Source organism: Pseudomonas sp. KH_050 (genome assembly GCF_057838875.1).
The window spans coordinates 1,987,777-2,044,187 of sequence record NZ_CM174478.1; the positions used below are offsets into that span (position 1 = coordinate 1,987,777).

The following is a 56,411-nucleotide window of genomic DNA, read 5'->3' on the forward strand; positions in this document are numbered from 1 at the left end:
CAATCTGACAGCACCGGTTGTAGGAGGGGCCACTCACGATGACAGGCAGAACCTGTTGATTGAAAGAGCCAAGGCGCTTGCTGACAAGATGATGGATACCAGGAAATAACCAGGAGCCAATCCAGTACGCCAGGCTCTTCATGTCTGGAGCCACCACGACCGTCTACGAAGAAATGGCCGTGATGGCTCTGGAGATGATCACCGCGGTGTTTGGCCAACTCATAATCCGCGATTGCTCCACCGAACTGCTCAAGCCTGCTTCACTGATCCTTTTCGCAATTGACCATCCAGGACACGCCAAAACGATCGACCAGCATCCCGAAACGCGCCGCCCAGAACGTGGCCTCCAACGGCATTTCAATGCTGCCTCCGTCCGCCAGCGCCCCGAACACCCGTTCCGCCTCGGCAATACTGTCGACATTCAACGAAACCGAACAACCGCTCATGCCTTGGGTCGGGCGATCAGGCGTGGTGTCCGAGCCCATGATCGCCTGATCACCCACCAGCAGGCGGGTATGAATGATCAGGTGGTGAAGCTCCGCCGGAAAGTGTTCGCGAGCCGGGCTTTCGCCGAAGGTCATCATGACTTCGAGCGTGCCTTGCAGGCATTTGGCGTAGAAGGTGAAAGCGTCTTTGCAGTCGCCGTTGAAGATCAGGTAGGGATTGATTTTCATGTTCAGCTCCCGGTGATGAAGAGGGCACATCGGTTCCACGGGATGCTGTTCGACGAATCCCGATGGGCGTTGACCCCAAGTAGCAAAGCGCTAAATCGCGCGGGCAGGTGGGGTTTTTTTAGATGTTTTTTTTATGGGGGCAGCGAGGCTTATCGCCTCCTGCGCTCGTTGAGCTGAAGTACCATGATCCCTTGTTGAGATCGCGCACTACCCACTGCGCTTATCGCCTGCCGAGTCCATTGCCCTATGCCTGTCCTTTCCCGCTTCGCCTCGCTGCTCGACCAGGCGCGACGTGCCTTGCTGCTGGTCTGGGGAACGTCTCGCGGACTGTTTCTGGGGCTGGTGCTGGCGACGCTGATCGCCGGGGTGCTGCCGGCGCTGGCGGCGTGGTTGGGGCAGCGGATTGTCGATGCGGTGGTCGCCGCCATGCAGTTGCACGCGCAGCAGGGCAGTGCGCCGTTGTGGCCGGTGGTGCGTTACGTGCTGTTTGAGGCGGGTGTGCTCGCATTGCTGTCCGGGACCCAGCGCGCACTGTCGGTCCAGCAGTCGCTGTTGCGGGTGCAGCTGGGGCAGAAGGTCAACACGATGATTCTGGAGAAGGCCCAGACGTTATCGTTGGTGCAGTTCGAGAATTCCGAGTTCTACGACAAGTTGGTGCGGGTGCGGCGCGAAGCTTCGACCCGGCCGTTGGCGCTGGTGATGAAGTCGTTGGGGCTGATCCAGAACCTGATTGTGTTGATCAGCTTCGGCGTATTGCTGGTGCATTTTTCGCCCTGGGCGCTGGTGCTGTTGGTGGTCGGCGCGTTGCCGGTGTTTTTTGCCGAAGCGCATTTCTCCGGGGATGCGTTCCGGCTCTTTACCCGCCGCGCACCAGAGAGTCGGCAGCAGAATTACATCGAGACGCTGCTCTCCCATGAGGGCTACATCAAAGAGGTCAAGCTGTTCGGCTTTGCACCGTTGTTGTTGAAGCGCTATCGCGACACATTCGCCCGTCTCTACGCCGAAGATCGGCGCCTGACGCTACGCCGGGATGGTTGGGGATTTATCCTGGGTCTGCTGGGAACGGGCGCGTTTTACCTGGCCTATGCCTGGGTCGTGGTCGATACCGTTCACGGCAGCATCAGCCTCGGGCAGATGACCATGTACCTGGTGTTGTTCAAGCAGGGGCAGACGGCGGTGAGCAGCAGCTTGAGCGCCATCAGCGGTCTCTACGAGGATGGTCTTTACCTGTCGAGTCTCTATGAATACCTGGCCGAACCCGTGGTGGCCGATAGCGGAAATCTGGTTGTCGGCGCGCTGCCCGGCGATGGTCTGCGCTTCGAGAACGTGAGTTTCCGCTATCCGGGTGCCAGTCGGGCCGCGCTGGAGGGTATCGACCTGCACCTGGTGCCGGGCCGCAGTTTGGCGCTGGTGGGGGAGAACGGTTCGGGCAAGACCACCCTGATCAAGTTGCTGACGCGGCTGTACCGTCCCGATCAGGGGCGTATTCTGCTCGATGGCAGCGATTTGCAGGCGTGGCAGGAGGAGGCATTGCGTCGGCGGATCGGGGTGATTTTTCAGGACTACATTCGCTATCAGTTCTCCGTGGGCGAGAACATCGGCGTGGGTGACACCCTGGCTTTCAACGATGAACAGCGCTGGCAGCAAGCCGCCGCCGAGGGCATGGCCGCGCCTTTCATCGAGCGTCTGGACCGAGGTTATGCCACGCAACTGGGGCGCTGGTTTGCCGGTGGGCAGGAGTTGTCCGGCGGGCAATGGCAGAAGATCGCCTTGTCCCGTGCGTACATGCGGCGCAACGCCGATATCCTGATCCTGGATGAGCCGACTTCGGCACTCGACCCGGCTGCGGAAGCGGCGGTGTTCGAGCATTTCAGTCAGCACACGGAAGGGCGGATGACCTTGCTGATTTCTCACCGTTTCTCCAGCGTGCGCAATGCCGACCACATCATCGTGCTGGATCAGGGGGCGATCCTTGAGCGAGGTGATCACGACAGCCTGGTCGCCGCGGGCGGGCGTTATGCGCAATTGTTCAGCTTGCAGGCCCGGGGTTACCGCTAGGCCGGCAAACTTATGAGTCTCGAGAACTGCGCGAAATAGCCGGCCCGGCAACCTGTGCTGGCGGCTGCGATTGCATCAAGGCATCCAGCGCCTTGCGATAGGCCGGCCCACCCAGGCGCATGCTGTTGTTGTGCGTCGCACCGGGCACCAGCAACAGACGCTTGGGTTCAACAGCGGCGTTGAACAATTGTTCGCTGAAACGCGGCGGCACGTAGCGGTCATCCAGCCCATGGACCACCAGCAACGGCATGCGGATCCCGGCGATTTTGTCGATGGAGTCGAACTTCTGCGACAGCAGCCAACGTACCGGCAGGGAGGTGTTGGCCATTGCCGTGGCGATATCGGCCAGGGAAGTGAAGGTGGACTCGATGATCAACCCTCGGGCGGGCACCGGGGTCTGGTCTTTTGCAGCGCTCTGGCCCAGTTCGGCCGCCAGATCGATCGCCACTGCGCCACCGAGTGAGTGGCCGTAGATCAGCCGTTTGCTCGCGTCCGGTTGCAGGACTTTCAGACGCTCCCAGGCAATTCGCGCATCTTCGTACACACTGCTTTCCGACGGCAGATCGCCCTGGCTCTGACCAAAGCCGCGGTAGTCGATGGCCAGCACCGAATAGCCGAGTGCGCGCAGTTGTTCGATGCGAAACAGCTGTCCAGTGAGGTTCCAGCGCACGCCGTGCAGGTAAAGAATCGCCGGCGCATTCGCGCGTTCCGCCGGCCACCACCAGCCATGAATGCTTTGCCCGGCCTTGAAACTCTTGGGTTGCAACTCGAATTCCTGAACGCTGCTCGGCAGGCCGCGGTACCAACTGGCGTTGCCTGGCTCGATGCGGAACAACAGCTCTCGCTCTTTATGCTCAAGCACCCCGCAACCCACAGGCAAGCCGACGATCAGCGCGGCCATGCACAGCAGCGCCAGCCAGCGTCGTCCGAGACGAGTGAGAAGGGAAGCGGGCATTGGGGTGGTTCACCGGCGCAGACATGAAGAACGGTTTTTAACAGAAGTGTCCGGGCGAGAGAATTTTTTCCGACCATCGTAGATGCGTAATAAGTTACAAATCTTGTGGCGAGGGAGCTTGCTCCCTCGCCACCGTATTTGGCAGGCCCTAAAGGGCAGCAGACCCCCCTTACCAATCCACCGAATAACTGACCGCCAACCGCCGCCCTTCAGCATGGGGATAAGGCGCTGCCGCATTGGCCTGCATGTACAGCGTTTCATAGTGACGGTCGCTCAGGTTGTAGACACCCATCTCCAGCTTGCCAACCGGTAGCGCCACTCCTCCCAGCAGATCGACGGTGGTGTAGCCTTCGATTTTGCGGCCATTGCCATCCTGGAAGCCGGCGTCGTAACTTTCCAGGCGCAAGGCCTGCAGGCGCAGGTTGTAGTCGTCCTGGTCGAAAGCGACGAAGGCCGTGGTTTTCGCCGGCGAGATGCGGGTGGCGGGCAGGTCGAGCCATTCGCCGTTCTGGTGGGTTTCGCCTTTGGTCCAGGCATAGGTTGCGCCCAGCGACCAGGCTTGATCCAGGTGGTAGGTCAGGCTGGTCTCGATGCCGCGCACGCGCTCTTTCTGGTCGATAAGGCGTTGTGCTCGAGTGACGGAGTCGTAGTACTGAGTCACGTCCGAACGGTTTTCGAACAGTGTGACGTTGGCCTGCAGCGAGTCCCAGTCACCACGCCAGCCGAGTTCGTAACTGTCGACCTTGATCGCCTGAGCGTTGAGGTCGTGGATGTCATAACTGCCGCGCACGTCCCGCAGGAAACGCTGGATATCGGGTAGCGAAAAGCCCTGACTGAAGTTGACGAACACATCCTGCGCGCTGCTGAGGTGGTAGACCGCGCCGAGGTTGTAGAGGGTGTCTTCGTACTTCAGGGTGCCGCCTGGCAGCTGCTCGGTCACACCGGCTCGCCAGATGCCACCGAAGGCGACGCTGTCGGCGACATCGCTGTGAATCCACTCATGGCGTGCGCCACCGCGCAGGGTCCAGTCGCCGATGTCCCAACTGGATTGGGCAAAGAGCGCGGTGGTGTTGGTTTCAATATCCGGACCGAACGCGTAGCGCTGGCCGGTCGGGGTGTAGACCAGGCCGTCGACGTTATAGCGGTCGCCATGCTGGCTGACTTTTTCGTTCTCGAAGTCGGCGCCCCAGACCAGGCTGCCGGTGGCGCTGCCGATGCTCGGCAGGGGGCTTTCCACGGCCGTGCGCAGGCCATAGACCTCGGCGTCGCTCTCGGAGGCGACGACCCCGGCATTGGCGCCCCAGTTGTAAGGGAAGAAACGCGCTTCCTGTTTACGCCAGTAGCTTTCCACCAGCAGTTGCTGGCCGAACAGGTCGCGATCGCTGTAATTGAAGTTGACTGCCTGGTTGTGGGTAAAAGGCTGGTCGCTCAACTGCAAGCCTTTGATCGCCACCGACTCGCCATTGCGAGAGCCGGCCACGTAGCCGGTGTCTTGCTTGTCCTCGTAGTCCTGCAGGGAGAGGCTCAGGCGCCGCTGATCATCCAGATCGAAGCCGAATTTGCCGTGCAGGTCATGGCTCTCGGTGTCCATGTTGCTGCCCTGAAAGGCTTCCTGGGCAATGCGGTTGCCGTTGCCGTCGAACTGGTCGTTGCGTTGCAACAGGTCGGCGGACAGGTACCAGTCGAAGGCTTTCTCGCGTCCGGTCACACTCTGGAAGGCTTCATAGGCAAAGCCTTTGCGGTTGAGGTTGTCGGCGGTGCTGATGCCCACGCGACTGCTCAACGCCAAAGGCTGCCCCTCGTTACGCTTGGTGATGACGTTGATGATCCCCCCCGAAGCGCCCGCGCCGTACAGGCTGCTGGCGCCGGAGATCACCTCGATGCGTTCGATACTCGAGGGTGCGATGCTGTTGAGCTGGCGTGACACATCGCGGCTGGCGTTCTGCGAAACACCGTCGATCAGCACCAGCACGTTACGCCCGCGAATGGTCTGGCCATAGTTGCTCATGGTCCCGGAAGAGGGGGCCAGCCCCGGTACCAGCGTGCCGAGAATATCGGCGACCTTGCGCCCGGCAGCGGACTGTTGAGCGATCTGCTGCGCCTGGATCAGCTGTACGGTGCCGGGAATCGAGGCGATGCTGGCCTCGCTGCGGGTGGCGGAAATCACGGTGTCGGACAGCGACAGCGAGCCGCTGCCCAGCTCCAGAGGGGCAGGAGCCGGTTGCAGAGTGACGCTGTTCTCCCCGCTGAAGCGCCATTGCAGACCACTGTCGCGCAACAAGGCATTCAGCGCCTGTTCCGCGCTGTAGTCACCCTTGAGCGACGGTGCCGATTTACCCCGCAGCAGCGCCGCGTCGACGCCGATGGACAGCCCGGTCCGAGTGGCCAGCGCGGTCAGGGCGGAGTCCAGCGGTTGGCTCGCCTGTTCGAAGTGATAAGTGTCCGCGGCGGTTTCGGCGAAGGCCGGTGCAGCGCAGCTCAGGGCGAGGGCCAGGGCGCTCAGGCGAAACAGTGAAAAGGTCTGGTTGGTCATTGGTGTTGCCCATGGAATCGACTGTATTAACTCCAATGACCGGGCTGAAACGAAATCGGGCAGTCCTGTTGAAGATTTTTTTCGCGGTCGCTCAGCGCGGACGTACCTGCACCAGATACTGGCTGTAGGTGTCGATGCGAATCGGCAAGGCCGCCTGCAACAAGGCCAGGGCGGCATCGCTGTCTTGCCGGGGCAGCACACCGGTGAAGCGCAGGGCCTGCAACCGCGCATCCGAGCCCCAGATCAGCCCTCGGCGATGCTGTTCGATTTCGGCAAGCACTTCGGGCAGAGGCCTGTCGTGAAAGATCAGCTGGCCGCGCGTCGGCGCGACCGACTCAGGGGGGGCGGCCAGCCAGTTCTGCACCGGTAGCAGCTGGCCGAGGGCGATCGCCGCCGGCAACACCAGCGCCGCGCCAATCATGCGGGCGCGGCGGGGCCGGGCTTTTGGGGGCGGCGACAGGGATTGCCAGAGCTGCTGGAGTTGTTCGAAGACTCGCGCATGGCGTAAATCGGCAGTGTGCCAGGCGCTGAATTCGGCCAGTTCTTCAGCCGAGGGCGCCTCGTCCAGACGCACCAGCCAAAGCGCCGCCTGCTCGCGGATCTGCTCCTGAGTGAGGCTGTCAGTCATCGCTCAAGCCCTCGGGCAAGGCTTCGAACAACCGGGCATGGCAGTGCGCAAGCGACTTGGCCAGGTACTGTTTGACGCTGCTTTCGGATACCTGGAGCTGCCTGGCAATTTCGGCGTAGGAACAGCCATCGACCCGCGCCAGCAGAAAAGCCTGGCGCGGTTTCTCGTCCAGTTCTTCGAGCAACAACTGCAGGACCTTGCCGAGCAATTGGCGCACGGCAATGATCTGTTCCGGGCCTTGCTGGTGCTGTTGATCGAGCAGCACGGCCATGCTGCGCAGGGTTTCCTGCTCGACCCGGCGGCGATGATACTGATTGATCAACAACCGATTGGCCGCCACCAGCAGATAGGCCCGTGGTTCTTGCAGCGTTGGCAGGATGTCCAGGCCCAGCAGCTTGACGAAGGTGTCGTGGGTCAGGTCGGCGGCATTTTCAGGGCAACCGAGTTTCTTGCGCAGCCAGCCGAACAGCCAGCCATGATGCCCACGGTAAAGCTCGGAGAGGAAAGAAGCGGACTGGCCCGACACCACAAAACCTCGAACGAAGATGATTCGCAAATGGGAAACTGTTGCAGTTGCGAATGCTGTCATGTTGCAGCGAGCCGTTCAAGTCTGACGACTCCAATGCTTGCGTTCGGTCCTTCCCGGAGCCCGAGAGGACAGCCTGGCAATTCAACCCACTCTGATCGCTCTTGATCCTAAGGTCCGCCAGGGTTTCCGCTTGCCGAACTCATTTACAGTGCATGCAAACGAATACCTCGGTGGGTCGGATATAGGCGTATGGTGGTAATACGCACTCCCATCGAGGTATTCCCACATGGACCGATTCGGCGAGCGCTTGAAAGAAGCGCGCAAGACACTAGGGCTCTCCCAGCACGACTTCGGTGCAATCGGTGGCGTTGCTGCGAATGCTCAAGGACGGTATGAAAATGGCGAGCGGCTACCCAAATCGGATTATTTGATAGCCATTCGGCTCAAAGGTGTCGACGTGCTCTACGTGCTCACCGGTGAGCGAACCGCGCTGGCTGCCGAGACGCTGACTGATGAGGAGACTGTCATCATCGAACACTACCGCAAACTGGACGGAGTGGATCAGGACGCGCTCGCGCAGCTCGCTACTTCTCTGTCTGAATGCTGATCGAAAAGCCGGTTGCCGGCCTCTAATGGGCGGCACTCGAACGGCATCGGAACTGTCTGGCCGGCGATAGTATTTTTCCATACTGCCGTTCTTCCCACTGGATAAAATCGTTCTAAAAAAGCCCTGCCAGGGCTTCGGACTTTTTGCTATTCTGAAGTTGTAGGTGAAGACGCAGACTGATGCGCAAGAGGATAGCAAGGGGACGTGGGGCACGTTCCGAAGGGTACACGGTTAGAAAGATCTCCTCGATGAGACCCAGCCCTTATGCCGTGTGAAGCAGAAGAACTCAATACTCTTCTGTCAGAGTCCTGATAAACCTTGTAAGCCGGAGACCAGCACCGGCCGCCTACACGAAATTCCGAGCCCGCCCTGTGCGGGCTTTTTCGTGTCCGCAGACATAAGGCTGATACCTCCTGCTTCACTGGCTCGTTGCGGACCGCATGATGATGCCCGGTGGCTGACTGGCTTCGATGTCCAGCAAGTGCGAGGACAGAACCTCACTCAGGAATCGAAATTGATCGTTGAAACCAATGACTTCGTTGTTGAAGTGATGGGTTGCAGCGGGCATCAAAAACGGGTCGAAGCGCTTGTCGAAGATGAGCGCAACGTCCTCGCGAGAGACCGCGTGCTGCGAGTAGTAGTTTTTACCAAACCTCGGGAAACTCACGGTCAGGCTGACTTGATGGTTCACGTTGGTAGCTCCGCTGCGTTTCAGGTGGCGTCTCTCACGCGAGAGAGTCGCCGGTTTTTTGTGCGGTCTCGACTCGAGGCGATTTCCTGATCAAATCGCCACCATGCAGGACGAAGCGGGAGAACAACGACAGGGTTACCACCGTCAGGGCCAGGCAAGTCAGGATGTGGATAAGCATGATTTCCCCCTCGAGTCGTAAAGTGTGTGCGCTGGATTGTTACGCGCACGTTTATGAAGGGGAAGAAATTAGCGCAGATGGTGAGTATCGACGTGATTGATGACGGGTGAGATTCAGGTCCTGTTTGTTCCCGGGCATCACACCTTGCCGGGCTGTTCCCGGTTATGCGGCAGCAAGGTGTTCACCGTTCCCTTTCCAGCAACCGATGACTAAAGGCAGCAATCCCGAGGCTTCCCCGGACTCTGTGCTCAAGCCGCCGGCATTCGCTGGCGATGGTAGAGAAACTCGAGGACTGTCGTGCGATAGCGGTGGTACTCGGGGTCGTTGGCCAGCGCCAGGCGGTTGCGCGGTTTTGCCAGGTCAACACTGAGGATCTCGCCGACGGTGGCTGCCGGCCCGTTAGTCATCATCACGATACGATCGGAGAGCAGCACGGCCTCATCGACATCATGGGTCACCATCACTACGGTGCTCTGAGTGGCTGCAACGATACGCAGCAGCTCGTCCTGAAGGTGCGCGCGGGTGAGGGCGTCCAGCGCGCCGAAGGGTTCGTCCATCAGCAGGATTTTCGGCTCCATGGCCAGCGCGCGGGCGATGCCGACCCGTTGCTTCATGCCTCCGGAAATCTCGTTGGGGTGCTTGTGCATGGCATGGTCAAGACCGACCATTGCCAATGCTGCCTCGGTACGCGCCTTCAGCGCGGCCTTGTCCTCGCGTTTGCCAAATACCTTTTCCACGGCCAGGTGCACGTTGCCGAAGCAAGTCAGCCAGGGCAGCAGGCTGTGATTCTGGAACACCACTGCGCGCTCAGGGCCGGGACCGTCGATCTCGCGACCGTTGCAGATCAACCCGCCACCATCGGCTTCAAGCAGACCGGCGATCAGGTTCAGCACTGTGGATTTGCCACAGCCGGAATGGCCGATCAACGAGACGAACTCACCGCGGGCGACGCTCAGGTTGACGTTGCTGAGGGCCTGGAAGCGGCCTTTCCTGGTGTCGAAGTGTTTGCTGACCTGGGTCAGCTCGACGAATTTTGTCATCTCGGTTCTCCTGTAGCAGATAAGCGTCAGGTGCGGGCAATTCACCAGCGCCTGGCTCTTGGCTGTGCGTGTCGGTTCAGTGGGTGTAGTCGAAGCGTTTGGCGATCCATAGCAGCCCTTGCTCGAGCAGCAGGCCGATCAGACCGACGATGATGATGGCGATGAGAATGTGCTCGACGTTGAGGTTGTTCCATTCGTCCCACACCCAGAAGCCCAGGCCGACACCACCGGTGAGCATTTCCGCGGCAACGATCACCAGCCAGGCCACGCCGATGGACAGGCGAATGCCGGTCATCAAATGCGGCAGCACCGAGGGAAACAGAATATGGGTGAACACCTTCCACTCGCTGAGCTTGAGCACCCGCGCGACGTTCAGATAATCCTGCGGCACGCTGGCGACCCCCGCGGCGGTGTTGAGGATGATCGGCCAGATCGAGCTGATGAAGATCACCCAGATCGACGCCGGGCCGGCGGCCTTGAATACCAGCAGGCCGATCGGCAACCAGGCCAGCGGCGAGACCGGACGTAGCAGGCTGATGATCGGCGCGAACATGCTGCCGAGGAAGGCGAAGCGGCCAATGGCGAAGCCCAGCGGGATACCGAGCAGGGCGGCGAGTCCGAAGCCGATGCCGACCCGGCCAAGGGAGTTGAGCACGTTCCAGCCGATGCCCATGTCGTTCGGACCATTGTCGTAGAACGGGTCGCTGAACAGCTCCAGGGCCGAATACCAGGTAGCCAGCGGGCCGGGCAGGCCCTCGCTACGCGCCGCTATCAACGCCCAGACGGCGATGAACAGAGCGATACCTAATAATGGGGCAATGCCTTCCCTGGCGCGTTGACGCAACCCGTTCAGGAGGGGCGTGCGACGCTCTGGCTGGGTATTCGCCGTAGCGGTGGGCGGCGCTGGCAACTTGAGGGGTGCGTTCATGGCGGTTTGCTCCGGTCAGGCTTTGATGGTGAAGGAATTGGCATAGGCGGCCGGATTGGAGCCGTCCCAGACCTTGCCGTCGATCAGGGTGCTACTGCGCAGCGGACTGCCCGGCACGGCCAGCCCCAGCTGGCTGGCGGCTTCGCCGTAGAGCCTGGTCTGGTTGATGGCCCTGGCCACGCCGGCGTAGTCCACATCTTCCTTGAGCAGACCCCAGCGGCGGAACTGGGTGAGGAACCACATGCCATCCGACTGGTAGGGGTAGTTGACGCTGCCGTCCTTGCAGAAGGACATCGCATGCTCGTCCGACCAGTTGTTGCCCAGTCCGTCCTCGTAGTGGCCGAGGAAGCGTTGCTCGATTACTTCGACGGGCGCATTCACGTAGGCCTTGCCGGCAATCAGCCTGGCGGTGCTTTTCTTGTTCTCCACGCTGGCCTCGATGAACCGGCTGGCGTCGAGCACCGCCATGGTCAGCGCCCGGGCGGTATTGGGGTACTGTTCGACGAAGTCGCGGGTGGTGCCGAGGATTTTTTCCGGGTGGTCCGGCCAGATTTTTTGCGTGGCAAGGGCAGTGAAACCGATGTTCTCGGAGATCGCCCGGGCTCCCCACGGCTCGCCGACACAGAAACCGTCCATATTGCCCACGCGCATGTTGGCAACCATCTGCGGCGGTGGCACGACGATGGTCTTCACCTCGTTCATCGGATTGATGCCGAGGCTGGCGAGCCAGTAATAGAGCCACATGGCATGGGTGCCGGTGGGGAATGTCTGGGCGAAGGTCAGTGGGGTACCGCCTTGCTTGACCTTCGCCGCCAATTGTTCGCCATTGGTCACGCCGGCTTGCTGCAACTGCCTGGAGAGCGTGATCGCCTGGCCGTTCTGGTTCAGCCCCATGAGCATGGCCATGTCTTTCTGCGGCCCGCCGATGCCCAGTTGCACGCCATAGATCAGACCGTAGAGCACATGGGCGGCATCCAGTTCGCCATTGAGCAGTTTGTCGCGTACGCCGGCCCAGGATGCCTCTTTGCTCGGAGTGATGGTCAGACCGTATTTTTCGCCGAAGCCCTGGGTTGCCGCCACCACGACTGACGCGCAGTCGGTGAGCGGAATGAAACCGACCTTCAACGCAGCTTTCTCCGGTGCGTCGCTGCCAGCGGCCCAGACTGCACTGCGCAGGAAGCCAGGCGCGGCCAGATCGAGGGCGGTGATCCCGGCGACAGTGCCGGCCGCCACCAGGGATTGCTTCAGGAAGGCGCGCCGGCCAGGGTGCACCGGGTGTTGCGAGTCACACTCATCAGTCATAGCCACATCCTTTTTTGAGGGCAAACAAAAACGGCGTGCGCCAGGTGCCCTCGATTGAGGGACCTGACGGACGCCGTTGTCCGGGAGTGCGGCACGCCGCCATTGGCGTGCTGCGTGAAGCTGTTAATCAGTAGTAGCAAAGGGCTTGCCAGGTTTCTGGCCGACCTTTTTGATCGCGCTAAAAACATAATATAAACAAAGGCTTGGAGTGATTCGGTGATGTTCTCTCAACGGATGTCGAGAGCGCGGAGAGCCGGGGGAGCGAAGCGCTGATCGTTTGTTGGGCGGCTAAGGTGCGAGGTGAACCAAAACGGCTCTCCTGCGCACCGTTGCGAAGTGAGTAGAGATAGTCCTCAGCGCAGATCCCGACGGATAGCGTCGAGGCGTTCATCGAGCAGAGGAGTGAGAAGGGCGTAGCACTGCGCTGCGGTAATCGACACTACCGGCGGGCTGATCAGCCCGTTTTGCAGCCGTTCGAGAGCGTCGAGCAGCGAGCGGGGGGCATGCTTGATCAAGCGTTGGTGCAGGTACTGCAATTGAATCAGCATGTCCAATGGGCAACGCCGATGGGCGGCGGCGCGCACCGACAGGCCGCGCAGTCGCCCCAGGTCTTCCAGTTCCCAGCAACGCTCGGCGATGACCGGGGGCTGCAGACTGAGCGCACAGCGATGCAATTCGAGGTGCTGGAGGGTACCGAGCAAGTCTTGTATCGACTGGCAATGACCTTCGAAATCCGCAGGGTCGCGGCGTAATGCCTGCCAGGCCTCGCGTTGCAGGGAGCACGGCCAGTCCTTCCAGCGTTGATCGAGCGAGTCACCCAGCGCCCGGCAGCGCTGCCGGGCCTCAGGGGTGGTCTGTCCGCCGAGTCCGCGATGCTGCTGCAAGCCTTGCAGCAGGTCGAGGCCCAGCAAGAGCGCCTTTCGCAGGCCAGAGTCACCCCGTGGTAGCGGGGTTCGGCGGGGTTGCCCGCCATCGAATGCTGTGACCAATTGTGGGTTCATGGGTGGCCCCCGACGGTGAGTTGGTTGAGATAGCGGGTCAGGTCGTGCAGTGCATGGGTCTGGGTGCTCTGCTCCTGCACCGCCCCATTGACCTGTTGCAACTGTTCGCTGAGGGAATGATTGGCTTGTTGGTGCTCGCTGAGCGCCTGTTGCATGGCGCCGAGGTGTTGCAGATTGGTCTGGCTGCGTTGCGCCAGGTCGTCGAGATTGGCGGCGAGTTGCTCACTCTGTTGGCTACCGGCTTCCAGCAATGCGCGGTGCTCTTTGACCTCGCCATCCACCTGGAGCACTGCCGTGGCAATCGCTGTCGCGGCCGTGGTGATTTCGTGAGTAGCCCGGTCGGTGGCCTGGGCCAGGTTGCGGACCTCCGCGGCGACCACGGCGAAACCGCGACCGTGTTCGCCAGCGCGGGCGGCCTCGATGGAGGCGTTGAGGGCCAACAACTGGGTCTGCCTGGACAGTGCCTGAATGCTATTGACGGTGTTTTCCACTGCGCTAGTGCGCTGCAGCAATGCTTCCACGGCCAGTGCGGTATTGCCCAGGCTGTGCTGAATGGCGAGCATGCTGCCACCCACTGAGCGTGCCTCCAGACAACCGGCATCGCTCTGGGCATGGGCGTCGGCAAAAGCTGCCAACGCACCTTGGGCCAGGGCGTCGATGCTGTGCAGGGTCTGATCGATTTGCTCGCTGGCGGCAGCGATCATGGCGATTCGTTGGCTTTGTTCCTCACCCTGATCGCGGGCCTGCCGGGCCATTTGCTGCAGGGCGTGGCTGGCGAACTGTACTTCGCTGCGCAATCGTTCGTTGTTGCGCAGCTGCCTGCTGGCCGCCACCAGTAGCGTCGCCGGGTCGGCATCCCCGGAGCTGTGTAGCAGCCGTGCCAGTTCGGTGTTCCAGAATGCCTGTAGATGGCGTTGCCGGCGTTCGCGAAGGTGCCAGGCGCAACCCAGGTAAAGGACGCCAGGTATCAGCGTCAGAGCGCTTGCCGGTCGTTCGGCCAGCGCCAGACCACAGGCGCCGAGGGCCAGTCCGAGGGGTAACCAGAGGCCGATCCTGCTGCGTTCGAGCAGGGCCATGCCGGGTCCAAACAATGCCCTGAGTGCAATGCCGGCAGGGCGCGACTTGTCGACAACGTTGTGCGGAGTTGCGATGGCATGACCCGGAGGGAACATTCCTTGAGCAGACATGAGAATTTCCTTTATGCCGGGATAAAAAGCAAAAACGGCGCACGCCCACCCTGCGCAATGCGAAGGGGAGCGGACGCCGTTGCCCGTGATATTTGCGAAACCATCGTCGTTGATGGCTCAAGCCTGATCAGACGTAAGCAAGTTGTTTGCCAGCCTTCGCCATCGACAGCAGGCGTATCACCCATGCAGTGAAAAGGCCGGCTCCATTCGATCACCATGACCAGTGACGGGCCGGCGGTGAACGCGCTTGCAGTGAAAACCGGATCAGGAGGAGGACAGGCTTATCCGGTTTTTCTTCAGCCCTCATCCTGGTTTCACTTCGCAGGCGGCGAAGGCAGAAAAGGCAATCAACGCACCAGTCACGGGAATTGCCGAGCCGCAGTGCGCTGTTCTGGGTCGAGCCAATCAGGCCCGAGAATCTGTCGTACTGCGGGGACGGCTATTTCAAAGAACACCGATACGGCTGGCGTCTCCTCCAGCCGCCAGCATCTTCAGGTGTCGCAAGCCCCATCGATCATTCCTGACTCAGCCCATCAGCATGGACCTGGCATGCTATCTGCTATGGCTTGGTCAACCGACCACTGAATCCAGTGGTTGGCAGTCCTGGTGGTCAACGCAGATCACAACATGCCTGAGGGCACAGGGCAGGTGTGCCGAGCCGTGTTGCCAGGCGACATCGTTTATAGGTAAGGCAGGCAAAGGCGCCTGAAGCTCTACAGCTTCGGGCGTCTTTTTTTTTGCATTTTTTCCAGCACCGGGCATGCCAGGGAGAACCCGGGACGGGATTCGATCGAGGGGCGGAATTTCCCACGACGTCAGCACTGATTATTACGAGTCAGGAAGACCAGACACTACCTGTGAAGCCTTGATCAAGGCTTGCAATCAGGACCCATTAAGAGCGCATGAACTGGAGCAGTAAAATGAAGACTTCTTCCCTGGCTTTCGCCGTAGCGGCGGGCACCCTTGGCGCGCTGACGCAACAGGCGGTAGCTGCCGGTTTCATCGAGGACAGTAAAGCCAGCCTGACCCTGCGCAACTTCTACATCAACACCGATAACCGCGAAGGCACAGCGGCGCCGTCCAGGCAGGAAGAATGGGGCCAAGGCTTCCTGCTCAACTACAGCTCGGGCTTTACCCAGGGCACCGTCGGTTTCGGTGTGGATGCGCTAGGCTTGCTTGGCGTGCGCCTGGACAGCAGCAAAGGCAAGCACTTCGAGTCGAGCTCGCAGCAAGCCGGTACCGTCTTTCCCTCGGACAGCGATGGTACTGCGGTGGATGAATTCAGCAGCCTGGGCTTGACCGCCAAGGCCAAGGTGTCGAACACCGAGTTTCGCTACGGTACGCTGCAGCCCAAGCTACCGGTGGTGGTCTACAACGATGGCCGTCTGCTTCCGGTGACTTTCGAGGGTGGCCAGGTCTCCTCGACCGAGATCAAGGACCTGACCTTGATCGGTGGCCAGCTGGAGCACAGCAAGGGCCGAAATTCCACCGACCAGCGCAGCCTGAGCATCGCTGGCGCCAACGGCAGCACTGCTTCCGCGCGTGACAGCAACACGTTCTATTATGCGGGTGGCGACTACAAGCTGAGCAAAGACCTGACGCTGCAGTACTATTACGGCAACCTGGAGGACTTCTATCAGCAGCACTTCCTGGGGCTGCTGCACAACTGGGCGATCGGCCCGGGTGTGCTGAAGACTGACCTGCGCTTCTTCAACAGCGATTCCGATGGCAAGAACGGCAGCGCCGCCGGCCGTGCCGACGGCTATCTCAGCAGTGGCTACTACGGCAATGGCGTGACCAAGGGCGAAGTGGATAACCAGGCTTATAGCGGTCTGTTCACCTACGTGCTGTATGGCCACAGCTTCGGTGCCGGCTACCAGGCGCTGAATGGCGACAGCGACTTCCCGTTCCTCAACCGGGGTGATGGCGAAGGCTCTTCGGCCTACCTGATCACCGATTCGCAGATCGGTAAATTCCAGCGCGCTGGCGAACGCACCTGGCAGGTGCGTTATGGCTTCGACTTCGCCCAGGTTGGCGTGCCGGGCCTGACGTTCAACACGGTTTACCTGAATGGCGACAACATCAAGGTCCGCACCGGTAACCAAAGCGAGTGGGAGCGTGATATTACCCTGGCCTATGTGATTCCCGATGGCAGCCTCAAGGGCCTTGGATTCGCCTGGAAGAACGCTTCGTTGCGCAGCGAGCTGCCGGCCTCGGGGGCAGGGACACCGACCCAACGCGATCAGGATGAGAACCGTCTGATCGTCAGCTATACCCTGCCATTGCTCTAACCTGCATCCCGTCCATGAAAACAGAACGCCGGCTCATAGTGGCCGGCGTTTTTTCTTTGGTGCGCCAACTGGCGGCTCAATAAACCCGCTCTACAGTTCCAGCCCCTCCTGTATCAGCGAAAGCAGACTGTCCTCATCAAGCACCAGCGGATCCACCCTGCGTTGACCAGACTGTTGAACCGTGTGAATCATCCATTGCGGATCAGCCTGCTCGACGCTGGTCCGCAGGAGATACAGTTCTTTGCCTTTCAAATGGATATCGACACGACCCAGACCCACTTCCGTGAAGCGCGCGATCGGGTCGAAGGTAATGCTTTTATGGTTCCCTTCGATCAGCAGCTGATCGATCGCGTAGTGGTAGGTCGAACCTGAAGAATGGCTCTCGAAGACCCGCGTCGATACCCGCCGGATGTCCAATCCTGCATCAGACAGCGGCTCCAGCCACGCTTCGAGCTGGTGATACATGTCGTAGACCTGGCCGGGCCAATGCTCGATCGCGTTGTCGGCAGATGCGGTTGAGTCGGCACTGCTTTCCTGCTTTTGCTTCAGCTTCGCGGCGAGTTCTTCTGCCTTACTCATTTCGATTTCCTATCGTCACGTGAGTTTGATCGTAGCCCCCAAGGTACTCCATCCCGGTATGTCCTGAACAGGTTCCAGGGATACCTGCGGTCCAGGCTTGGAGTGATCGGACTATGCCGAGTTCGTCATCCCCACGGGCTAAAGCGATCAAGCCGCAGGCCCTGGAATGGGCCAGTCTGGACGGTCTGTCCAAGGAGTTGAATATGATCCGACTGACCCTGATCGAAGCCCGTACACTGGCCGAATCGATCCTGCTGCACAACGGTTTTAATGCGGCCCATGCTCAAGCGGTGGCCGCCACGGTGATCGCGGGCGAGCGTGATGGCTGTGCCTCCCATGGCCTGTACCGGATTCTTGGCTGTGTGAATTCCCTCAGGGCCGGCAAGGTGGTAGCCGATGCCGAGCCGCGGGTGATCGACCAGGCGCCTTCGATTGTGCGGGTCGATGCCGCCGGTGGTTTCTCCCAGTTGGCGTTCCAGGCAGGTCTGCCGTTGCTGGAGGAGAAGACCCGGGCCAACGGTATTGCTGCGTTGGCGATCAATCGCTGTGTGCATTTTTCCGCGCTGTGGGTGGAGATCGAGCAGCTGACCGCTGCCGGCCTGGTGGCGCTGGCCTGTAATCCCAGCCATGCCTGGGTCGCGCCTGCGGGGGGCAGCCAGCCGGTGTTCGGGACCAATCCCATCGCCTTTGGCTGGCCGCGTTCGGGTAAAAATCCGTTTGTCTTCGACTTTGCCACCAGTGCGATTGCCCGTGGCGATATCGAGTTGCACCGGCGTGCCGGCAAAGCGCTTCCCGAGGGCTGGGGGGTGGACGCTGAGGGCCAGCCGAGTACCGATGCAAACGTGGTGCTCGATACCGGCGCGATGCTGACGTTCGGTGGACACAAGGGCTCGGCGCTGGCGGCGATGGTGGAACTGATCGCCGGGCCATTGATCGGTGATTTGACCAGTGCCGAGTCGCTGGCGTACGACGCCGGCAGCAAGTCGTCGCCGTACCATGGCGAGCTGATCATCGCTTTCGACCCACGGCGCTTTCTCGGCGAGGCCACCGAGCAGCATCTGGCCCGTGCTGAAGTGCTGTTCGAAAGCATTCAAGGGCAGGGCGCACGCTTGCCGTCGCAACGGCGGTATGAGGCGCGAGTGCGCAGTCTGGAGGAGGGTGTGCAGATTCCCGAGGCTTTGTACCACGATCTGAAGGCGCTGCTGGATTGAAGGGAGGCGGCCGACCGGCCGGCCTGACCGTACGCGTTCCAGCGTAGGAGCTGCCGTAGGCTGCGATCTTTTGATCTTGATCTTGTGGGAGCGAGCTTGCTCGCGGACTGACAGCCGGCCTGTCTCTCACCTGGTGTACATCTCCATTCCTGCGGTAACGGCTACTTATGGTTCCGCCCTTACGGCGTGTCACTTTCGAAAAGCGCGAAAGTAACCAAAGCGCTCTTGCCCCTTTCGTTCGGTGCCTCGCCAAGGCTCGGCATGCCCTCGCTCCGGTCCTGCTCCGTGGGCCCGCCGCCATCGGCCATCCATGGCCGGGGGCGGCTAACCCGGCATCCATGCCGGGTTGCCCACTGCGCAGAACCTGCGCTCGGCCTCTCGAGGGGGCGTGCACCTCAAAAGCAAAAGCGAGGCGGCCGACCGACCGGCCTGACCGTACGCGTTCCAGCGTAGGAGCTGCCGCAGGCTGCGATCTTTTGATCTTGATCTTGTGGGAGCGAGCTTGCTCGCGGACTGGCAGCCGGCCTGTCTCTCACCTGGTGTACATCTCCATTCCTGCGGTAACGGCTACTTATGGTTCCGCCTTTACGGCGTGTCACTTTCGAAAAGCGCGAAAGTAACCAAAGCGCTCTTGCCCCTTTCGTTCGGTGCCTCGCCAAGGCTCGGCATGCCCTCGCTCCGGTCCTGCTCCGTGGGCCCACTGCGCAGAACCTGCGCTCGGCCTCTCGAGGGGGCGTGCACCTCAAAAGCAAAAGCGAGGCGGCCGACCGGCCGGCCTGACCGTACGCGTTCCAGCGTAGGAGCTGCCGCAGGCTGCGATCTTTTGATCTTGATCTTGTGAGCGAGCTTGCTCGCGATGACTGACGGACATTCAAAATTACTGTCAACTGTTACACCGCTATCGCGAGCAAGCTCCCACAGGTTTCGCACCTTGACTGACTGGCATTAGGCGCCAGTGGCGCCCGTTTGGCTTTACAGCGGTTCGCGGGTGCTGTTGCCGTCGACCAGCCGGGTGATACCCAGCGGGTTGGCGTCTTTCAACGCTTCGGGTAGCAACGCGTCCGGGCAGTTCTGGTAGCACACCGGGCGCAGGAAGCGCTCGATGGCCAGGCTGCCGACCGAGGTGCCACGGGCATCGGAGGTGGCCGGGTAGGGGCCGCCATGCACCATCGCATCGCAGACTTCGACGCCGGTCGGGTAGCCATTGAACAGCACCCGGCCAACCTTCTGTTCCAGCAGCGGCAGCAGGTCGCCATGGGTTTGCAGGTCAACAGCTTCGGCGATCAACGTGGCCGTGAGTTGACCGTGCAAGCTCTGCAGCGCCTGTTGCAGTTCGGCCTTGTCGGCCACTTCCACCAGCACCGTGGTCGGGCCGAAGACTTCTTCCTGCAGTAGCGGGTCGCCATTGAGCAACAGGCTGACGTCGGCCTTGAACAGTTGGGGCCAGGCTTGTTTGCCCTGTTGTTCGCGGCCGGCCAGGTGGCTGATTCGCGGATGTGCGTGCAGCGCCTGCACGCCCTTGCCGTAGCTGTCGAGTGTGCCGGCGTTGAGCATGGTTTGCTCCGGTTGTTCGGCCATCAGCGCACTGAGATGTTCCATGAATGCGCTGAACCCGGGGGAGCGAATACCGATGACCAGTCCCGGGTTGGTGCAGAACTGGCCACAGCCGAGCACCACCGAGGCGGCGAGTTCGCTGGCGATTTTCTCGCCTCGTACCCGCAGGGCTTCGGGTAACACCAGCACCGGGTTGATGCTGCTCATTTCGGCGAACACCGGAATCGGCTGTGGTCGTGCGGCGGCCATGTCGCAGAGGGCGCGGCCGCCCTTCAGCGAGCCGGTGAAGCCGACCGCCTGGATCGCCGGGTGCTTGACCAGCGCTTCGCCGACCCCGGCCCCGTAGATCATGTTGAAGACACCCTTGGGCATGCCGGTCAGCTCGGCGGCGCGAATGATCGCGTCGGCCACCTGCTCGGCGGTCGCCATATGCCCGCTGTGAGCCTTGAACACCACCGGGCAACCGGCGGCCAGTGCAGCTGCGGTGTCACCACCGGCGGTGGAGAAGGCCAGCGGGAAATTGCTCGCGCCAAACACCGCGACCGGGCCAACGCCGATCCGGTACTGGCGCAGATCGCCCCGTGGCATTGGCTGACGCTCGGGCAATGCCCGGTCGATGCGCGCGCCATAGAAATCGCCGCGCCGCAGGACTTGGGCGAACAGACGCATCTGGCCGCTGGTACGACCGCGCTCGCCCTGGATACGCCCGGTCGGCAGCGCGGTTTCACGGGTTACCAGGGCGACGAACTGGTCATCCAGTGCATCCAGTTGCGCGGCGATGGCCTCGAGAAATTCCGCGCGCCGGCTCGCCGGCAGGTTGCGAAATACCGGGTAGGCGGCAGCCGCGGCCTGGGCGGCGGCGTCCACTTCTTTGCCAGTGGCTTGCATGAACGAATAGGGCAGGGCTTCACCGCTTCGGGCGTCATGACTGTGCAGGGTGCTGGTGCCGGCGGCGCTGCGCGCACCGCCGATGTAGTGGTGGCCGATGATCTGGGGCATGGAAAATTCCTGTTGAAAAAAGTGGGGTACACCCACCCCATTGCGGGTGTACCCGGTCGGCGCAGGAGCTGGCGTAGCCTGCGATCTTTGGCGGTTCTGGATATTGCCCAGGAGCAAGATCAAAAGATCGCAGCCTGCGCCAGCTCCTACAGGGATCGGGTACAACCGCGGATTGTCGGGTGTATGCGGCTTGTGTAGGAGCTGCCGCAGGCTGCGATCTTTTGGTGCTCAAGCCAGCGAATCACCCCGGCGAGGGGTAGCAGGTTCGGCGTTGCCCTGGGCGGCGATGCGCGCGGCGGATTCGGCGTCCACCTGGTGCAACGACTTGCCGCGGGTTTCCCGGGTCAGGCCGACGGCGACGATGGAGATCAACGAGGCGCCGACCAGGTACCAGGCGATCGGTGTCGAGCTGTGGTACTTGTTGAGCAGGGTGATGGCAATCAGTGGCGCCAGGGAGCCGGCGAAGATCGGCGCCACCTGGTAGCACAGGGACAGCGCGGTGTAGCGCACGTGGGTCGGGAACATTTCGGCCATCAGCGCCGAATAGGGTGCGTAGGTCATCGACTCGATGGCCAGGCCCAGAGTGATCGCCGCGATGATCAGCCAGTTGTTGCCAGTGTCCATCATCGGGAAGCCGATGAAGCCCCAGAAGGCTGTCAGGATCGCGCCGGTCAGGTACACCGGCTTGCGCCCGACCAGGTCGGACAGATAGCCCATCAGCGGGATCATGAAGAAGTGTAGAAAGTGCGCGCCGAACATCAGAAACAGAATCTCCGAGGTGTCCTTGTGCACCACCAGTTTCAGGTAGGTAATCGAGAAGGTGACGACTGTGTAGTAGAGGATGTTCTCGGCAAACCGTGCGCCGATGCCGACCAGCACGGCGCGCCAGTGGTGACGCAGTACTTCGACCACCCCCAACTGTTGTTGCTTGGTCTGTGCCTGACGGGCCTGGGCTTCCTTGAAGATCGGCGCGTCATCGACGCTGGTGCGAATCCAGTAGCCGATCAGCACCACCACCGCCGAGAACCAGAACGCTACGCGCCAGCCCCAGGCGAGGAATTGCTCCTCCGACAGGTTCGACGACAACAGCAACAGGGCGACGGTGGCCACCAGGTTGCCGGCCGGGACCCCGGCTTGCGGCCAACTGGCCCAGAAGCCCCGGCGATTGTCCGGGCAGTGTTCGGACACCAGCAGAATCGCGCCGCCCCATTCGCCGCCGAAGGCGAAGCCCTGGATCAGCCGCAACAGTACCAGTAACACTGGCGCCGCGTAGCCGATGCTGTCGAAGCCGGGCAGACAGCCCATCAGGAAAGTGGTGATGCCGACCACCACCAGGCTCAGTTGCAGCAGGCGCTTGCGGCCGAATTTGTCGCCGTAGTGACCGAAGACCAAGCCACCCAGTGGGCGGGCGAGAAAGCCGACGGCATACAGGGCGAAGGCGGCGATGATGCCGTCGATCGGGCTGTCGGTCTGGCGAAAGAACAGTCGGCCGAAGACTAGCGCCGAGGCCGTGCCGTAGAGGAAGAATTCATACCATTCGGCGACGGTGCCGGCCATGGCGGCGGCCACCACCCGTTTCAGTCCCGAAGGGGTAGTTGCGCTGCAAGTGTGTTGAGCAGTGGACATGCTGGCGTTTTCCTGTAGGGGCGCAAAGACAGGTAAACCGGGCCGGGGCCGCAAGGGCCGGCCCGGCACTCACTCAGAGACCGACGTCCGGCAGCTGCGGACGATTGGCCAGGGCCTTGGCCATGATCTGCTCGACGAAGACCCGATCGGCTTCCGGCAGGGCCAGGCGTGGCGGACGGGTCAGGGCGCTGCCGCGACCGGCGATGGCTTCGCAGAGCTTGATGCACTGCACCAGGTCGGCACGGGCATCGAGGTGCAGGATCGGCATCAGCCATTCGTAGATTGGCATGGCTTCGGCGAAGCGACCGGCCTTGGCCAGGCGGAAGATGGTTTCGCCTTCTTTGGGGAACACGTTGGACATGCCCGAGACCCAGCCTTCGGCACCCACCGCGATGCTCTCCAGCACCACGTCGTCGAGGCCTGCGAACAGCACGAAGCGATCGCCGACTTCATTGCGCACGTCGATGAAGCGCCGGGTGTCGCCGGAGGAATCCTTGAAGCACACCACGTTGTCGCAATCGGCCAGGGAAATCAGGATGTCCGGGGTGACGTCGTTTTTGTAGATAGGCGGGTTGTTGTAAACCATCAGCGGTACGTCGGCGTTCCTGGCCACGTAGCGGTAGTGCTCGGCGGTCTCGAACGGCTTGGAACCGTAGACCAGCGCCGGCATCAGCATGACCCCATCGACGCCGACCTTGCGCACGGCATTGGCGACCTTGGCTGCCTGCACGCTGGTGAACTCGGCCACACCGCAGATCACCGGCACCCGGCCGCGGGAGGCGTCTACCGCGACTTCGGTCACGGCGATTTTTTCTTCGGCGCTCAGCGAGGTGTTTTCCCCCACCGAACCGCACACCACCAGGCCCGACACGCCGTCACGGATCACGTTGGAAATCACCTGGTGGGTTTTTTCCAGGTTGATCGAGAAGTCATCGTTGAATTGAGTGGTCACCGCGGGGAAAACGCCACTCCAGTTTATGCGCTTGCTCATTGTTGCCTCCGGTTTGTTAATTGTATTTCGTATACGATATTTTAAATGCCGATGCTCGGCTAGTGCTTTTTTCAAATTAATCAGGGGTTTTAGTAGCCGTTGGTCTGGGTGAGCGTCAGGCGCCCGGCCAGGTGTCTGACAGGCGATAGCCCTGTGGCCAGGGATCGCTCGGATCGAGCAGCAATTGGTGGGTGCCGGTGATCCAGGCTCTGCCGGAAATGCACGGATAGATCGCCGGGCGTCCGGCCACTTCCGTCAGCGAATCGATGCGGCAGTGGAATTCGGAACCGATGATCGAACGGCCGATAAAGCGCTCGCCGACCTGCATCAGACCCTTGGCCTGCAGCACCGCCATGCGTGCCGAACAGCCGGTGCCGGTGGGTGAGCGGTCGATCTTGCCAGGTTGAATCACTACCGCGTTGGCCCCGGTGGCGATGCCATTCTCGTGGACAATCGGCGCGGCGATCTGGCAGAAGGAAATATGCGACCACTCGGGGTTCAGCGGATGGACGAAGCCCAGTTGTTCATTGGCCGCGCGGGTGATTTTCAGCCCGACCTCGACCAGTTCCGCGGCCTCGTCGGGACAAATGGAAAAGCCCAGGCGTCGGGCATCGGCGATCACGAAACTGTCGCCGCCGTAAGCGGTGTCGACCTGCAATGAGCCGAGGCCCTCGACTTCAATCCAGGCGTCGAGGCGGTCGGCGAAGGACGGCACGTTCTTGATTTCCACCCGTTCGACCTTACCGTCACGGCAATCGGCCACGACCTCGATCAGCCCGCCGGGCGCTTCGAGCACCAGCCGGGTTTGCGGTTCGGTCATCGGCAGGATGCCGCTGTCGAGTAGCACCGTGGCCACGCACAGCGAGTTGGAGCCGGACATCGGCGGCGTGTCCGCCGGCTCCATGATGATCCAGGCCATCTGCGCCCGCGGGTCCTTGGCCGGCACCAGCAGGTTGACGTGGCGGAACACCCCGCCACGGGGTTCGTTGAGCACGAAGTTGCGCAGGGTCTGGTCCTTGGCAATCCAGCGCGACTGTTCCCACACGGTGGCCCCGGGCGGCGGGGCGACACCGCCGACTATCACGTCGCCGACTTCGCCTTCGGCGTGACAGCTGACCACATGAATCACTTTCGATGAACGCATTGCCTGCTCCTTGTTTCGTCTGTCAGGGCCTTATCGCGAGCAAGCTCGCTCCCACATGTGGTCTCTGTCGTTAACAGAATTTGTGTACGCAGAAGCTCTAATGTGGGAGCAGGCTTGCTCGCGATGGGGCCATCAGTTACTTCACCGACTTGAGAAAAGCCGCTGTCTCTGCATGCAGCGGATTACCAATCACCTGGTCGGGTGAGCCGATCTCGTGCACCAGGCCATTGCGAAAGAACGCCACGCGGTCGGACACATCGCGGGCGAAGCGGATCTCGTGGGTTACCAGGACCATGGTCATGCCGTCTTCGGCGAGCATGCGCATGGTGTCCAATACCTCGCCCACCAGTTGCGGGTCGAGGGCCGAAGTGGCTTCGTCGAACAGCATGTAATCCGGCGACATGGCCAGGGCGCGGGCGATGGCCATGCGCTGCTGCTGGCCGCCTGAAAGTTTGCCGGGAAACGCCTTGAGCTTGTCACCCAGACCCACATGGGTCAGTTGTCGGACCGCCAATTCCTCGGCTTCGGCCTTGCTCTTGCCGAGCACTTTGCGTGGCGCCAGCATCACGTTTTCCAGCACGGTCAGGTGCGGGAAGGCGTTCCATTGCTGGAAGACGATGCCGATCTTCTGCCGCAGGCGATTGAGGTCGGTGGCGCTGTGGTGGACCTCGACACCGTCGACGCGGATGTTGCCTTTCTGGATCGGTTCCAGACCGTTGATACACATCAGCAGGGTCGATTTGCCCGAGCCGGAGCCGCCGATGATCGACACCACCTCGCCCTTGTTCACCGTCAGACTGACGCCCTTGACCACGGCGAGGTCGCCAAAGGATTTATGTACGTTGTCGATCTCAATCATTTTCTTGCCACCTTCTTTCCAGACGAGCGCCGAGGCGAGCGACCACCAGGCTCATGACGTAGTAGATGAGGCCCGCGATGCACAGCACCAGCAGCGGTTCCTGGATGCGGGTCACGATGGTTTGCGAGGCGCGCAGCAATTCGACGATGCCGATCCACATCACCAGCGCGGTGTCTTTCATCACGCTGAGCACCAGGTTCAGCCAGCCGGGGAAGGCCACCCGCGTGGCCATCGGCAGGACGATCCAGCGCAGGTCCTGGAGGAAGCTCAGGCCCAGCGAGCGACTGGCCCGGCGCAGGGTGAACGGCACCGACAGCACGCCGCTGCGCACGATCTCGGTGAAGTACGCGGCGGCGTAGACCCCGAGCACGATGCAGCCGACGCTGAAGGCACTGATGTTCAAGCCGACGATGCTTTTGAGCGAGTTGAACAGGACGAACTGGATCAGCAGCGGCACGCTGCGAAACACGTCCAGCACCCAGGCCAATGGCAGGCTGGCCCGCGGCAACAGGGCCCGCAGCAGGCCAAACAGCAATCCGGCAAAGGAGCCAAGGATGATCGCCCAGCAGGTCAGTTGCAGCGTGACCCAGGCGCCATCGAGCAGGAACAGCAGGTCGTTCCAGGAAAAACTGGTGGAAAACATGGACAGGTCCTCAGTAACGGAACAGCCGCCAGGACATCAGCCGGGCTACCGCGACGATCAGTTTGGCAATCAGGTAATACAGCACCGCGGCGATGGCGAAGTATTCGAAGGTGCGGAACGTCTTGACGTTGTAGTCCTGGGTCACCCCGGTGAGGTCATTGTTCAGCCCGACGATCACCCCCAGCGAGGTCATCAGTACTGCCCAGACCATTTGATTGGTCAGTGGGTAGAAGACGATCCGCAGCAGTTGCGGGACGATAATCATCCGGTAGGCCTGGAAGGCACTCATGCCCAGCGAGCGCGCGGCGCGCACTTGCGTACCGGGCACGGCCTTGAGGCCGCCGCGAAAGTTTTCCGCCAGGTAGCCGGCATTGTTGAAGGTGATCCCGGCCAGCAGAGCGAACCAGGAACTGACATGCAAGCCGAGCGAGCCGAGGCCGAAGTACAGGACGTAGATCTGGAACAGCGACGGGGTGTTGCGGGCGATCGATACCCAGCCGTTGCCGATGCCGCGCAACACGGGGTGTCGGGTTTCGCGCATCACCGTCAGGGCCAGGGCAATCAGCACGCCGAAGATCATCGACAGCGCGGCGGTCTCGAAGGTGACCCAGGCGCCACCGAGCATGTCCGGCAGGGCGCGCAGCGTTGCGCGCCATTGGAAGGTGTAGTCAAACATGCGCGTGGTTCTCCAGGGGGGCGGCGGATTGCAGCCAGGCCGGCAGACGACCACTGGCCGTGGCGCTGCAGGCGGCATCGACGCATTCGGCGAGGCTGGCGAAGTGCACCTTGCGCCCCACCAGGCCGGGTGCGTAATGGGCGTACTTGCCCGAGTTGGTCATCAAGGTCCGGGCCGCCGGCGGGATCACCGGCTCGCCGAGCATGCACCAGCAGGTATCGGTGACCAGGGTTGCGCCGAACGCTTCGATCACCGCGATATGCCCGGCCTCGCGAGCCTGCTCCAGCACCGCGCGGCCGCAGGTGATGGCGAGGACGACATCCGGATGTTTGTGCCGGCCCCGACACAGCCGCGCCAGGTGGGCGAATTCGCCGAGGGAGAAATGCGGGTTGCCCAGCGAGACCACATCCACCCGATTGTCGCGGGCACTGTTGAGCTCGCGCCAGCTGACCAGCAGGTCCTTCAGACGGATTTTTTCCACCGGCACGCGGTCATGCGGATTCAGCACCCGGGCCGGGTCGAGTGCTTCCGGTGTCACCCCGGCAATGTGGAACAACGGCGCGGCGGAGGTGGTGGCGAAGGCTGCGCCGAAAGCTTTGAGGTCGTCGAGGCTCGGCTTGCTCTGTTCCAGCCCCAGCACCAGCGGGATCCGGCTGCCCGCCAGGGCGCCGATGTGGTAACCGAGCAGCGGGTAGAAGGCGTCGTCCAGCTTGCCCAAAACGGGCAACTCGATTTGCAGACTGGCCTTGCGTTGCGCTTCCAGGTGGCAGCCGATCAGTGGCGCGCGGCCGGTCAGGGCGATGCAGATATCCAGGTAGTCCGGGTATTTCAGGGTGCGTGCGCCGAGCACGCTATTGGCGTAGACCACCGCGTTGGATTCGGCCCAGACGATCTGCTCGCCAGCCTTCGGCGCGCTGTCGAGCAGGTAGGGCGCGCAGGTGAAGCTGAGCTGCGCGCCCATCGCCATATAGGCATCGCCCAAGGCACTGGCCGGTTCGCCGAGGGCCGGATCGATGCCCAACTCACGCCAGCGACGCTGATCGACGGAAATCGAATTGAGGGTGGTCGGCACCCGTACTTTTGCCCCCCATTGCACCAGTTGTTCGGCAAAGCGCAGGCTCGCCGGGCCGGTGTAGATGCAGCCGTCGATGTGCGCCTGGGTAACATCCACCAGGCGCTGGGCACCTTGCAGTTCGGCCATGCGCAGGACGATCTGCATGGCCACCTGGGCGGCCTTGCCATGCTCGCCGTCGAGCAGCGCCCGGTCGAGCTCGCTGAGTTCGATCGAGGCGCCCGATGCTGCTGTCTGCAACGGCCTGTCGAGTGCCTGCCAGGCATCGCCGGGCAGGTGTTGGAACAGTGTCACCGAGGAGCCTTCGACCCGGGCGAAGGCCTTGCCGCGCAAGGCGGCAAAGGCCTCCCGACCGATGCACAGCACCGGCAGGGAACGCTCGAAAATGGTCTGTGCCACCAGCACGCCGAGGGTCAGGATCTCATCGGCTTCGGCCAGCACCAGTGCGGCGGGCGCATGACCGTTGCTGATCAGTTCCATCAGCACACTGCTGCCGGTGCACGAACCGCGGCCACTGGGGATGGCCAGCACGCGGCCGGCCAGGCGTTCGCCGCTGAGGGGGTGGTGACGGTCGATGACCTCGCCACTGTACGAGTCGACCCCGCCCCAGAAGCTCAGCCCGACATCGGCGAACAGCAGGGCGCCCTGGGCGGCGCCCGCGACCAGGCTGCGCCCGGTCAGGGAAGTGGTCCTGGGCATGCCGGACACCTCAGTAGTAGACCTGTGGCACGGTCAGGTTGGTCGGCGGGATCTCGGTGCCGACCCATTTGACGAACAACTCGTTGTAACGGCCGCTGCGCACCTGCTGGTTGACGAACAGATTGAGGTAGTTGAGCAGGCCATATTCGTTGCGCTTGGCGCCGAGGGACACGTAGTCGATCACGTACGGCGCGTTACCAGCTATTTTCAGGTTCTTGTATTTACCTGATTTAAGTGTAGCGGCGGCCACAGTATTGGTGACCACGGTGGCGTCGATGTGGCCCTGGGCGACTGCCAGCAGCGTGTCGTTCTGTGACTGATAGGCGCGGAAGGTGCCGCTGCCCCAGTTCTTCACGTCCTTTTCCAGGGCGATGGCTTCATAGGTGCCACTGGTGTTGCCCAGGGCTTTGCCTTTGATATCGGCGAAGCTGTTGATGCCAGTGTTGTCGCGGGTCAGCACCACCATCTGGAAGGCGAAGTACGGCACGGTGAGACCGACGGTCTTGGCCCGTTCGAGGGTGTCGGAGGTGGAGGCGACGATCACGTCGGCACGCCCGGAGACCAGCGCTGGAATCCGGTCCGGGAATGGCGTTTCAACCACTTCGGCATCGACCCCGAGGATTTTCGCCAGGTCGTGGCAGTAGTCCACGTCGAAACCTGCAGGGTTGTTACCTTCATCGCGAAAGCCCATGGGCGGGAAGTCCAGGGTCACGGCGCAGCGCAGCTTGCCCGAACCAATGATCTCGTCGAGCTTGTCGGCCTGGGCGGTGGCAATAAAGGAAGTACTGAGAACAGCGCTGAGGGCTACGGCAAATGCGGGGTTTTTCATAGAGGCCTCGTTGTCGGAAAGTGCTGTTGGATATCGTATTGTGAATTTCGTATACGATATTTTATTAGCAATGAGCGTGCCTGTTTCCGAGCGGGCTCGAGAATTGACCGGCAACCCTTGAGCCAGGAGTCTTCCACGGTCCAGGGAACTGAGAGGGCATTCTTGGGCAGTATCAGGGGGGTGTTACAGAAGGGAGCAACGGGGACGCCGGGTGCCCCTTAAAGGAACACCCGCGCGGATTCAGCGACGGCTTTCGCGATACTGGCTGGGCGAGAGACTGGTCAAGGCGCGGAACTGCCGGCTGAAGGCACTGTGGTCGGTGTAACCGCAGCGCAGGGCAATCTCGGTGATGGGCCGTTCGGTGTGCAGCAACAACCGTGAGGCTTCCTCCAGCCGGGCCTTGTGAATCATCTGCCGAGGGGTGAGCTGGAACACCCGTTTGCAGTGGCGCTCCAGTTGCGCCACGGAAAACCCGGCGATCTCGGTCAGCTCGGCGAGACTGATGGGCCGGGCGAAGTGGCTGCGGATATGCGCGTCCACCGCGGCGAGTTTCTGAAACGCCGGATGGCTCGACTGTGGCAGTTGCAGGTCGCGGGAGATGCCGGCGAGGCCGACGATATGCCCCAGCTGGTCGTGCAGCGCGACTTTGTGGGTCAGGCACCAGACCGGTTGGTTGCCGTAATAAAGATGCAGTTCGAGCTGGTCGGCCAGCTCGCGGCCGCTGGACAGCACCCGCCGATCCTGCTCGGTGTACAGCGGGCCGAAGCGCGCCGGGAAGACCATTTCGGCGGTGCGCCCGAGCAGCTCGGCACTGTGTTTGAAGCCACAGCGCCGGGCCAGGGTCTGGTTGACGAAGGCGTAGCGGGCCTCGCTGTCCTTGATGAAAAACACCACGTCCGACAGGGTGTCGAGCAGCGCCGCGATCGGCTGCAGACTGCTCAGCAGGGTCGGCAGGTCGCAGGGTTTGAAGGTAGTGAGCGAGGCATACATGGCGCTGGGGGTCTGGTGGCAATCCCCGGGATCATAAAGACTCGGCAGCGCTGCCGAAAGCCCCGGGCCGGCATTCAGGCCGGCGGGGTGTCGTCCAGGCACATCAAGGTCTCGATCCGCGCCGGGCTGAACGGCGGACGTGGCGCCGAGGGTTGCCAGCCGAACAGGTGCTGCAGTGCGCCGCCGCAGACCCGGCCCTGGCAGGCGCCCATGCCGCAGCGGCTGGCCAGCTTGGCCTCGCGCCAGCCGGTGTGCCCGGCCAGTGCCCCATAGGGCACGTCTTCGCAGCGGCACACCAGGGTATCGGCCTGCGCCAGCGACTTGAGCCGTGGGTCGAGGGCGAAGGTCCTGTTCAGGGTGTTAGCGAAACTCTGCCAACGGGCACGGCGTGGCCACAATTGTCGGGCTGCCTGAAGGTCACCGACGGCGGCATGGCCGGCGATCGCGCCTTCGACCAATGCCAGTTCACTGCCACCGAAACCAGTGCATTCGCCCGCCGCGTAGTGATCGGCGCGGCTGCTGGCCTGCCAGGCATCGACGGCGAGCGCCTGGCCATCGAGGGCGCAACCCAGGGTCTGGCCGAGTTGGGTGTTGGGGATCAGGCCGAAGCCGCAGGCCAGTCGATCGCAGGCCAGCTCGACGATTTTTCCCTGCTGTTGCAGGCGCACGCCCTCCAGCCGCTCATTGCCCAGGGCGGCCAGTACGTGGGTCCCGGTACGATAATGGCGGTCAAACAACGTGAACGACTGCATCAGCTTGTTGGGCCAGCGTGGCAGTTGCGCGGCGAATCCGGCGACGGCGGCCGTGGAGGCCTGTTCGGCAATTCGCAGGACCTGCGCACCGTGTTTTTTCGCGGTGGCGGCGCTGGCCAGCAACAACGGCCCGCTGCCGGCGATCACCAGGCGTTCGCCCCGCACGGGCAGGCCGCCCTTGATCAGCGCCTGGAGGCCACCCGCGCCCGTCACCCCGGGCAGCGTCCAGCCAGGGAAGGGCAGGAGCAACTCGCGGGCGCCGGTACACAGAATCAGTTTGTCGTAGGCGATCAGCCAGCCGCGATCGGCGTCTTCGACCAGCAGTTGTTTCGGGCCGGCGCAGGCGATCACCCGGGTGCCGGAGTGGCGACGGATGTTAGTGCAGGCTTCCAGTTGTTCACGCAGGCGACGTGCCTGGTTCGGCAGGTTGGCCTGGGGGCCGTCGCGCCAGATTTGCCCGCCCGGCAGCGGGTTGTCATCGAGCAGTACGATTCGCGCAGCGCAGGGTGCCGCGGCAAGCGCGGCGGCCATGCCGGCGGGTCCGGCACCGATGATCAACAGGTCGGCGTATTCGCTCATGCTTGAGTCTCCACGTGCATGCCGTCACGGCACAGGGTCTGGCAGGCCAGGCGTTGTCGACCGTCGATGGTCACCCGGCATTCCTGGCAGATGCCCATGCCGCACAGCGGTGCGCGGCGCTGGCCAGTGACCGAGGTGCGACTGCAACCGTCGCCGCCCAGGGCCAGTGCGGCAGCCACGCTGGTGCCCTCGGCAACATGCAGGGCTCGACCATCCAGCATCAATTCAGGCATACACCGGCTCTCCGAGAAAACGTTGCGGCAGATAAGGTTGCGCGGCCAGCGGCGGCGTTTCGTCGAACAGTTGCGCGACCAGCAGGTCGGCGGTGCCGGGAGCGGTGGTGACGCCCAGGCCCTCGTGGCCGACCGCCAGCCATAAGCCTTTACGTTGCGGGTGCTGGCCCACCAGCGGCAGGCCGTCGGGGCTTGCGGCGCGAAAACCGGTCCAGGCGCGGATGCCGTTGAGCTGAGCCAGCCCCGGCATGTAGGCGGTGGCGCGCTTGAGCATTTTCGCCAGCATCCAGCCTTCGACCTGCGGGTCGGTGGTGCCGAACTGCCGCGAGGCGCCGATGAATAGCTGCCCGGTCGGGCGCGGCTGGATGTTGCAGGCAGTCGAAGGGCCACTGGCGTTGTGGGCGCTGGTGACGTAGCCGAGCTCGACCAGGGTATGGGTGACTTTTCCGGGGTAGCGATCGGTGATCAGCAAGTGGCCTTTCTTCGGCTCGATCGGCAACTCCGGGCACAGCTCGTTGGCCTGGATGCCGTTGGCCAGCACCACCGCCTCGGCGCTCAACCAGTGGCCGTCGTCGAGTCGCACGCGGTTGCCGTCGACCTCGCTGACCCGCGCCCGGCGCTGGCTGATGTTCGGCGTTTCGAGCATCCAGCGGGCAGTCGCCGGGGCATAGAGGATGCCGTCGCCATTGATCAACAGTCCGCCTTCCAGGCCCTCGCGTAATTCCGGCTCGCGCTGGCGCAAGGCACTGCTGGCGATCAACTCGCAGGCCACGCCTTGTTCCTGCAAGTGGCGGTACTTGCCGTGGGCGACGGCCATTTCTTCGGCATTGGCCGCCAGCCACAGGGTGCCATTGCTGCGGTAGGCGCAGCCGTCGGGCAAGGCCGGCGCCTGTTCGCGCCAGCGTTGCAGGGAGTATTGGCTCAGGGCCAGCTCTGCCGGATTGTCGTCGAGGACCAGCAGGTGGCCCATGCCCGCCGCGGTAGCCCCGGGCAGGCCGGCATCCAGCACCAGCACGCGCAAGCCGCGACGGGCCAGCGCCTGGGCGCAGGCGGCACCGATGATGCCGGCGCCGATCACGATCACATCGGCCACCCGCTCCTCACTCATGGGCGAATGCCCCAGGCGAACGGGTCGTCCTGTTCGATGATCAAACTGGCTTCGGCGCTGATATAGGCGCGGCCGCGAATCGTCGGCACGATGCGCTCGCCCTGGGTTTCGTAGGAGCCTTCGAATTCGCTGCCGATGACACTGGCCTGGCGCCAGATCTGCCCTGGCGCAAGCTTGCCGTCGGCTGCCAGGCACGCCAGTTTGGCGCTGGTGCCGGTGCCGCAGGGCGAGCGATCGTAGGCCTTGCCGGGACAGAGCACGAAGTTGCGACTGTCGGCACGCTCATCATCGGCGAACAGCTCGACATGGTCGATCAACCCGCCGTCTTCGCCGCGAATCCCCTGGACCTCCAGCGCCTGCTGCACGGCGAAGGTATAGGCGGTCAGTGCCTCGAGGTTGTCGCCGGCAATCTGCAGGCCATGCTCGGCGATCAGGAAAAACCAGTTACCGCCCCAGGCGATATCGCCGACCACCTCGCCGACCCCTGGCACCTGCAGGGTCAGCCCCTTGCGGTAACGGTAGGCCGGCACGTTGCGCACGCTGACCGAACGGTCTTCGTGCAGGGTTGCCTGCACCGTCCCTACCGGCGTCTCGATGCTGTGCACGCCGGGGCCGATCTTGCCCAGATGCGCCAGGGATGCCACCAGGCCGATGGTGCCGTGGCCGCACATGCCGAGGTAGCCGCTGTTGTTGAAGAAAATTACTCCGGCACAGGCGGTCGGGTCCACCGGCTCGCAGAGCAGGGCGCCGACCAGTACGTCGCTGCCCCGTGGTTCCAGCACACAGGCGGCGCGCCACTGGTCGTGATGGTCGGCCAGCCGCTGGCGGCGTTCGGCCATGCTGCCGTGGCCCAGCTCAGGAAAGCCGGCGGTGACCAGGCGGGTGGGTTCGCCGCCGGTGTGGGAGTCGATCACGGTAATGCGTTTCATGGGAGGGCCACGTCCGTTCAGATGAGTGAACGAAAGAGTGGCCTGTGCGCAGGGGTGCCGGCTTGATGGTTTTATCCAGTGCCAATGACGAAATCGGCACAGTGGGTTGAGTGGTCAGTGGCTGTGAGGCAGGTGCTCGAACAGGGTCTTGCAGACCCCGGCAATGTGCTCGTCGAGCAATTTCACCGCCAGATCCACGTCACCGGCACGACAGGCCGCAAGGATTTCCCGGTGTTCGTGATCGGCGCGCTCCTTGCCGGCCGAAAGGCTCATCTGCATGCGCAGGTAGCGCTCCAGCTTGTCGTTGACCGAGCGGATCAGGCTGACCAGGAACGGTCGCTGCGCCGGTTCGTAGAGGCAGGCGTGCAGTTCCCAATTGAGCTCGGCCCAGCGTCCCACGTCATCTTCGCCGATGAACTCCTGACAAATCCGTTCGGCACGGGCGAAAGTTTCTTCGGTCATGTTCGGAATGGCCAGGCGCAGCGCCTTGTCTTCGAGCAGCATGCGCACTTCGAACATCTGCGCCAGTTCCGGCTCGGAGATGCTCGTGACCATCGCCCCGCGATTACGCTGAAACATCACCAGGCCCTCGGCTTCCAGGCGCTTGAGCGCCTCGCGCACCGGGATCTTGCTGACGTTGAACTGGCGGGCGATATCGTCCTGGCGAATCGGTTCGTCCTCGGCAAAATGCCCGGCGACGATGGCATCGCGCAGATGCCGGGTGATGATCTCCGAAGTCGAAGGCGAATTGCCCAGGTCCGGTGCGTTGAGTCTAGGTAGATTCACGGTGGTGGTCGTTCGAAGTGATTTGTGGATATGGTATACGAATTCATATCGAGGGTTGCCCTCGACTTTGCTGCCAATCCGACCATTGGTGGGGTCGTAACGTCAAAAAGCCCGCTGCTGAATATCCTCCAGCAGCGGGCAGTTCAGCAGGGTCAGGACAACTCACCCACCCTTGAAGTCTGCCTGGCAAGCTTCATCAGCCAGTAGTAACCGAGGGCCGGCACCACCAATCCGACCACCCAGGCCAGGTCGATGCCGCCCAGTTGCGTGGCCAGCGGACCGACATAGAGGGTGGTATTCATGAACGGGATCTCCACGGCAATGGCCACCAAGAAACTGGCGCAGGCGATCCAGTTCACCCGGCCGTAGATGCCGTTCATGTCAAAGATGTCGTCAATCCGGTATTCGCCTTTCCTCAGCCAGTAGAAATCGACCAGGTTGATCGCGGTCCAGGGGATCAGGAAATAGCTCATGAAGAAAATGAAATTGAGGAAAAAGCTGATGAAGTCATCCTGACTGATGGTGCACAACGCCGTCGCGATCAAGCTGATGATCAGCATGAATACGCATCTGACCCGTGGCGTGACCCGCAGGCGGGCAAAGGGTTCGATCACCGTGATGGTCGACATGAACGCCCCATACAGGTTGAAGACGTTGATCGAGACCTGGCCGTAGACGATAAACACGAACAGCAGCAGGGCGACCGGACCGAACAGGCCGGCGACATGGCCGCCGACATTGCTGGCGAAGTCGGGGATGGCGACGCTGAGGATTGCCCCGAGGATCATCATCCACGCACCGCCGCTGACGGTGCCGGCGTAGCTGTACCAGAACACCTGGGGCATCGAGGTCTTGCTCGGCAGGTAGCGCGAGTAGTCGGCCACATACGGGGCATAGGACAGTTGCCAGGTTACGGCGATGCTCACCGCCATCAGGAATTTCGCCAGCGAGAAGTCCGTCGCCGCCCATTGCTCCGGGGCAATCGGCAGACTCAACGCCAGCAGCGTGGCGGCGATGAACACCAGCAACGACAGAATCGACAGCAGTTTTTGCAGCCGATGGATCAGCCGATAGCCATACAGCGCCACCACGAAACACAGCGCGCCGATCAGCAGGATATTGCCATTGCTGCCCAGCGGGCTGACGGTCTCCAGGGCCTGGGCCGCGAGCAAGGTGTTGCTGACGAAGAAGCCGAGGTAGATCAGCATCACGAACAGCAACGGCAGGATCGCCCCGATCACCCCGAACTGCGCGCGGCTCTGGATCATTTGCGGGATGCCCAGTCGGGGTCCCTGGGCCGAATGCGAGGCCATGAAGATCGCCCCCAGCAGCGAGCCGAGAATGATCGCCAGCGCGCTCCACAACAGATTCAACCCCAGCACCACGGGCAGCACGCCAGAAGCGATGGTGGTGATGTTCATGTTGGCGCCGAACCAGATGAAAAACAGCGAGCCGGGTTTGCCATGGCGTTCGGTTTCCGGAATGAAATCGATGCTTCTTTTTTCGATACTCATGACAGACACTCCTGGCGCTGAAGGCTGGATTGGAGGCGGGCAATGGTGTTCGGCAACTCGTCAGGCTGGTGGGCGAACAGGTCCGGTTGTCGCGGGGCGCAGCAGACGAATGGCTCACCACTGAGCGAGCGGAGGAATTGCTCGCAGGTGAACAACTCGATGCAGTACACCCAGTTGGCCATGATCAGCAGTGCCGAGTAATGTCCCGCCCGGGTGCTGGTGGTGCAGGCGTCGGTGATCAACTGGACGCGGTAGCCCAGCGCGAAGGCGTCGAACACCGTGGTCAATACACAGACGTCGGTCAGCACACCGCTGACGATCAGGGTGTCGACACCCAGCTGCTTGAGTCGAGCGTCGAGGTCGGTCTGGTGAAAGCCGCTGTAGCGATGTTTATCGATGACCTGCTCGTCCGGCAGGGGCGCCAGCGCAGGGATTATTTCTACTTGAGCGGTGCCGGCGCGGTAGCTGCTCGGGCCACCATCGGCGGATCGGGGTTCGCCGGGTGGCAGGCCAAGGCCGTCAGCCTGATTGATATGTCGGGTGTAGAACACCGGGACAGAGTTACGGCGGGCTGCCGTGAGCAATGCAAGGTTGTGGGCGATGACTCCCTGGAAGTTTTCCAGGGTGAAGCCATCTTCCTGTTGCATGTCGATGATCAACAGTGCGTTTTTATTATTCATGGGCAAACCTGATAAAGCGCGGCACCAACGGCCACCACGCGGACCCGATCGAATCGGGTCGAAGCAGAGTACAGAGCGACAGGCCAAAACCGGTCGCGCTGCGGTTCTAACTCAGGGTTTGCTCAGGGGACTATCTGCCAGAAGCCGTTCTGCTTGGCCGAAACGCAGGCGCGCAGGCGCTTGAGATGGATGTGCGAAGAGGTCGAGTCGCCACGCAGGTACGCCAGTTCAGCGCCTGGCGCAGGGGTACGTGCAAGTGGCTGGAATCGACGGTTTATCATGAAAATCGACCATGACAGGCAATGCTGATCGGGAACTGCCGGACCCATGCGGACCGGCAGTACGCTTAACCCTTGGCTTACTGGAACGCAGGCACGACGTGCTTGATGAACAGTTCCAGGGATTTCTTCTTCTCGGCGTGGGGCAGGCTGTTGTCACACCAGAAGCTGAACTCGTCGACGCCGAGTTCCTGATAGTACTTGATGCGCGGGATGATTTCCTCCGCGGTGCCAATCATAGCGCTCTTGTGCAGGCTCTCCAGTTCGAATTCCGGACGGCCGGCAAATTTTTCTTCCGGGCTCGGCGCGAGGAAACCGTTGACCGGCACTTCCTTGTTGCCGAACCAGGCATCGAAGGTGCGGTAGAACTTCGAGATCGCCTTGGCGCCGACTTTCCAGCCCTCAGGGTCATCCACCGCGTGAACATGGGTGTGGCGCAGCACCATCAATTGCGGGCGCGGCACGTCCGGGTTGTTATCCAGCGCGGTCTGGAATTTGTTCTTCAGGTCGAGGACTTCTTCGTCGCCTTTCATTAGCGGCGTGACCATGACGTTGCAGCCGTTGGCCACCGCGAAGTTGTGCGAGTCCGGGTCGCGGGCGGCGATCCACATCGGCGGGTTCGGTTTCTGGATCGGCTTCGGCACGCTGGTGGAGGTGGGAAATTTCCAGATCTCGCCATCGTGGGCGTAGTCGCCTTGCCACAGGGCGCGCACCACCGGAACCATCTCCCGCAGGGCCTGACCGCCGGAGGAGGCGGGCATGCCGCCGGCCATACGGTCGAACTCGACCTGATAGGCGCCACGGGCCAGGCCGACTTCCATGCGGCCGTTACTGATCACGTCCAGCAGTGCGCACTCGCCGGCGACCCGCAATGGGTGCCAGAACGGCGCGATGATGGTGCCGGCGCCGAGGTGAATGGTGGTGGTTTTGGCGGCCAGATAAGCCAGCAACGGCATTGGGCTGGGCGAGATGGTGTATTCCATGGCGTGGTGTTCGCCGATCCACACGGTGCTGAAACCACCGGCCTCGGCCATCAGGGTCAGTTCGGTCAGGTCTTCGAACAATTGGCGGTGGCTGACTTGATCATCCCAGCGCTCCATATGGACGAATAACGAAAACTTCATGACGCATACCTCGAATTTTTTATTGTTGGCCTGTCAGCTGCAGGCGCGGGGTTTGGGATCAGGCAAAGGCCGGCAGCGCGCCCATCTTGCCGCGGCAATACACCAGCGGGCGGGTTTGCTGCTGCGGCACAATCAGGTTCTTCACGGCGCCGACCATAATGGCGTGATCGCCGCCTTCGTATTCTCGCCACAGCTCGCATTCGATAATTGCCGTGGCGTTGCTCAGCAGCGGATTACCCAGCTCGCTGAGCGTCCATTGGATGCCTTGTGCCTTGTCCTTGCCTTTGCGGGCGAAGGCATAGGCTTCATTCTGCTGCTCACCGGACAGCAGGTGAATGGCGAAGCGCTTGTTCTTGATCAGCACCGGATAGGAGTCGGAGCTGTAGTTGGGGCAGAACAGCACCAGGGCCGGGTCCATCGACAGCGAACTGAACGCGCTGGCCGTCAGGCCGACGATCTGACCCTCGTCATCCAGCGTGGTGATGACCGTCACGCCGGAAGGGAAGGAGCCCATGACTAATTTGTAGACGTTCGCGTCGATCATTGGATGTTCCTCGGTCAAACGGTAGCGCTGTGCGCCTTATTAAATGTTTTGTATGTCTGATGGTATACCGTAATACCTGCTTTGCAAGTGCTTTTTGCGCTGGGCGGACGAACGTCGGTTTTTGACTGAAGCTCAATGGATACGGGGTTTTCAGGTCGATAGAGCGCTATTCCCGGCTGTGAATTGCGGATCAGTTGGTCGGCAAAACCACGGATCAGTCGTGCTTCTTCGCCACCTACGTCGGGGCGACGCTGGGCACTATCCTGTCTTTCAGCTTCGGCGCAGTCGCGGTACTGGCGACGCGGGAAGGCACGCCAGCGATGGTCGCGGTGAAGCAGTCCACCGGCTGGTTGGGGGCAGCTCCTACGCGCCGACCGGGTACCCCCGCAATGGGCTGGCTGCACACAATCCCCCGGGTAGGAGCTGCCGCAGGCTGCGATCTTTTGATCCGGCATTTTCGGCGCCCCCGAAAAGATCGCAGCCTGCGGCAGCGCCTACGCGCCGACCGGGTACACACAAAAAAGCCAACGCCCTCGTCAAAGAGCGTTGGCCTGGTTTGGCAGGGAAGGGGATCAGTGCGCCCCGGCCGCCTTGTTCAAATCACTCTCCGCCCATTGGGTGTAGACGCAGGCATCGGCAGTCGCCCAGCGTACCCGCACCGGGTCGCCGTTTTTAAGCGGCATGCCCGCGGCGGACAGCGCTTTGACGGTCATCGCGGTACCGCCGGAGGTGACCACGCTGCACGTCTGGCTTTCACCGAGGAACAATACTTCAGTGACGGTGGCCGAGACTTCGTTCCAGCCCGGAGCGAGGGGTTCGCTGGCGGCTTGTTCGACGCTCAGGGCCAGAGCTTTTTCCGGGCGGACCATCAGCAGCACTTCCTGATGGGTCTGCAACCCCGAGGTCAGGCGGATCGACAGCGGTTGGCCTTCGAAGCTTGCCACAGCATTGCCCCGGGCCTGGAGCTTGAGGAAGTTCGAGTTGCCGAGGAACGAGGCGACGAAAGCGTTCGGCGGGTTCTGATACAGGTCATAACCGCTGCCCAGGCCGACGATCTTGCCATGGCTGAAGATCGCGATGCGTTGCGACAACCGCATGGCTTCCTCCTGATCGTGGGTCACGTAGACGATGGTGATGCCGAGGCGCCGATGCAGCTGGCGCAGTTCATCCTGCAGGTCTTCACGGAGCTTTTTATCCAGCGCGCCGAGGGGTTCGTCCATCAGCAGAATGCGCGGCTCGTAGACCAGCGCCCGGGCAATCGCCACCCGCTGTTGCTGGCCGCCGGACAGTTGCGAAGGGCGGCGATGCGCAAATTGCTCAAGCTGCACCAGCTTGAGCATCGCGTCGACCCGACGTTCCCGTTCGGCGCTGGCCAGTTTGCGAATCGCCAGGGGGAACGCAATGTTGTCGCGCACCGACAGATGCGGAAACAGCGAATAACGCTGGAACACCATGCCGATGTCGCGCTTGTGTGGAGGCACATTGACCAGCGATTTGGCGTTGACCTGGATCTCCCCGGAGCTGGGGGTTTCGAAGCCGGCCAGCATCGACAGGGTGGTGCTTTTGCCCGAGCCGCTGGAGCCGAGGAAGGTCAGGAATTCACCGTCCTGGATGTCCAGCGAGATGTCGTCCACGGCGGCAAAGTCGCCATAGTATTTGTTCAGGTTGCGCAGGCTGACCAGGGTCTTGTTGTCCTGCTGTGCGGGGTCTTTGATCACGGCACTCATTGCTTTCTCCCAGGCGCTCAGGCGCTGACTTCGTTGCGCCGGCGCACAGCGGCGGCGATCACCATGACCAGTACCGACAATGCAATCAGCAGCGTCGAGGCGACGGCGATCACGGGAGTCAGGTCCTGACGCAAGGTGGTCCACATTTTTACGGGCAAGGTTTGCAGGGTCGGGCTGGCCATCATCACGCTGAGGACCACCTCATCCCACGACACCAGGAAGGCGAACAGCGCACCGGCGACCATGCCCGGGCGGATCGCCGGGAAGGTCACCTTGAACACCGCTTGCAGGCGTGAAGCGCCACAGATCACCGCGGCATCCTCGATCGACTGATCGAACAGCTTCAGCGAGTTGATGATCGAGATAATGGTGAACGGCAACGCGACGATCACATGGCTGACGACGAAGGCGAACATCGTTCCGGTGTAGCCGAGCTTGAGGAACAGCGCGTACACCGCCACGGCGATGATCACCAGCGGCACGATCATCGGCAGGGTGAACAGGCCATACAGCATTTCCCGGCCGGGGAAGCGTCCACGCACCAGGGCGAAGGCGGTCGGCAAGCCCAGGGCCACGGCAAAGATCGTGGTCAGCACCGCGACCTTGAGGCTGGCCACGGCGGCGTCCATCCACTCGGGATTGGAAAAGAACTGCAGGTACCACTTCAGGGTCCAGCCCGGCGGCGGGAACACCAGCCACTGGGAGGAGCCGAACGACAACAGCACGATGAACACAATGGGCAGCAACAGGAATAACGCTATGACCCCGGTGGTGAGGTAAAGGCTGAAACGCATGCGCCGACTCATGGCATTGGCGGTCAATAACATGATGGCTTACCTCGAGTTGCTGGAGCCGACCGGGGATTCCGGTTGCAGCTTCAGGTAGAAGTAGAACAGCACCAGGGTGATCAGGATCAGCAAGGCTGCGCCCGCGCTGGCCAGGCCCCAGTTGAGGAACGATTGCACCTGCTGGATGATGAATTCCGGCAGCATCATGTTCTGCGCGCCACCGAGCAGGGCCGGGGTGACGTAGTAACCCAGCGACATGACGAACACCATCAAGCCACCGGAGAACAGCCCTGGCCGGCACAGCGGCAGGAACACCCGGAAGAAATTGCTCCAGGGGCTGGCGCCGCAAATGGAACCTGCCTGCAATACCATCGGATCGATCGCTTGCATGGTCGCCTGCAGCGGCAGGACGATGAACGGAATCATGATGTAGCTCATACCGATCACCACGCCGGTCAGGTTATGCACCATCTCCAGCGGTTGATCGATGATGCCCATGGCCATCAACGCCTTGTTGATCACTCCCGAAGCCTGCAGCAGTACCAGCCAGGAATAGGTGCGCGCCAACAGGCTGGTCCACATCGACAGCAGGACTATATTCAGCACCCAGCGGCCCCAGCCACGGGGCACCAACGTGATCGCCCAGGCCAATGGAAAGCCCAGCAGCAGGCTGAACACAGTGACCAGACCGGCAACGGCGAAGGTGTTGATCAGTACGCGAGCGTAAGCCGAATTGGCGAACAGCTCGGCGTAGTTGCCCAGCCCGGGAGTCGGTTCGAGCACTCCGCGCAGCAGCAGACTGATCAGCGGTGCGAAGAAAAACAGGCCAAGGAACAGCAATGCCGGCAGCAGGTTGCTGGAACCGCGCCAACGTTGGGTCACAGAAGCGGAATGCTTCATTGCCGCCGCCTTGCCTGGAGCTGAACCGGTGGCGCCCGAGACGCCCTCGACCGAAGTGGATTGACGGGACGCAGTGGCCGTCATTTTCATTTGAGCAGCCATTCGTTCCACCGTGTCGCGATGCTCTGACCATTCTTGGCCCAGTACGCGAAGTCGAGAGTGATCTGATCCTTAGCGTAGGCAGTCGGCAGGTTGGGTGCCAGTACCGAGTCCAGGCGTTGCACGCTGTCAGTGTTGATCGGCGCATAGGCGGTCAGGTTCGAGAAGTCGGCCTGGCCTTTGGCGGAGCTGGAGTTGGCCAGGAAACGCATGGCCGCGTCCTTGTTTTTCGAGCCTTTGGGGATGACCAGGAAGTCGGCCATGACCAGATTCTGTTTCCAGCTCACGCCAACCGGTGCGCCATCTTCTTGCAGGGCATGGATCCGACCGTTCCAGAACTGGCCGAGACTGGCTTCACCGGAGGCCAGCAGTTGCTGGGATTGCGCGCCGCCGCCCCACCAGACGATATCTTTCTTGATGGTGTCGAGTTTCTTGAAGGCTCGATCCAGGTCCAGCGGGTAGAGCTTGTCAGCGGCAACGCCATCGGCCAGCAGGGCCAGCTCGAGCGCGCCAGGGCTTGGCCATTTGTAGAGGGCGCGTTTGCCGGGGTAAGTCTTGGTGTCGAACAGCGCGGACCAGTCCTGGGGTTTGCCGGCGCCGAGCTTGCCTTCGTTGTAACCGAGGACGAAGGAGAAGTAGAACGAGCCGACGCCGTGATCGGAGACGAAGCGCGGGTCGAGTTTGTCGCGCTGGATGACGTTGAAGTCCAGCGGTTCGAGCAAGCCTTCAGCCGCTGCGCGCAAGGCGAAGTCGGCTTCGACATCGACCACGTCCCATTGCACGTTGCCGCTCTCGACCATGGCCTTGAGTTTGCCGTAGTCGGTCGGGCCGTCCTGGACCACCTTGATCCCGCTGGACTTGCTGAAAGGGTCGGCCCAGGCCTGCTTTTGCGCGTCCTGGGTGGAGCCGCCCCAACTGACGAAACTCATGCTGTCAGCTGCACGGGCTGCACTGCAGGTCAGCGCGAGCAAGCCTGCTGCGAGTATCGCGGTTGCACGTTTATTCAACACCATTTTCACGCCCTCATTTGTTGTGTTTTTGAGCGGGTTGTTGATGCCCGCCTATCGGGAGCAGTAGGTCCATCACAGAGGATAAATCGTCCGGCCTATGGAATATCATATTATGGTATTCCAAACTTTCTGCAAGAGCTTCGCCATACCGATTGTCGTAGGAGCTGCCGCCAGGCTGCGATCTTTTCGGGGGGCGCCGCCAATTCAGGATCAAAAGATCGCAGCCTGCGGCAGCTCCTACAGAGGGGGATTGCGGATACCCACCCCATTGCGGGTGTACCCGGTCGGCGCGTAGGAGCTGCCGCCAGGCTGCGATCTTTTCGGGGGCGCCGCCAATGCCGGATCAAAAGATCGCAGCCTGCGGCAGCTCCTACCCGGGGGGATTGTGTGCACCCGGCCCCATTGCGGGTGTACCCGGTCGGCGCGTAGGAGCTGCCGCCAGGCTGTGATCTTTTCGGGGGCGCCGCCAATGCCGGATCAAAAGATCGCAGCCTGCGGCAGCTCCTACCCGGGGGGGATTGTGTGCACCCGGCCCCATTGCGGGTGTACCCGGTCGGCGCGTAGGAGCTGCCGCCAGGCTGCGATCTTTTCGGGGGGCGCCGCCAATTCAGGATCAAAAGATCGCAGCCTGCGGCAGCTCCTACCCAGTGCCATAACCGTGCAGGCAATAAGTATGTACCACCTGTTGCGCTCCGGAATCTTGATCATCAAAGCTTCTTAATCAAGTGAGCAGAGCATGGACAGCACTTCAATCATTACACCTTCAACATCCCAAGGGACGATAAAATTTCCTGCCCTGGGACCGACATTCATTAGTGCGGATGATGCGGCCTATTGGGTGCACCGGCAGATCGGCACGCGCCGTGACCGGGCTTACGGCGGCGTGATCGTGCAGCGTGGCGATGGGAAATTCCAGCCGACACTGCCTGTGGCAGGAACTATGGGGCATTTCGATTTCGACACCCTGCTGTCTACCGGGACTCCCAGAGAGCTGTTTGCCCCCATCGGATACAGTGGCGCGGCGTATTACCTGTCTCATTCGGCCATTCACGCCGAAGTCCTGCGTGTTCATCCCCGCTGGACGGCCGAACAGATCAAGTTGTACCTCGGCTTTTTTTCCGTAGGACATATCCTGACCCACATGCAGGACCCGGGCGCCTACGGCCAGCGACACTATCTGTCGGGGCCCGATGGTTCATTGATCAAGTACGAGTCTACTCAGCCGGCAGAGGAGAAAAAGCTCTTTGAGCTCGGGTTCAAGTCTTTCGGGCCGTTCGCCGACGTCGAACAATTGATTCAGAAAGTGGCCCAGACCGGCACCCTGAGCGTACTGGTTGCCAATGATCAGTGGGGCGGTGTACGAGGAAACGTGTCGGCGAGCTGGACCCTCGGTACTGCCGCGGTGCGAGATCCGACCCCGCTACAGCCATTTTATTGTGCTGTGTTCGATCAAGTGGACAAGGCCATCGAAGCCGCAGCAACAATGGTAACCCCGCCCTCCGGCAGCGTTTATCTGGGTTTTGTACTGACCTCTGCCGGCAGTTCGGACTGCATGGCGACCTATCCGGTTCTTTCCAGCCAGCCGGCAGCCGAACTGTTCAAAACCTTTCCGATGAGCGCCAATCGCAAACTGCAGCAACTGCTCGATTTCGACCTGAACGGCATTTACTTCATGCCGCAGGGCGATGCGGCTCAGAGCGCCAGCGAGCCTTGGCTTTATGAGCGTTTTTTTTCGCCGGACGAGTTGGCTGCGGGCATCAAATTTTCGCTATGGGATGTTTACCGGCAGGAGTACCCAGACTATCTGAAGGTGTACGCCCGGACCCGGGACGGTGCCGTGTTGCAGTACCGCCCTTCAGCACACCTCAGAGAAGCTCCGCTGAAGGACAGCGCGGATCTCGACGCTCAACTGAAGGCTGGTACGCTCAAGCCTGGGGATTACATCAGGCAGGTGGCCGCAGCCGGCGAGCTGACGGTCCTGAAAGACAGCGCGTTGTGGGATGTTGCCGGGATTGTTGGCGCCGACTGGCAACCCTATGCCAGGTCGAGGCGTTTGAGTCCCGCTTTCATCATGGCCGACGATGCCGCACGTTTTGCTCATGAGTACATCGGCAGCCGACGTGAACAAGGCTACGTCGGGCTGATTTTGCAGGATCAAAACAAACGGTTTTTCGCCACAGAGCCGGTTTTTGCCGCACAACCACGGTTTACGCTGGACCGACTCTGCCCCCTCGACGCTACCGGCGCACCGATCGTCCTGGTCGAGGGGTACTCGTTTTATGGGATGTACGCCTCGCGCTGGCAAGCCGACTCAAGATCCGTCGCAGGTGCCGACGTGCAAGAGCAGTTGACGGAGGCGCAAATGTTCACCGCCGAAGACATTCGCTCAGTGCTCGACAAGAGCGCGCATGTTGTCGATTTTTACCTCTCCGGCTCGGCCGAATGCCTGTTGGTTTACAGCCCCGATGTAGCGAATGTGGCGGCTCGCGACAGATTGCAAGGGCGGGTTGCCGTGCTCGTTGATGGCACTACCCTGATAGATCGGGAGCTGGCGGCCGGCACACTTGCACCCAGTGCAGTGGTCGACGAATTGGCCAGGACTGGCAGATTGCGCGTGGTGGCAGGCAATGACGTGTGGGGGCCGCGGGGAAGCGTGCTGGGTGATGAGTCAAATACCGGGATAACCCGCACAGCTCCGGTGCTCGGGGCGGTTTTTGCCAGCTCCGAAGAGGCGGTGCTGAACGCCCGCCATCAAGCCAGGCTCGACTACCGCACGGCCGCGGCGGGTTGGGGGTTCATTCTTAAGCACAAGGAGCGCGATGAGTATGTGGCGACCGAAACGGTCCCTGCCAGGCGCCTGGAGGCGCTGAACCAGGCGAGCGACTTTGGCGCTCCCGTATTGATCGACGAGTTTCGGACCCTCGGCCTTTATTATTCGGCAAGCTGGATTCCTGAAGGGTTATCGACAACGGATGCCTGGTTTGCCCGGCATTTTGCTGCCATTACCGATCTGGCTGCAGCGATCTACGACGATAAGTCGACGCAACGTCTTACGCATTTTCAGGACCTGAGCATTTTTATCGCGACACTGGATGGGGCATTGTTGCGGTACCAGTACCCGGCCTCCTCAACGCAGTTCGACAACACGGGTAAGCAACAACTGATGTCGGTATTGGGCAATGACACGCCACCCTATGCCAACGTCATGCAAATGGTCGCCAAGGCCGGAGAACTGAAGGTGCTGCGCACCAGTGAACTGTGGGACGAGCCGGGCATTATCGGTCCTGACTGGAAACCTTTCGTCCAGATCCAGCGGCGCGATCTCAGCCCCGTCTTTGTATCGCAGGATGACGCGGTCCGCTATGCGCTGGCGCAGTTGAACTCGCGGCGTGATAGGATCTACGGTGGCTTGGTGCTGCGTCGGCTCGATGGTTTGTTTGTCGCGACGTTACCGGTGGCTGTCGAGGTCGAGAACTTCCCTGCCAGCTGGATTCGTCTGGACGAATTTACTGAAAAAGGGCTGTTTCTGAATGGAAGTACTGTCGTCGCCCGATACCATTCCCGCATGCAGGTCGAACCGATCTTCGCGCTGTCGAACCGCGAACGGGACGTGTATCTCAATATGTTTTCCACCGATTTTCTTGCGAGCATCCTGTCCGGCTCCGAGCTTTCCCGGTCTCTGTCGCCCGGTAAGGAATATCTGATGGGGCTCGATGGCAGCCTGATCAGCTACACCCTCAGTGGAAATGCCATCGAAAAACAACTCGCGGGGGCCTTGGCGCCACCCAGCCAATTGCAGCGCAGGCATAGTCCTATCGAGCTGCAAATGCGCAACGGCACGCGAACCCCCAGTGAGTACGTCAACCAGGTTGCAAGAGCCGGCAGGTTGCAAGTGATTCAGGGTAGCCGACTGTGGGGCGAGGCCAAGCAGTTGTCAGAATGGAGTGCTTATCCCGGGATTGTCTCATCGGACGTGCGTCGATTTGCCATTGCCGAGCCGGCGCTCAGCCCGGTCTTCACGCAGATGGACGACGCCGTACGGCATGTCCATCGAACGGTGGGAACTCGTGCCAGCCTGATGTTCGGGTTCGTACTCAAGTCGCTGAACGGTGAACGGTACGTCACGACGCTGCCGATCGACGGGCGGCAAGGACATCTCACCGTCGAGCGGGTATTTCCCGAAGGGCTATTACCCTTGGGGTACAGGGTCGAGGGCATTTATTTGTGCCCCTCAACCGGGCCGGGGCAACTGCCGGATGACGTCCATCAGAGCTTCATTTCTCCTCGGGATTTGACGTACGGGTTGGACGCCGCCGGTAGGCGCACGGGTGAAGGTACTACTTACCTCAACGTCTATGTTTCCTGTGCTGATGGTGCCTTGTTGCGATACAGGCCCACGGCCAGCGCGCCGGAGTGGGCCCAGTTCCATGCTACGGTCGCCTACGAGAAATTATTGCAATCAGGGCTGGAGTCGCTGATCGAGTATGTGCGCAAAGTGATCAGATACGGTGAGTTGCAGGTAGTAGTGCGCAGCGTTTTTTGGTCGCCGTTCAGGGTTGATGCCCGGGGTGTCAAAACCGGCATCGGGCTGATGAGATGGCCGCGGGATAACCGGTTTGCTCTCGGACCCGTATTCGCGCATGCCGATGATGCAGCTCGCTCGGCCCAGCGACTGATTGGCGAGTACGTCGGCCAGCAGTATTTGGGGGGCGTTCTGATACACCAGGCTTCTTCTTCGTTTGTTGCAGTCGAACCGCTTGAGGACGGAATCAACAGTGACGCTGCCAGCGCGCTGTTTTACTCAGGGCCGGGCGGGCCCATTGGATCGGCCGAGGTGCCGGGTGCGCAGCCCTTGCCATTGCCGGTTTTTCCCCAGGACTATAAATGGGTGGCTGTTCATCAGTTCTACAAAGGCTTCAATCTGTTCGTGAAGGACCCCAGCGCGTCAGATCGATTGCTTTTGGATAACCTGGCCCTGGCCGACCTGTGGTTCAGCAGAGACGTAGTGAAAAAAAGCGGGGTCTCCGGAGGCAGTTGCTATTTCACCGGTCGTGGCGGTTCGCTGTTCAAGTTCACCCCCGGTTTTTCGCCGCAGGAAGTGGCATTTTTCAACGAGGAGGCCAATGACGGGGTCGCTGCGTACCTCGCCAAACTCGCAAGCGTCAGCCGGCTTGAGGTACTGGACACCGATAGTTATTGGCGCCGCCGCGGGCTCCTGAGCGCGGATTGGAAACCTGCTTTGCAACCCACGGCGAAGCCTGGTCATGACGAACTGTAGAGCAGCTGTTCAGCCGCCGGGGGCGTAAAATCGCACGTTCGGTGGTGTGGGAGGGGGGACGGGCGCAAGCCCGTTGCCTCCACCCAATCAAAGGCCAGTATCAACCGGTAAACGCAATGCTTTCCACCACTTCCAGGTCGTACCCGGTCAAGCCGGCATACTTGAGCGGCGGCCCGAGATGGCGCAATTTGCCGACGCCAAGGTCTTGCAGAATCTGCGCTCCGGTGCCGACTTCGGAATAGATATGCGATTGCGAGCGGGTGTATTGCCGCGGCGGTTGGGTCAATTGCGGGATTCGCTCAAGCAACGCCTGGGAGGATTCGTGATTGGCCAGCACCACCACCACGCCGCGGCCTTCTTCGGCGACTTTTTGCAGTGCTGCCCATAATGTCCAGTTCGACGGCCCGGTGTACTCGGCGCCGACCAGATCGCGCAGCGGATCGATTACATGCACGCGAACCAGGGTCGGTTCTTCGCGACGGATATCGCCCATGACCATGGCCATGTGCACGCCACCTTCGATCTTGTCCTCATAGGTGATCAACCGGAAGCTGCCGTGAACGGTCGGCAGTTCGCGTTCGCCGATGCGCGTCACCGTGTGCTCGGTGCTGAGCCGGTAATGGATCAGGTCGGCGATGGTGCCGATCTTGATACCGTGGCGGGCGGCAAAGACTTCCAGGTCCGGTCGCCGGGCCATGGTGCCGTCATCGTTCATCACCTCGACAATCACCGAAGCCGGGGTAAAACCGGCCAGGCGCGCCAGGTCGCAACCGGCTTCGGTATGCCCGGCGCGGGTCAGTACGCCGCCTTCCTTGGCGCGCAACGGGAAGATATGCCCCGGTTGCACCAGGTCTTGTGCGGTGGCAGTCGTCGCCACGGCGGCCTCGACCGTGCGGGCGCGGTCGGCGGCGGAGATGCCGGTGGTGACCCCGGTAGCCGCTTCGATGGACACGGTAAACGCAGTGCTGAACGCGCTGCCGTTACTCGGCACCATCTGCTCCAGGCCCAGCCGCTGGCAATGTTCTTCAGTCAGCGTGAGGCAGATCAGGCCCCGCGCTTCGCGGGCCATGAAGCTGATCGCCTGGGCGTTGCAGCGGTCGGCGGCGAGCAGCAGGTCGCCTTCATTTTCCCGGTCTTCATCGTCGACCAGCAGGACCATCTTGCCTTGGCGGTAATCTTCGATGAGTTCTTCGATGCTGTTGAAGGCCATGCTCGGGCTCTCTATTTCGTGAATGGTAGGCGGATTGTGTTTATGGTATACCATAATACAAAATAAACCGAAATGACGAGGTCGCAATGAAGGCTTACTGGATCGCACACGTCGATGTCACCGACCCTGAGCAATACGTACAATATACCCAGCGCGCACCCGCAGCCTTTGCGCTGTACGGCGGCAAGCTGCTGGCCCGTGGCGGGCGTTCCCAGGCCATGGAGGGCAGGGCGACGCCGCAACGCAGCGTGGTGATCGAGTTCCAATCCTACGAGCAGGCGCTGGCCTGCTACCGCTCGGCGCAATACCAGCAGGCGTGTCAGTACCGCCAGGGCGCGGCCAAGGCTGAAGTGATCATTGTCGAAGGGTATGAAGCCTGAAAGTCAGCGGATGAAGTGGACTGTGCCGCTGTCATCGTTGCCCATATAGATGCCGTAGACACCCGCCTGGCGTTCCTCGATATAACGTTCGAGGATCTGCCGGATGGCCGGGTAGTAGATGCTGTCCCAGGGAATGTCCTCGGGCGCGAAAAACCGACAGTCGAGGGTTTCCGGACCGTATTGGCCGGTGTTCTCCACGGCGATGGCGCGGAAGATGATGTAGACCTCGCTGATCTGCGGCACGCTGAAGATCGAGTAGGGCGAGAGGATTTCCGCGCGCACGCCGGTTTCTTCCCAGACTTCGCGCAGGGCGCCCTGCTCGGTGGTTTCGCCACTTTCCATGAAGCCGGCGGGCAGGGTCCAGGTGCCGGGGCGTGGCGGAATCGCCCGCTGGCACAGCAGATACTTGCCGTCCTGCTCGATGATGCAGCCGGCAATGATCTTCGGATTGATGTAGTGGATGTAACCGCAGCCGCGGCACATCAAGCGCTCATGGGTATCGCCCTGCGGTTGCTGGTGACCGAGGTCACTGCTGCCGCATTGCGGGCAGAAGCGCGGAAGGGGCATGCTCAGCGACCTATGCGCGGTTCTTTGAGAACGATCGGCGAGACGATGTCGCGCACTTTTTCAGTCTCGTTCTGCTTGAGCTTGAGGTAGTCCAGCGCGACTTTCGCGGCGGCGCGGACGTGATCGACCGAGGCCTGATGCGCCGCCAGTGGATCGCCGCTCTTGATCGCCTCGACCATGCGCTCCATTTCCTGGTTGCTGGCACCGCGGCGGTTTTCCTGGGACACCGAGGTGGCGCGCAGGTAGCTGATGCGGGCCTGTAACTGGCGCAACTGGGTGGCCGCGACGTGGTTGCCCGACCCTTCCAGCAACACGTCATAAAAGCCTTGCACCGAGTCGAGCACTTGCTGCAATTCGCCGTCCTTGAGGGCCTTGCGGTTTTCCTCGAGGGCTTTTTCCAGGGCTTTAATATCCTTGGCCTTGGCCCGCAGCGTGAACAACTGGACGATCAGGCCTTCGAGCACGCAGCGCAGCTCGTAGATATCGCAGGCGTCTTCCAGGGTGATGATGGCGACGCTCGGGCCCTTGGCATCGGCAAACTCCACCAGGCCTTCGGATTCCAGGTGGCGCAGGGCTTCACGCACGGAGGTGCGGCTGACGCCCAGACGTTCGCACAGATCCCGCTCGACCAGACGGTCTCCCGGCAGCAGCTGGAAGTTCATGATGGCGCTTCGCAGTTTATCCAGCACGATTTCGCGCAGGGTAACGGGGTTGCGATTGACCTTGAAGCTGTCGTCAAGTGGCAGGCGTTTCATCGGGTCCGCTCTGAGTGTGGCTGTCCATGTAAAAAGAGCACTTCGATCACATCGATCGGCAGTGCTCCGGTCAGATTGAACAGCCAGTGATTAACTGGATGCCTCGGCGTCGGCTTCGGCGAATGCTTCTCGGGCGAGACGGAAACTGTCTACGGCGGCGGGAACACCGCAGTAGATGCCTACCTGAAGCAGGATTTCGCGTATTTGTTCACGACTCAGTCCGTTGCGCAAGGCGCCGCGTACGTGCAGCTTGAGTTCGTGTGGCCGGTTGAGCGCCGAAATCATCGCCAAGTTTATCATGCTGCGTTCTTTAAGCGATAAGCCCTCACGGCCCCAGACGTGGCCCCAGCAGTACTCGGTGACCATTTCCTGCAGCGGTCGGGTGAAGTCGTCGGCGTTCTCGATCGATTTGTTCACATAGTCCTGGCCCAGCACCTGGGTGCGGATCGCCAGGCCTTTCTGGTATTTCTCGTTGCTCATGTCGGAGTGCTCCTGTCGGATCAAAGGCCGCCCATCAGGGTGTATTTGAGTTCAAGGTAATCGTCGATGCCGTACTTGGAACCTTCGCGGCCGAGGCCCGACGACTTGATGCCGCCAAAGGGTGCGACTTCGGTGGAAATCAGCCCTTCGTTGATGCCGACCATGCCGTATTCCAGACCCTCGCTCATGCGCCAGGCACGCCCCAGGTCACGGGTGTAGCAATAGGCGGCGAGGCCGAACTCGGTGTCGTTGGCCATCCGTAGCGCATCGCTTTCACTGCTGAACCGGAACACCGCGGCCAGCGGACCGAAGGTTTCTTCGCTGGCGACTTTCATCTGCGCAGTCAAATCGACGATGACTGTGGGCTGGAAGAACCCATGGCCCAGGGCATGCCGTTCGCCGCCGCAAAGCAGCCGGGCGCCTTTGGCCAGGGCGTCTTGCACATGGTCCTCGACCTTGGCCACCGCGCGTTCGTTGATCAGCGGGCCCTGGCTGACACCGGCCGCGAAACCATCGCCGACTTTCAGTTCGCGTACACGCTCGGCGAGGCGGGCGACGAACGCGTCATGGATACCGTCCTGCACCAGGAAGCGATTGACGCAGACGCAGGTCTGGCCGGCGTTGCGGAACTTGGCGATCAACGCCCCTTCGACCGCGCGTTCAATGTCGGCATCGTCGAAGACAATGAACGGCGCATTGCCGCCCAACTCCAGCGAGACTTTCTTCAGCGTCGAGGCGCATTGCGCCATCAGCAGTTTGCCAATGGCCGTGGAGCCGGTGAAGGACAGCTTGCGCACTTCGGGACTGGCGGTCAGCTCGGCGCCAATCGCCACGGCATCGCCGGTAATCACATTGAATATCCCCGCAGGAATACCCGCCTGTTCCGCCAGCGCGGCCATGGCCAGTGCCGAGAACGGCGTTTCCGGTGCTGGCTTGACGATGCACGGGCAACCGGCGGCCAATGCCGGACCGGCCTTGCGGGTGATCATCGCCGTCGGGAAATTCCACGGTGTAATGGCCGCGACGACGCCGATCGGCTCCTTGCTGACGACAATTCGCGCATCAGCCTTGTGGCTCGCAATGGTGTCGCCGTAGATGCGCTTGGCTTCTTCGGCGAACCACTCGATGAAGCTCGCGGCGTAGAGGATTTCACCCTTGGCTTCGGCCAGCGGCTTGCCTTGTTCCAGGGTCAGAATCTCGGCCAGGGCATCGGTGTTTTCCAGCATCAAGGCGTGCCAGCCCTTGAGCAGGCTGCTGCGCTCCTTGGCGGTTTTCGCCCGCCAGGCCGGCCATGCGGCATTGGCGGCGGCGATGGCTGCGCGTGCCTGCGCGGCACCGAGGTTCGGCACATGGCCGATCACTTCACCGCTGGCCGGGTTGAAAATGGCTTGGCGGCTGCCGTCCTGGGCGTCGCACCATTGGCCATTGATATAGGCCTGCTGGCGGAACAGTTGCGAGGCTGCTGGGGTCATGCCGGCTCCCGGAAATAAAAGCGGGCCGCACCTTGGGTGGTGGCGCGCGGCCCTGAAGAAAAGTGTTCAGGCGAGAGTGGGCAGCGGGCCCAGCTTGCCGCGGTGATAGATCATCGGCGTGACCGGCTGCTCGGGCAGGATCAGGTTTTTCACCGCGCCGACGATGATCGCGTGGTCGCCGCCATCGTATTCGCGCCACAGTTCGCACTCGATGATTGCCGTGGCCTCGTTGAGCAGCGGGTTACCCAAGTCGCTGAGGTGCCATTCGATGCCTTTGGTCTTGTCCTTGCCTTTACTGGCGAAGGCGTAGGCCAATGCCTGCTGGTCCGCCGAGAGCAGATGGATAGCAAAGCGTTTGCTGTCGCGCAGGACCGGGTAGGTGTCGGAGGCGTAGTTGGGGCAGAACAGCACCAGCGCCGGGTCGATCGACAGCGCACTGAAGGCGCTGGCGGTGATACCGACGATGCCGCCCTCGGGGTCGAGGGTGGTGACCACCGTGACCCCGGAGGGGAAGGAGGCCATCACCTCTTTATAAATGCCTGGTTCGATCATTTCGGGCCATCCTCAACGCATGACAAAGGGGTCGGGCATCGGTGCCGACGAGAGGTTGATCCATACCGTTTTAAGCTCGGTATAGGCCAGCACCGAATCGATGCCGCTCTCGCGACCGTAGCCGCTGTTCTTGAAGCCGCCGATCGGCGCCATGGCCGAGACCGCACGGTAGGTGTTGACCCAGATGATCCCGGAACGCACATCCCGCGCCAGGCGGTGGGCGCGGCCCAGATCACGGGTCCAGATGCCTGCCGCGAGGCCGAACTGCGAGTCGTTGGCGATGGCCAGCGCCTCGGCTTCGTCCTTGAAACGGATCACCGAAGCGACCGGCCCGAAGACTTCTTCCTGCATGATCTTCATCGAATTGCGATCGCATTCGAACAGGGTCGGCTCGTAGAACCAGCCGTCGTTGTCCATTGGCGGGCGCTTGCCGCCCAGGCGTAAATGGGCGCCTTCGGCGATGGCGTCGGCCACCAGACCTTCGACCACGGCCAGTTGCTGGGCGGTGGCCATAGGGCCCATTTCGCTGCTGTCGTCCTGGGGGCTGCCGATGCGAATGCGCTTGGCCCGTTCCACCAGGCGTTCGACGAATTCATCGTAGATCTCGTCCTGCACCAACAGCCGTGAACCGGACACGCAGCTCTGCCCGGAGGCGGCATAGATGCCGGCGATGGCACCGTTGATTGCGCTGTCGAGGTCGGCGTCGGCGAAGATGATGTTCGGGGATTTGCCACCCAGTTCCAGGGACAATTTGGCAAAGTTCTCGGCACTGCTGCGCACCACATGGCGAGCCGTGGCCGCGCCGCCGGTGAAGGCGATCTTGCGTATCAGCGGGTGGCGGGTCAGGGCGGCGCCGGTGCTCGGTCCGTAGCCGGTGACAACGTTGACCACGCCCGGCGGAATACCGGCTTCGAGGGCCAGGCGGGCCAGCTCGAGAATGGTGGCCGAGGCGTGTTCGGACGGTTTGATCACGATGGTATTGCCCGCCGCGAGGGCCGGTGCCAGTTTGATCGCGGTCAGGTACAGCGGGCTGTTCCAGGGAATGATAGCCGCGACCACGCCCATCGGTTCATGCACCGTGTAGGCAAACAGGTCGGGCTTGTCCAGTGGCAAAGTACCGCCTTCGAGCTTGTCGGCCAGGCCTGCGGTGTAGTGGAAGAATTCCGGCAAGTAGTTGACCTGACCGCGGGTCTCGCGGATCAGCTTGCCGTTGTCGCGGCTTTCCAGTTGCGCCAGTTGCTCTTTGTTCTCGGCGATCAGATCACCGAGACGGCGCAGCAATTTGCCGCGGGCAGTGGCGGTCAAGCCGCGCCAGGCCGGGCTGTCGAAAGCCTTTTGCGCGGCCTGGACGGCGCGCTCGACATCGGCTTCATCGGCATCCGGCAGTTCGGCCCAGGCCTGGGCCAGTGCCGGGTTGAGGCTTTCGAAGGTCTTACCGGACAGGGCATCGACCCATTGCCCGTCGATGCACATCTGGAAGCGTGCGAGTGTCATGCAACGATCCCCTTTATTTGATTTTGTCGGGTTTGCGCCGTGTTGAGAAAGTCCAGCAGCACCTGATTGACCAGGCGCGGCGACTCTACCGGCATCATATGCCGTTGCTCGTGGAGCACGGCAACTTGCGCGCCGGGAATCCGTTCGGCCAATTGTCGGGCCATCTGCGGCGTGGAGCCGGGGTCCAGCTCGCCGGTGGCGATCAGGGTCGGCACCTGGATGCTGCCCAGGTCCTCGGCGCGGTACATGTCCTGAGTGGCGAACAGCTCGTAGGTGGTCAGATAACCTTGCGGGTCATTGCCGGCCAGGGTCTGGCGAATCGCCGCGATCTGTGCCGGATTGGCCGCCTGATACTCGCGGCTGAACCAGCGTGACAGCGCCGCCTCGGCATTCGCATCCGGGCCATGTTCGGCGGCCTGGCTGGTCCTCTCGATGACCCCCGCGCGCTGTTCGGCGCTGCGGTTGAACACGCTGTTGAGCACCACCAGCCCGAGCAGATGCTGCGGGTAGTGCAGGGCAAAGGCCCGCGCTACCAGCCCACCCATGGAAAAGCCGATCACCGTGGCTTGTGGCAGCTGTAGATGTTCGAGCAATTCCAGTAGCTGATCGGCATAACCGAGCAGCCCGGTACCCGCAGCCGGGCGCGGGCTGGCGCCATGCCCGAGCATGTCGTAGGCAATGACCCGGTAGTGGGGTGC

Annotated in this window: 52 protein-coding genes (2 of these 52 only partly in view); 7 read left to right on the plus strand and 45 right to left on the minus strand. The window is 61.8% G+C overall.

The window, feature by feature from the left end; genetic code table 11:
- Positions 1–109: the 3' portion of a hypothetical protein gene (locus AC3IUA_RS09180; RefSeq protein ID WP_489360195.1), read on the plus strand. It extends 86 nt beyond the left edge of the window; the window shows 109 of its 195 coding nt (coding positions 87–195); its start codon lies beyond the left edge, outside the window; the stop codon is at positions 107–109.
- Positions 110–260: 151 nt separating this feature from the next.
- Here AC3IUA_RS09180 and AC3IUA_RS09185 read toward each other — a convergent pair whose 3' ends face one another.
- Positions 261–674 (minus strand): VOC family protein, encoded by a 414-nt coding sequence (locus tag AC3IUA_RS09185; protein ID WP_489360197.1) that lies wholly within the window; start codon positions 672–674, stop codon positions 261–263.
- A gap of 246 nt (positions 675–920) precedes the next feature.
- Here AC3IUA_RS09185 and AC3IUA_RS09190 point away from each other — a divergent pair, with 246 nt between their 5' ends.
- Positions 921–2,732: an ABC transporter ATP-binding protein gene (locus AC3IUA_RS09190; RefSeq protein WP_489360199.1), complete on the plus strand. Its 1,812-nt coding sequence runs from the start codon at positions 921–923 to the stop codon at positions 2,730–2,732.
- Positions 2,733–2,742: 10 nt separating this feature from the next.
- Here AC3IUA_RS09190 and AC3IUA_RS09195 read toward each other — a convergent pair whose 3' ends face one another.
- The 4 genes from AC3IUA_RS09195 to AC3IUA_RS09210 all read right to left on the minus strand — a co-directional run bounded on the left by AC3IUA_RS09195 (position 2,743) and on the right by AC3IUA_RS09210 (position 7,437).
- Positions 2,743–3,687, minus strand: a complete 945-nt coding sequence (locus AC3IUA_RS09195) for an alpha/beta hydrolase (RefSeq protein ID WP_489360201.1) — start codon at positions 3,685–3,687, stop codon at positions 2,743–2,745.
- 169 nt (positions 3,688–3,856) lie between these two features.
- Positions 3,857–6,220 carry a TonB-dependent receptor gene (locus tag AC3IUA_RS09200; protein ID WP_489360203.1) on the minus strand — a complete coding sequence of 788 codons (2,364 nt, stop codon included), beginning with the start codon at positions 6,218–6,220 and terminating at the stop codon, positions 3,857–3,859.
- Positions 6,221–6,311: 91 nt separating this feature from the next.
- Positions 6,312–6,848, minus strand: coding sequence for a FecR/PupR family sigma factor regulator (locus tag AC3IUA_RS09205; RefSeq protein WP_489360205.1), 537 nt, complete (start codon positions 6,846–6,848; stop codon positions 6,312–6,314).
- Positions 6,841–7,437 carry a sigma-70 family RNA polymerase sigma factor gene (locus AC3IUA_RS09210; RefSeq protein ID WP_489360207.1) on the minus strand — a complete coding sequence of 199 codons (597 nt, stop codon included), beginning with the start codon at positions 7,435–7,437 and terminating at the stop codon, positions 6,841–6,843. The genes AC3IUA_RS09205 and AC3IUA_RS09210 overlap by 8 nt, the downstream gene beginning before the upstream one ends.
- Positions 7,438–7,663: 226 nt before the next feature.
- Between AC3IUA_RS09210 and AC3IUA_RS09215 the strand changes: the two genes are divergently transcribed.
- A complete protein-coding gene (locus tag AC3IUA_RS09215) occupies positions 7,664–7,984 on the plus strand; it encodes a helix-turn-helix domain-containing protein (RefSeq protein WP_489360209.1) in 321 nt (106 codons plus the stop codon).
- A 418-nt stretch (positions 7,985–8,402) separates the two neighbouring features.
- Here the strand turns inward: AC3IUA_RS09215 and AC3IUA_RS09220 are convergent, their stop codons facing one another.
- From AC3IUA_RS09220 to AC3IUA_RS09250, 7 genes are all read right to left on the minus strand, one after another.
- Entirely contained in the window at positions 8,403–8,675 is a 273-nt protein-coding gene (locus AC3IUA_RS09220; RefSeq protein ID WP_489360211.1) for a hypothetical protein, read from the minus strand.
- A 34-nt stretch (positions 8,676–8,709) separates the two neighbouring features.
- Positions 8,710–8,853, minus strand: a complete 144-nt coding sequence (locus tag AC3IUA_RS09225) for a hypothetical protein (RefSeq protein ID WP_489360212.1) — start codon at positions 8,851–8,853, stop codon at positions 8,710–8,712.
- 248 nt (positions 8,854–9,101) lie between these two features.
- Positions 9,102–9,893: an ABC transporter ATP-binding protein gene (locus AC3IUA_RS09230; RefSeq protein ID WP_489360214.1), complete on the minus strand. Its 792-nt coding sequence runs from the start codon at positions 9,891–9,893 to the stop codon at positions 9,102–9,104.
- Positions 9,894–9,969: 76 nt separating this feature from the next.
- Positions 9,970–10,821, minus strand: a complete 852-nt coding sequence (gene ntrB, locus AC3IUA_RS09235; protein WP_489360216.1) for a nitrate ABC transporter permease — start codon at positions 10,819–10,821, stop codon at positions 9,970–9,972.
- Positions 10,822–10,836: 15 nt separating this feature from the next.
- Entirely contained in the window at positions 10,837–12,123 is a 1,287-nt protein-coding gene (locus AC3IUA_RS09240; RefSeq protein WP_489360217.1) for a CmpA/NrtA family ABC transporter substrate-binding protein, read from the minus strand.
- Between the two features lie 353 nt (positions 12,124–12,476).
- Entirely contained in the window at positions 12,477–13,124 is a 648-nt protein-coding gene (locus AC3IUA_RS09245; RefSeq protein ID WP_489360218.1) for a hypothetical protein, read from the minus strand.
- Entirely contained in the window at positions 13,121–14,311 is a 1,191-nt protein-coding gene (locus tag AC3IUA_RS09250; protein ID WP_489360220.1) for a methyl-accepting chemotaxis protein, read from the minus strand. The genes AC3IUA_RS09245 and AC3IUA_RS09250 overlap by 4 nt, the downstream gene beginning before the upstream one ends.
- A 920-nt stretch (positions 14,312–15,231) precedes the next feature.
- On the opposite strand from AC3IUA_RS09250, the gene AC3IUA_RS09255 reads away from it, so the two are divergent.
- On the plus strand, positions 15,232–16,602 hold the full coding sequence (locus AC3IUA_RS09255) for an OprD family porin (protein WP_489360221.1): 1,371 nt from the start codon (positions 15,232–15,234) through the stop codon (positions 16,600–16,602).
- A 90-nt stretch (positions 16,603–16,692) separates the two neighbouring features.
- Here the strand turns inward: AC3IUA_RS09255 and AC3IUA_RS09260 are convergent, their stop codons facing one another.
- Entirely contained in the window at positions 16,693–17,181 is a 489-nt protein-coding gene (locus AC3IUA_RS09260; protein ID WP_489360223.1) for a hypothetical protein, read from the minus strand.
- A 203-nt stretch (positions 17,182–17,384) separates the two neighbouring features.
- Here AC3IUA_RS09260 and AC3IUA_RS09265 point away from each other — a divergent pair, with 203 nt between their 5' ends.
- Positions 17,385–18,392, plus strand: coding sequence for an Ldh family oxidoreductase (locus AC3IUA_RS09265; RefSeq protein ID WP_489362283.1), 1,008 nt, complete (start codon positions 17,385–17,387; stop codon positions 18,390–18,392).
- Positions 18,393–19,364: 972 nt separating this feature from the next.
- Here the strand turns inward: AC3IUA_RS09265 and AC3IUA_RS09270 are convergent.
- The 24 genes from AC3IUA_RS09270 to AC3IUA_RS09385 all read right to left on the minus strand — a co-directional run bounded on the left by AC3IUA_RS09270 (position 19,365) and on the right by AC3IUA_RS09385 (position 43,528).
- A complete protein-coding gene (locus tag AC3IUA_RS09270; protein ID WP_489360225.1) occupies positions 19,365–20,945 on the minus strand; it encodes an aldehyde dehydrogenase (NADP(+)) in 1,581 nt (526 codons plus the stop codon).
- Positions 20,946–21,173: 228 nt separating this feature from the next.
- A complete protein-coding gene (gene abaF, locus AC3IUA_RS09275) occupies positions 21,174–22,571 on the minus strand; it encodes a fosfomycin efflux MFS transporter AbaF (RefSeq protein WP_489360227.1) in 1,398 nt (465 codons plus the stop codon).
- Between the two features lie 73 nt (positions 22,572–22,644).
- Positions 22,645–23,562, minus strand: a complete 918-nt coding sequence (locus AC3IUA_RS09280; RefSeq protein WP_489360229.1) for a dihydrodipicolinate synthase family protein — start codon at positions 23,560–23,562, stop codon at positions 22,645–22,647.
- Between the two features lie 115 nt (positions 23,563–23,677).
- Positions 23,678–24,706, minus strand: a complete 1,029-nt coding sequence (locus tag AC3IUA_RS09285) for a trans-3-hydroxy-L-proline dehydratase (protein ID WP_489360231.1) — start codon at positions 24,704–24,706, stop codon at positions 23,678–23,680.
- Positions 24,707–24,842: 136 nt separating this feature from the next.
- Positions 24,843–25,565 (minus strand): amino acid ABC transporter ATP-binding protein, encoded by a 723-nt coding sequence (locus tag AC3IUA_RS09290; protein WP_489360232.1) that lies wholly within the window; start codon positions 25,563–25,565, stop codon positions 24,843–24,845.
- Entirely contained in the window at positions 25,558–26,208 is a 651-nt protein-coding gene (locus AC3IUA_RS09295) for an amino acid ABC transporter permease (protein WP_150644766.1), read from the minus strand. The genes AC3IUA_RS09290 and AC3IUA_RS09295 overlap by 8 nt, the downstream gene beginning before the upstream one ends.
- 10 nt (positions 26,209–26,218) lie before the next feature.
- Positions 26,219–26,884: an amino acid ABC transporter permease gene (locus tag AC3IUA_RS09300; protein ID WP_489360234.1), complete on the minus strand. Its 666-nt coding sequence runs from the start codon at positions 26,882–26,884 to the stop codon at positions 26,219–26,221.
- On the minus strand, positions 26,877–28,655 hold the full coding sequence (lhpI, locus tag AC3IUA_RS09305) for a cis-3-hydroxy-L-proline dehydratase (RefSeq protein WP_489360235.1): 1,779 nt from the start codon (positions 28,653–28,655) through the stop codon (positions 26,877–26,879). The genes AC3IUA_RS09300 and lhpI overlap by 8 nt, the downstream gene beginning before the upstream one ends.
- A 10-nt stretch (positions 28,656–28,665) precedes the next feature.
- Entirely contained in the window at positions 28,666–29,484 is an 819-nt protein-coding gene (locus AC3IUA_RS09310; RefSeq protein WP_489360237.1) for an ABC transporter substrate-binding protein, read from the minus strand.
- Between the two features lie 240 nt (positions 29,485–29,724).
- Positions 29,725–30,474 carry an AraC family transcriptional regulator gene (locus AC3IUA_RS09315; protein WP_489362284.1) on the minus strand — a complete coding sequence of 250 codons (750 nt, stop codon included), beginning with the start codon at positions 30,472–30,474 and terminating at the stop codon, positions 29,725–29,727.
- A gap of 74 nt (positions 30,475–30,548) precedes the next feature.
- On the minus strand, positions 30,549–31,805 hold the full coding sequence (locus tag AC3IUA_RS09320) for an FAD-dependent oxidoreductase (protein ID WP_489360239.1): 1,257 nt from the start codon (positions 31,803–31,805) through the stop codon (positions 30,549–30,551).
- On the minus strand, positions 31,802–32,038 hold the full coding sequence (locus AC3IUA_RS09325) for a (2Fe-2S)-binding protein (RefSeq protein ID WP_489360241.1): 237 nt from the start codon (positions 32,036–32,038) through the stop codon (positions 31,802–31,804). Before AC3IUA_RS09325 ends, AC3IUA_RS09320 begins: the two co-directional genes overlap by 4 nt.
- Entirely contained in the window at positions 32,031–33,146 is a 1,116-nt protein-coding gene (locus AC3IUA_RS09330) for an NAD(P)/FAD-dependent oxidoreductase (protein WP_489360243.1), read from the minus strand. The genes AC3IUA_RS09325 and AC3IUA_RS09330 overlap by 8 nt, the downstream gene beginning before the upstream one ends.
- On the minus strand, positions 33,143–34,075 hold the full coding sequence (locus AC3IUA_RS09335; RefSeq protein WP_489360245.1) for a 4-hydroxyproline epimerase: 933 nt from the start codon (positions 34,073–34,075) through the stop codon (positions 33,143–33,145). The genes AC3IUA_RS09330 and AC3IUA_RS09335 overlap by 4 nt, the downstream gene beginning before the upstream one ends.
- Positions 34,076–34,189: 114 nt before the next feature.
- Entirely contained in the window at positions 34,190–34,861 is a 672-nt protein-coding gene (locus AC3IUA_RS09340) for a GntR family transcriptional regulator (protein WP_489360247.1), read from the minus strand.
- Between the two features lie 152 nt (positions 34,862–35,013).
- Complete coding sequence (locus AC3IUA_RS09345) at positions 35,014–36,375, minus strand: purine-cytosine permease family protein (RefSeq protein ID WP_489360249.1); 1,362 nt, start codon at positions 36,373–36,375, stop codon at positions 35,014–35,016.
- Entirely contained in the window at positions 36,372–37,055 is a 684-nt protein-coding gene (locus tag AC3IUA_RS09350) for a cysteine hydrolase family protein (RefSeq protein WP_489360251.1), read from the minus strand. Before AC3IUA_RS09350 ends, AC3IUA_RS09345 begins: the two co-directional genes overlap by 4 nt.
- A 122-nt stretch (positions 37,056–37,177) precedes the next feature.
- On the minus strand, positions 37,178–37,336 hold the full coding sequence (locus AC3IUA_RS09355) for a hypothetical protein (protein WP_489360252.1): 159 nt from the start codon (positions 37,334–37,336) through the stop codon (positions 37,178–37,180).
- A gap of 77 nt (positions 37,337–37,413) precedes the next feature.
- Positions 37,414–38,457: an LLM class flavin-dependent oxidoreductase gene (locus tag AC3IUA_RS09360; RefSeq protein WP_489360254.1), complete on the minus strand. Its 1,044-nt coding sequence runs from the start codon at positions 38,455–38,457 to the stop codon at positions 37,414–37,416.
- A 58-nt stretch (positions 38,458–38,515) separates the two neighbouring features.
- Entirely contained in the window at positions 38,516–39,001 is a 486-nt protein-coding gene (locus tag AC3IUA_RS09365; protein ID WP_489360256.1) for a flavin reductase family protein, read from the minus strand.
- Between the two features lie 572 nt (positions 39,002–39,573).
- Positions 39,574–40,728 (minus strand): ABC transporter ATP-binding protein, encoded by a 1,155-nt coding sequence (locus AC3IUA_RS09370; protein ID WP_489360258.1) that lies wholly within the window; start codon positions 40,726–40,728, stop codon positions 39,574–39,576.
- Between the two features lie 17 nt (positions 40,729–40,745).
- On the minus strand, positions 40,746–41,555 hold the full coding sequence (locus AC3IUA_RS09375; RefSeq protein ID WP_489360260.1) for an ABC transporter permease: 810 nt from the start codon (positions 41,553–41,555) through the stop codon (positions 40,746–40,748).
- Positions 41,556–41,561: 6 nt separating this feature from the next.
- Positions 41,562–42,506, minus strand: a complete 945-nt coding sequence (locus AC3IUA_RS09380; protein ID WP_489362286.1) for an ABC transporter permease — start codon at positions 42,504–42,506, stop codon at positions 41,562–41,564.
- On the minus strand, positions 42,503–43,528 hold the full coding sequence (locus AC3IUA_RS09385) for an ABC transporter substrate-binding protein (RefSeq protein ID WP_489360262.1): 1,026 nt from the start codon (positions 43,526–43,528) through the stop codon (positions 42,503–42,505). The genes AC3IUA_RS09380 and AC3IUA_RS09385 overlap by 4 nt, the downstream gene beginning before the upstream one ends.
- A 733-nt stretch (positions 43,529–44,261) precedes the next feature.
- Here AC3IUA_RS09385 and AC3IUA_RS09390 point away from each other — a divergent pair.
- Complete coding sequence (locus tag AC3IUA_RS09390) at positions 44,262–48,803, plus strand: hypothetical protein (protein WP_489360264.1); 4,542 nt, start codon at positions 44,262–44,264, stop codon at positions 48,801–48,803.
- A gap of 100 nt (positions 48,804–48,903) precedes the next feature.
- Here the strand turns inward: AC3IUA_RS09390 and ribBA are convergent, their stop codons facing one another.
- Entirely contained in the window at positions 48,904–50,013 is a 1,110-nt protein-coding gene (gene ribBA, locus AC3IUA_RS09395) for a bifunctional 3,4-dihydroxy-2-butanone-4-phosphate synthase/GTP cyclohydrolase II (RefSeq protein WP_489360266.1), read from the minus strand.
- An 86-nt stretch (positions 50,014–50,099) separates the two neighbouring features.
- Between ribBA and AC3IUA_RS09400 the strand changes: the two genes are divergently transcribed.
- Positions 50,100–50,393, plus strand: coding sequence for a DUF1330 domain-containing protein (locus AC3IUA_RS09400; RefSeq protein WP_489360268.1), 294 nt, complete (start codon positions 50,100–50,102; stop codon positions 50,391–50,393).
- A 3-nt stretch (positions 50,394–50,396) separates the two neighbouring features.
- On the opposite strand, the gene AC3IUA_RS09405 is transcribed toward AC3IUA_RS09400, so the two are convergent.
- The 7 genes from AC3IUA_RS09405 to AC3IUA_RS09435 all read right to left on the minus strand — a co-directional run.
- Positions 50,397–50,960 (minus strand): NUDIX hydrolase, encoded by a 564-nt coding sequence (locus AC3IUA_RS09405; protein ID WP_489360270.1) that lies wholly within the window; start codon positions 50,958–50,960, stop codon positions 50,397–50,399.
- A gap of 2 nt (positions 50,961–50,962) precedes the next feature.
- Positions 50,963–51,715 (minus strand): GntR family transcriptional regulator, encoded by a 753-nt coding sequence (locus AC3IUA_RS09410; protein ID WP_489360272.1) that lies wholly within the window; start codon positions 51,713–51,715, stop codon positions 50,963–50,965.
- Positions 51,716–51,805: 90 nt separating this feature from the next.
- Positions 51,806–52,195 (minus strand): carboxymuconolactone decarboxylase family protein, encoded by a 390-nt coding sequence (locus AC3IUA_RS09415; RefSeq protein WP_489360274.1) that lies wholly within the window; start codon positions 52,193–52,195, stop codon positions 51,806–51,808.
- 20 nt (positions 52,196–52,215) lie between these two features.
- On the minus strand, positions 52,216–53,667 hold the full coding sequence (locus AC3IUA_RS09420) for an NAD-dependent succinate-semialdehyde dehydrogenase (RefSeq protein WP_489360276.1): 1,452 nt from the start codon (positions 53,665–53,667) through the stop codon (positions 52,216–52,218).
- Positions 53,668–53,733: 66 nt separating this feature from the next.
- Positions 53,734–54,219: a flavin reductase family protein gene (locus tag AC3IUA_RS09425; protein ID WP_489360278.1), complete on the minus strand. Its 486-nt coding sequence runs from the start codon at positions 54,217–54,219 to the stop codon at positions 53,734–53,736.
- A 12-nt stretch (positions 54,220–54,231) separates the two neighbouring features.
- Complete coding sequence (locus AC3IUA_RS09430; protein ID WP_489360280.1) at positions 54,232–55,713, minus strand: aldehyde dehydrogenase; 1,482 nt, start codon at positions 55,711–55,713, stop codon at positions 54,232–54,234.
- On the minus strand, positions 55,710–56,411 hold the 3' portion of the coding sequence (locus AC3IUA_RS09435) for an alpha/beta fold hydrolase (protein ID WP_489360282.1). 132 nt of this gene lie beyond the right edge of the window; the window shows 702 of its 834 coding nt (coding positions 133–834); the start codon falls outside the window, past its right edge; it ends in the stop codon at positions 55,710–55,712. The genes AC3IUA_RS09430 and AC3IUA_RS09435 overlap by 4 nt, the downstream gene beginning before the upstream one ends.

What these genes read in the sequence shown, in the direction of transcription:
- AC3IUA_RS09185 (WP_489360197.1), bottom strand. Translation starts at nt 674, where the DNA reads ATGAAAATCAATCCCTACCTGATCTTCAACGGCGACTGCAAAGACGCT.
- AC3IUA_RS09190 (WP_489360199.1), top strand. Translation starts at nt 921, where the DNA reads ATGCCTGTCCTTTCCCGCTTCGCCTCGCTGCTCGACCAGGCGCGACGT.
- AC3IUA_RS09195 (WP_489360201.1), bottom strand. Translation starts at nt 3,687, where the DNA reads ATGCCCGCTTCCCTTCTCACTCGTCTCGGACGACGCTGGCTGGCGCTG.
- AC3IUA_RS09200 (WP_489360203.1), bottom strand. Translation starts at nt 6,220, where the DNA reads ATGACCAACCAGACCTTTTCACTGTTTCGCCTGAGCGCCCTGGCCCTC.
- AC3IUA_RS09205 (WP_489360205.1), bottom strand. Translation starts at nt 6,848, where the DNA reads ATGACTGACAGCCTCACTCAGGAGCAGATCCGCGAGCAGGCGGCGCTT.
- AC3IUA_RS09210 (WP_489360207.1), bottom strand. Translation starts at nt 7,437, where the DNA reads ATGACAGCATTCGCAACTGCAACAGTTTCCCATTTGCGAATCATCTTC.
- AC3IUA_RS09215 (WP_489360209.1), top strand. Translation starts at nt 7,664, where the DNA reads ATGGACCGATTCGGCGAGCGCTTGAAAGAAGCGCGCAAGACACTAGGG.
- AC3IUA_RS09225 (WP_489360212.1), bottom strand. Translation starts at nt 8,853, where the DNA reads ATGCTTATCCACATCCTGACTTGCCTGGCCCTGACGGTGGTAACCCTG.
- AC3IUA_RS09230 (WP_489360214.1), bottom strand. Translation starts at nt 9,893, where the DNA reads ATGACAAAATTCGTCGAGCTGACCCAGGTCAGCAAACACTTCGACACC.
- ntrB (WP_489360216.1), bottom strand. Translation starts at nt 10,821, where the DNA reads ATGAACGCACCCCTCAAGTTGCCAGCGCCGCCCACCGCTACGGCGAAT.
- AC3IUA_RS09240 (WP_489360217.1), bottom strand. Translation starts at nt 12,123, where the DNA reads ATGACTGATGAGTGTGACTCGCAACACCCGGTGCACCCTGGCCGGCGC.
- AC3IUA_RS09245 (WP_489360218.1), bottom strand. Translation starts at nt 13,124, where the DNA reads ATGAACCCACAATTGGTCACAGCATTCGATGGCGGGCAACCCCGCCGA.
- AC3IUA_RS09250 (WP_489360220.1), bottom strand. Translation starts at nt 14,311, where the DNA reads ATGTCTGCTCAAGGAATGTTCCCTCCGGGTCATGCCATCGCAACTCCG.
- AC3IUA_RS09255 (WP_489360221.1), top strand. Translation starts at nt 15,232, where the DNA reads ATGAAGACTTCTTCCCTGGCTTTCGCCGTAGCGGCGGGCACCCTTGGC.
- AC3IUA_RS09260 (WP_489360223.1), bottom strand. Translation starts at nt 17,181, where the DNA reads ATGAGTAAGGCAGAAGAACTCGCCGCGAAGCTGAAGCAAAAGCAGGAA.
- AC3IUA_RS09265 (WP_489362283.1), top strand. Translation starts at nt 17,385, where the DNA reads ATGATCCGACTGACCCTGATCGAAGCCCGTACACTGGCCGAATCGATC.
- AC3IUA_RS09270 (WP_489360225.1), bottom strand. Translation starts at nt 20,945, where the DNA reads ATGCCCCAGATCATCGGCCACCACTACATCGGCGGTGCGCGCAGCGCC.
- abaF (WP_489360227.1), bottom strand. Translation starts at nt 22,571, where the DNA reads ATGTCCACTGCTCAACACACTTGCAGCGCAACTACCCCTTCGGGACTG.
- AC3IUA_RS09280 (WP_489360229.1), bottom strand. Translation starts at nt 23,562, where the DNA reads ATGAGCAAGCGCATAAACTGGAGTGGCGTTTTCCCCGCGGTGACCACT.
- AC3IUA_RS09285 (WP_489360231.1), bottom strand. Translation starts at nt 24,706, where the DNA reads ATGCGTTCATCGAAAGTGATTCATGTGGTCAGCTGTCACGCCGAAGGC.
- AC3IUA_RS09290 (WP_489360232.1), bottom strand. Translation starts at nt 25,565, where the DNA reads ATGATTGAGATCGACAACGTACATAAATCCTTTGGCGACCTCGCCGTG.
- AC3IUA_RS09295 (WP_150644766.1), bottom strand. Translation starts at nt 26,208, where the DNA reads ATGTTTTCCACCAGTTTTTCCTGGAACGACCTGCTGTTCCTGCTCGAT.
- AC3IUA_RS09300 (WP_489360234.1), bottom strand. Translation starts at nt 26,884, where the DNA reads ATGTTTGACTACACCTTCCAATGGCGCGCAACGCTGCGCGCCCTGCCG.
- lhpI (WP_489360235.1), bottom strand. Translation starts at nt 28,655, where the DNA reads ATGCCCAGGACCACTTCCCTGACCGGGCGCAGCCTGGTCGCGGGCGCC.
- AC3IUA_RS09310 (WP_489360237.1), bottom strand. Translation starts at nt 29,484, where the DNA reads ATGAAAAACCCCGCATTTGCCGTAGCCCTCAGCGCTGTTCTCAGTACT.
- AC3IUA_RS09315 (WP_489362284.1), bottom strand. Translation starts at nt 30,474, where the DNA reads ATGTATGCCTCGCTCACTACCTTCAAACCCTGCGACCTGCCGACCCTG.
- AC3IUA_RS09320 (WP_489360239.1), bottom strand. Translation starts at nt 31,805, where the DNA reads ATGAGCGAATACGCCGACCTGTTGATCATCGGTGCCGGACCCGCCGGC.
- AC3IUA_RS09325 (WP_489360241.1), bottom strand. Translation starts at nt 32,038, where the DNA reads ATGCCTGAATTGATGCTGGATGGTCGAGCCCTGCATGTTGCCGAGGGC.
- AC3IUA_RS09330 (WP_489360243.1), bottom strand. Translation starts at nt 33,146, where the DNA reads ATGAGTGAGGAGCGGGTGGCCGATGTGATCGTGATCGGCGCCGGCATC.
- AC3IUA_RS09335 (WP_489360245.1), bottom strand. Translation starts at nt 34,075, where the DNA reads ATGAAACGCATTACCGTGATCGACTCCCACACCGGCGGCGAACCCACC.
- AC3IUA_RS09345 (WP_489360249.1), bottom strand. Translation starts at nt 36,375, where the DNA reads ATGAGTATCGAAAAAAGAAGCATCGATTTCATTCCGGAAACCGAACGC.
- AC3IUA_RS09350 (WP_489360251.1), bottom strand. Translation starts at nt 37,055, where the DNA reads ATGAATAATAAAAACGCACTGTTGATCATCGACATGCAACAGGAAGAT.
- AC3IUA_RS09355 (WP_489360252.1), bottom strand. Translation starts at nt 37,336, where the DNA reads ATGATAAACCGTCGATTCCAGCCACTTGCACGTACCCCTGCGCCAGGC.
- AC3IUA_RS09360 (WP_489360254.1), bottom strand. Translation starts at nt 38,457, where the DNA reads ATGAAGTTTTCGTTATTCGTCCATATGGAGCGCTGGGATGATCAAGTC.
- AC3IUA_RS09365 (WP_489360256.1), bottom strand. Translation starts at nt 39,001, where the DNA reads ATGATCGACGCGAACGTCTACAAATTAGTCATGGGCTCCTTCCCTTCC.
- AC3IUA_RS09370 (WP_489360258.1), bottom strand. Translation starts at nt 40,728, where the DNA reads ATGAGTGCCGTGATCAAAGACCCCGCACAGCAGGACAACAAGACCCTG.
- AC3IUA_RS09375 (WP_489360260.1), bottom strand. Translation starts at nt 41,555, where the DNA reads ATGTTATTGACCGCCAATGCCATGAGTCGGCGCATGCGTTTCAGCCTT.
- AC3IUA_RS09380 (WP_489362286.1), bottom strand. Translation starts at nt 42,506, where the DNA reads ATGAAAATGACGGCCACTGCGTCCCGTCAATCCACTTCGGTCGAGGGC.
- AC3IUA_RS09385 (WP_489360262.1), bottom strand. Translation starts at nt 43,528, where the DNA reads ATGGTGTTGAATAAACGTGCAACCGCGATACTCGCAGCAGGCTTGCTC.
- AC3IUA_RS09390 (WP_489360264.1), top strand. Translation starts at nt 44,262, where the DNA reads ATGGACAGCACTTCAATCATTACACCTTCAACATCCCAAGGGACGATA.
- ribBA (WP_489360266.1), bottom strand. Translation starts at nt 50,013, where the DNA reads ATGGCCTTCAACAGCATCGAAGAACTCATCGAAGATTACCGCCAAGGC.
- AC3IUA_RS09400 (WP_489360268.1), top strand. Translation starts at nt 50,100, where the DNA reads ATGAAGGCTTACTGGATCGCACACGTCGATGTCACCGACCCTGAGCAA.
- AC3IUA_RS09405 (WP_489360270.1), bottom strand. Translation starts at nt 50,960, where the DNA reads ATGCCCCTTCCGCGCTTCTGCCCGCAATGCGGCAGCAGTGACCTCGGT.
- AC3IUA_RS09410 (WP_489360272.1), bottom strand. Translation starts at nt 51,715, where the DNA reads ATGAAACGCCTGCCACTTGACGACAGCTTCAAGGTCAATCGCAACCCC.
- AC3IUA_RS09415 (WP_489360274.1), bottom strand. Translation starts at nt 52,195, where the DNA reads ATGAGCAACGAGAAATACCAGAAAGGCCTGGCGATCCGCACCCAGGTG.
- AC3IUA_RS09420 (WP_489360276.1), bottom strand. Translation starts at nt 53,667, where the DNA reads ATGACCCCAGCAGCCTCGCAACTGTTCCGCCAGCAGGCCTATATCAAT.
- AC3IUA_RS09425 (WP_489360278.1), bottom strand. Translation starts at nt 54,219, where the DNA reads ATGATCGAACCAGGCATTTATAAAGAGGTGATGGCCTCCTTCCCCTCC.
- AC3IUA_RS09430 (WP_489360280.1), bottom strand. Translation starts at nt 55,713, where the DNA reads ATGACACTCGCACGCTTCCAGATGTGCATCGACGGGCAATGGGTCGAT.